The sequence below is a fragment of the Aeromonas sp. R2-1 genome (assembly GCF_040908425.1).
Lineage (GTDB): Bacteria > Pseudomonadota > Gammaproteobacteria > Enterobacterales > Aeromonadaceae > Aeromonas > Aeromonas caviae.
Genome location: NZ_JBFODR010000012.1, coordinates 54,262 through 109,694, shown reverse-complemented (window position 1 = coordinate 109,694; position 55,433 = coordinate 54,262). Strand labels below are relative to the sequence as shown.

General features: G+C 61.8%; 59 protein-coding genes (2 of these 59 only partly in view). 13 read left to right on the top strand and 46 right to left on the bottom strand.

The window, feature by feature from the left end; translation table 11 throughout:
* The 3 genes from aceE to ampD form a co-directional block, all read right to left on the bottom strand.
* Nucleotides 1-869: the 5' portion of a pyruvate dehydrogenase (acetyl-transferring), homodimeric type gene (gene aceE, locus AB5Y80_RS02980; protein ID WP_319869360.1), read on the bottom strand. The gene continues 1,792 nt to the left of window position 1, outside the view; the window shows 869 of its 2,661 coding nt (coding positions 1-869); the start codon lies at nt 867-869; its stop codon lies beyond the left edge, outside the window.
* A gap of 83 nt (nt 870-952) precedes the next feature.
* Entirely contained in the window at nt 953-1,717 is a 765-nt protein-coding gene (gene pdhR / locus AB5Y80_RS02975) for a pyruvate dehydrogenase complex transcriptional repressor PdhR (protein ID WP_010675815.1), read from the bottom strand.
* A 276-nt stretch (nt 1,718-1,993) separates the two neighbouring features.
* The gene (gene ampD / locus AB5Y80_RS02970; RefSeq protein WP_368153353.1) at nt 1,994-2,566 is read right to left on the bottom strand and encodes a 1,6-anhydro-N-acetylmuramyl-L-alanine amidase AmpD; all 573 of its coding nucleotides are present in this window, start codon (nt 2,564-2,566) and stop codon (nt 1,994-1,996) included.
* 128 nt (nt 2,567-2,694) lie between these two features.
* Between ampD and AB5Y80_RS02965 the strand changes: the two genes are divergently transcribed.
* From AB5Y80_RS02965 to yacG, 9 genes are all read left to right on the top strand, one after another.
* A complete protein-coding gene (locus AB5Y80_RS02965; RefSeq protein ID WP_042015101.1) occupies nt 2,695-3,165 on the top strand; it encodes a TIGR02281 family clan AA aspartic protease in 471 nt (156 codons plus the stop codon).
* A 3-nt stretch (nt 3,166-3,168) separates the two neighbouring features.
* Entirely contained in the window at nt 3,169-4,032 is an 864-nt protein-coding gene (nadC, locus tag AB5Y80_RS02960; protein WP_041213995.1) for a carboxylating nicotinate-nucleotide diphosphorylase, read from the top strand.
* Nucleotides 4,033-4,342: 310 nt separating this feature from the next.
* Complete coding sequence (locus AB5Y80_RS02955; RefSeq protein WP_257707072.1) at nt 4,343-4,777, top strand: prepilin-type N-terminal cleavage/methylation domain-containing protein; 435 nt, start codon at nt 4,343-4,345, stop codon at nt 4,775-4,777.
* A 3-nt stretch (nt 4,778-4,780) separates the two neighbouring features.
* Nucleotides 4,781-6,487 (top strand): PilB family type IVa pilus assembly ATPase TapB, encoded by a 1,707-nt coding sequence (tapB, locus tag AB5Y80_RS02950; RefSeq protein WP_319905427.1) that lies wholly within the window; start codon nt 4,781-4,783, stop codon nt 6,485-6,487.
* 127 nt (nt 6,488-6,614) lie between these two features.
* Complete coding sequence (locus tag AB5Y80_RS02945; protein WP_319905426.1) at nt 6,615-7,856, top strand: type II secretion system F family protein; 1,242 nt, start codon at nt 6,615-6,617, stop codon at nt 7,854-7,856.
* A 77-nt stretch (nt 7,857-7,933) separates the two neighbouring features.
* On the top strand, nt 7,934-8,809 hold the full coding sequence (locus AB5Y80_RS02940; protein WP_368172503.1) for an A24 family peptidase: 876 nt from the start codon (nt 7,934-7,936) through the stop codon (nt 8,807-8,809).
* 18 nt (nt 8,810-8,827) lie between these two features.
* On the top strand, nt 8,828-9,442 hold the full coding sequence (gene coaE, locus AB5Y80_RS02935) for a dephospho-CoA kinase (protein WP_368172502.1): 615 nt from the start codon (nt 8,828-8,830) through the stop codon (nt 9,440-9,442).
* Between the two features lie 37 nt (nt 9,443-9,479).
* Nucleotides 9,480-10,202, top strand: coding sequence for a cell division protein ZapD (zapD, locus tag AB5Y80_RS02930; RefSeq protein WP_010675825.1), 723 nt, complete (start codon nt 9,480-9,482; stop codon nt 10,200-10,202).
* Between the two features lie 10 nt (nt 10,203-10,212).
* Nucleotides 10,213-10,407: a DNA gyrase inhibitor YacG gene (gene yacG / locus AB5Y80_RS02925; RefSeq protein WP_039040499.1), complete on the top strand. Its 195-nt coding sequence runs from the start codon at nt 10,213-10,215 to the stop codon at nt 10,405-10,407.
* Between the two features lie 57 nt (nt 10,408-10,464).
* Here yacG and mutT read toward each other — a convergent pair whose 3' ends face one another.
* From mutT to AB5Y80_RS02825, 20 genes are all read right to left on the bottom strand, one after another.
* Complete coding sequence (gene mutT, locus AB5Y80_RS02920; RefSeq protein WP_171864957.1) at nt 10,465-10,869, bottom strand: 8-oxo-dGTP diphosphatase MutT; 405 nt, start codon at nt 10,867-10,869, stop codon at nt 10,465-10,467.
* A gap of 8 nt (nt 10,870-10,877) precedes the next feature.
* Nucleotides 10,878-12,062 (bottom strand): tetratricopeptide repeat protein, encoded by a 1,185-nt coding sequence (locus AB5Y80_RS02915; protein ID WP_368172501.1) that lies wholly within the window; start codon nt 12,060-12,062, stop codon nt 10,878-10,880.
* 65 nt (nt 12,063-12,127) lie between these two features.
* A complete protein-coding gene (gene secA, locus AB5Y80_RS02910) occupies nt 12,128-14,848 on the bottom strand; it encodes a preprotein translocase subunit SecA (RefSeq protein ID WP_041211791.1) in 2,721 nt (906 codons plus the stop codon).
* Nucleotides 14,849-14,905: 57 nt separating this feature from the next.
* Nucleotides 14,906-15,811, bottom strand: a complete 906-nt coding sequence (locus AB5Y80_RS02905; RefSeq protein ID WP_039040495.1) for a M23 family metallopeptidase — start codon at nt 15,809-15,811, stop codon at nt 14,906-14,908.
* Between the two features lie 140 nt (nt 15,812-15,951).
* The gene (lpxC, locus tag AB5Y80_RS02900; RefSeq protein WP_010675831.1) at nt 15,952-16,875 is read right to left on the bottom strand and encodes a UDP-3-O-acyl-N-acetylglucosamine deacetylase; all 924 of its coding nucleotides are present in this window, start codon (nt 16,873-16,875) and stop codon (nt 15,952-15,954) included.
* 102 nt (nt 16,876-16,977) lie between these two features.
* Entirely contained in the window at nt 16,978-18,129 is a 1,152-nt protein-coding gene (ftsZ, locus tag AB5Y80_RS02895; protein WP_005305686.1) for a cell division protein FtsZ, read from the bottom strand.
* A gap of 39 nt (nt 18,130-18,168) precedes the next feature.
* The gene (ftsA, locus tag AB5Y80_RS02890; protein ID WP_010675832.1) at nt 18,169-19,428 is read right to left on the bottom strand and encodes a cell division protein FtsA; all 1,260 of its coding nucleotides are present in this window, start codon (nt 19,426-19,428) and stop codon (nt 18,169-18,171) included.
* Nucleotides 19,409-20,161 carry a cell division protein FtsQ/DivIB gene (locus tag AB5Y80_RS02885; protein WP_029314839.1) on the bottom strand — a complete coding sequence of 251 codons (753 nt, stop codon included), beginning with the start codon at nt 20,159-20,161 and terminating at the stop codon, nt 19,409-19,411. Before AB5Y80_RS02885 ends, ftsA begins: the two co-directional genes overlap by 20 nt.
* 97 nt (nt 20,162-20,258) lie before the next feature.
* Nucleotides 20,259-21,713 carry a UDP-N-acetylmuramate--L-alanine ligase gene (gene murC, locus AB5Y80_RS02880; protein ID WP_104452198.1) on the bottom strand — a complete coding sequence of 485 codons (1,455 nt, stop codon included), beginning with the start codon at nt 21,711-21,713 and terminating at the stop codon, nt 20,259-20,261.
* A gap of 110 nt (nt 21,714-21,823) precedes the next feature.
* On the bottom strand, nt 21,824-22,891 hold the full coding sequence (gene murG / locus AB5Y80_RS02875; RefSeq protein WP_010675835.1) for an undecaprenyldiphospho-muramoylpentapeptide beta-N-acetylglucosaminyltransferase: 1,068 nt from the start codon (nt 22,889-22,891) through the stop codon (nt 21,824-21,826).
* On the bottom strand, nt 22,888-24,072 hold the full coding sequence (gene ftsW / locus AB5Y80_RS02870) for a cell division protein FtsW (protein ID WP_010675836.1): 1,185 nt from the start codon (nt 24,070-24,072) through the stop codon (nt 22,888-22,890). Before ftsW ends, murG begins: the two co-directional genes overlap by 4 nt.
* On the bottom strand, nt 24,069-25,352 hold the full coding sequence (gene murD / locus AB5Y80_RS02865; protein WP_368172500.1) for a UDP-N-acetylmuramoyl-L-alanine--D-glutamate ligase: 1,284 nt from the start codon (nt 25,350-25,352) through the stop codon (nt 24,069-24,071). Before murD ends, ftsW begins: the two co-directional genes overlap by 4 nt.
* A gap of 3 nt (nt 25,353-25,355) precedes the next feature.
* The gene (gene mraY / locus AB5Y80_RS02860; protein ID WP_010675838.1) at nt 25,356-26,438 is read right to left on the bottom strand and encodes a phospho-N-acetylmuramoyl-pentapeptide-transferase; all 1,083 of its coding nucleotides are present in this window, start codon (nt 26,436-26,438) and stop codon (nt 25,356-25,358) included.
* Nucleotides 26,432-27,787, bottom strand: a complete 1,356-nt coding sequence (murF, locus tag AB5Y80_RS02855) for a UDP-N-acetylmuramoyl-tripeptide--D-alanyl-D-alanine ligase (RefSeq protein WP_042864853.1) — start codon at nt 27,785-27,787, stop codon at nt 26,432-26,434. Before murF ends, mraY begins: the two co-directional genes overlap by 7 nt.
* The gene (gene murE / locus AB5Y80_RS02850; RefSeq protein ID WP_039040490.1) at nt 27,784-29,268 is read right to left on the bottom strand and encodes a UDP-N-acetylmuramoyl-L-alanyl-D-glutamate--2,6-diaminopimelate ligase; all 1,485 of its coding nucleotides are present in this window, start codon (nt 29,266-29,268) and stop codon (nt 27,784-27,786) included. The genes murF and murE overlap by 4 nt, the downstream gene beginning before the upstream one ends.
* A 95-nt stretch (nt 29,269-29,363) precedes the next feature.
* Nucleotides 29,364-31,130 carry a peptidoglycan glycosyltransferase FtsI gene (locus AB5Y80_RS02845; protein ID WP_010675841.1) on the bottom strand — a complete coding sequence of 589 codons (1,767 nt, stop codon included), beginning with the start codon at nt 31,128-31,130 and terminating at the stop codon, nt 29,364-29,366.
* The gene (gene ftsL / locus AB5Y80_RS02840; RefSeq protein WP_010675842.1) at nt 31,127-31,441 is read right to left on the bottom strand and encodes a cell division protein FtsL; all 315 of its coding nucleotides are present in this window, start codon (nt 31,439-31,441) and stop codon (nt 31,127-31,129) included. The genes AB5Y80_RS02845 and ftsL overlap by 4 nt, the downstream gene beginning before the upstream one ends.
* 3 nt (nt 31,442-31,444) lie before the next feature.
* The gene (gene rsmH / locus AB5Y80_RS02835; RefSeq protein ID WP_042015088.1) at nt 31,445-32,383 is read right to left on the bottom strand and encodes a 16S rRNA (cytosine(1402)-N(4))-methyltransferase RsmH; all 939 of its coding nucleotides are present in this window, start codon (nt 32,381-32,383) and stop codon (nt 31,445-31,447) included.
* Nucleotides 32,384-32,842 carry a division/cell wall cluster transcriptional repressor MraZ gene (gene mraZ / locus AB5Y80_RS02830; protein ID WP_039040489.1) on the bottom strand — a complete coding sequence of 153 codons (459 nt, stop codon included), beginning with the start codon at nt 32,840-32,842 and terminating at the stop codon, nt 32,384-32,386.
* 238 nt (nt 32,843-33,080) lie between these two features.
* Nucleotides 33,081-33,377, bottom strand: coding sequence for a hypothetical protein (locus AB5Y80_RS02825; protein ID WP_041211797.1), 297 nt, complete (start codon nt 33,375-33,377; stop codon nt 33,081-33,083).
* Nucleotides 33,378-33,632: 255 nt separating this feature from the next.
* Between AB5Y80_RS02825 and AB5Y80_RS02820 the strand changes: the two genes are divergently transcribed.
* On the top strand, nt 33,633-34,490 hold the full coding sequence (locus AB5Y80_RS02820) for a lytic transglycosylase domain-containing protein (RefSeq protein WP_045522257.1): 858 nt from the start codon (nt 33,633-33,635) through the stop codon (nt 34,488-34,490).
* On the opposite strand, the gene AB5Y80_RS02815 is transcribed toward AB5Y80_RS02820, so the two are convergent.
* The 11 genes from AB5Y80_RS02815 to lafA (AB5Y80_RS02765) form a co-directional block, all read right to left on the bottom strand.
* Entirely contained in the window at nt 34,426-34,884 is a 459-nt protein-coding gene (locus AB5Y80_RS02815; protein ID WP_368172499.1) for a hypothetical protein, read from the bottom strand. The two genes, AB5Y80_RS02820 and AB5Y80_RS02815, sit on opposite strands and share 65 nt — an antisense overlap.
* Nucleotides 34,871-35,818, bottom strand: a complete 948-nt coding sequence (lafU, locus tag AB5Y80_RS02810) for a lateral flagellar motor protein LafU (protein ID WP_041211798.1) — start codon at nt 35,816-35,818, stop codon at nt 34,871-34,873. The genes AB5Y80_RS02815 and lafU overlap by 14 nt, the downstream gene beginning before the upstream one ends.
* Nucleotides 35,818-36,675 (bottom strand): lateral flagellar motor stator protein LafT, encoded by an 858-nt coding sequence (lafT, locus tag AB5Y80_RS02805; protein ID WP_041211799.1) that lies wholly within the window; start codon nt 36,673-36,675, stop codon nt 35,818-35,820. Before lafT ends, lafU begins: the two co-directional genes overlap by 1 nt.
* A 50-nt stretch (nt 36,676-36,725) precedes the next feature.
* Entirely contained in the window at nt 36,726-37,436 is a 711-nt protein-coding gene (gene lafS, locus AB5Y80_RS02800) for a lateral flagellar system RNA polymerase sigma factor LafS (protein WP_042015085.1), read from the bottom strand.
* Nucleotides 37,437-37,441: 5 nt separating this feature from the next.
* A complete protein-coding gene (lafF, locus tag AB5Y80_RS02795; RefSeq protein WP_041211801.1) occupies nt 37,442-37,900 on the bottom strand; it encodes a lateral flagellar basal body-associated protein LafF in 459 nt (152 codons plus the stop codon).
* A 39-nt stretch (nt 37,901-37,939) separates the two neighbouring features.
* Entirely contained in the window at nt 37,940-38,989 is a 1,050-nt protein-coding gene (locus tag AB5Y80_RS02790; protein ID WP_368172498.1) for a flagellar hook-length control protein FliK, read from the bottom strand.
* Nucleotides 38,980-39,318: a hypothetical protein gene (locus AB5Y80_RS02785; protein ID WP_041214009.1), complete on the bottom strand. Its 339-nt coding sequence runs from the start codon at nt 39,316-39,318 to the stop codon at nt 38,980-38,982. Before AB5Y80_RS02785 ends, AB5Y80_RS02790 begins: the two co-directional genes overlap by 10 nt.
* A gap of 120 nt (nt 39,319-39,438) precedes the next feature.
* Entirely contained in the window at nt 39,439-39,831 is a 393-nt protein-coding gene (gene lafC, locus AB5Y80_RS02780; RefSeq protein ID WP_104454855.1) for a lateral flagellar export chaperone LafC, read from the bottom strand.
* A gap of 39 nt (nt 39,832-39,870) precedes the next feature.
* On the bottom strand, nt 39,871-41,154 hold the full coding sequence (gene lafB / locus AB5Y80_RS02775; RefSeq protein ID WP_368172497.1) for a lateral flagellar capping protein LafB: 1,284 nt from the start codon (nt 41,152-41,154) through the stop codon (nt 39,871-39,873).
* A 113-nt stretch (nt 41,155-41,267) separates the two neighbouring features.
* Complete coding sequence (lafA, locus tag AB5Y80_RS02770) at nt 41,268-42,128, bottom strand: lateral flagellin LafA (protein WP_045522176.1); 861 nt, start codon at nt 42,126-42,128, stop codon at nt 41,268-41,270.
* A 179-nt stretch (nt 42,129-42,307) separates the two neighbouring features.
* Complete coding sequence (lafA, locus tag AB5Y80_RS02765; protein ID WP_045522180.1) at nt 42,308-43,174, bottom strand: lateral flagellin LafA; 867 nt, start codon at nt 43,172-43,174, stop codon at nt 42,308-42,310.
* A gap of 210 nt (nt 43,175-43,384) precedes the next feature.
* Between lafA (AB5Y80_RS02765) and fliB the strand changes: the two genes are divergently transcribed.
* The gene (gene fliB, locus AB5Y80_RS02760) at nt 43,385-44,548 is read left to right on the top strand and encodes a flagellin lysine-N-methylase (protein ID WP_368172496.1); all 1,164 of its coding nucleotides are present in this window, start codon (nt 43,385-43,387) and stop codon (nt 44,546-44,548) included.
* Between the two features lie 60 nt (nt 44,549-44,608).
* Here the strand turns inward: fliB and AB5Y80_RS02755 are convergent, their stop codons facing one another.
* From AB5Y80_RS02755 to lfgB, 12 genes are all read right to left on the bottom strand, one after another.
* Nucleotides 44,609-45,610 (bottom strand): hypothetical protein, encoded by a 1,002-nt coding sequence (locus tag AB5Y80_RS02755; RefSeq protein ID WP_042015081.1) that lies wholly within the window; start codon nt 45,608-45,610, stop codon nt 44,609-44,611.
* Between the two features lie 19 nt (nt 45,611-45,629).
* Complete coding sequence (gene lfgL, locus AB5Y80_RS02750) at nt 45,630-46,529, bottom strand: lateral flagellar hook-associated protein LfgL (protein ID WP_041214013.1); 900 nt, start codon at nt 46,527-46,529, stop codon at nt 45,630-45,632.
* A gap of 10 nt (nt 46,530-46,539) precedes the next feature.
* Nucleotides 46,540-47,859: a lateral flagellar hook-associated protein LfgK gene (gene lfgK / locus AB5Y80_RS02745; protein ID WP_041211811.1), complete on the bottom strand. Its 1,320-nt coding sequence runs from the start codon at nt 47,857-47,859 to the stop codon at nt 46,540-46,542.
* Nucleotides 47,859-48,257, bottom strand: coding sequence for a rod-binding protein (locus AB5Y80_RS02740; RefSeq protein ID WP_041211812.1), 399 nt, complete (start codon nt 48,255-48,257; stop codon nt 47,859-47,861). The genes lfgK and AB5Y80_RS02740 overlap by 1 nt, the downstream gene beginning before the upstream one ends.
* Before the next feature lie 8 nt (nt 48,258-48,265).
* Entirely contained in the window at nt 48,266-49,372 is a 1,107-nt protein-coding gene (gene fgIL, locus AB5Y80_RS02735; protein WP_041214014.1) for a lateral flagellar basal body P-ring FlgIL, read from the bottom strand.
* 8 nt (nt 49,373-49,380) lie between these two features.
* Complete coding sequence (gene flgH, locus AB5Y80_RS02730) at nt 49,381-50,052, bottom strand: flagellar basal body L-ring protein FlgH (RefSeq protein WP_042015080.1); 672 nt, start codon at nt 50,050-50,052, stop codon at nt 49,381-49,383.
* Nucleotides 50,052-50,837, bottom strand: coding sequence for a lateral flagellar basal-body rod protein LfgG (gene lfgG / locus AB5Y80_RS02725; RefSeq protein ID WP_041211815.1), 786 nt, complete (start codon nt 50,835-50,837; stop codon nt 50,052-50,054). Before lfgG ends, flgH begins: the two co-directional genes overlap by 1 nt.
* A 75-nt stretch (nt 50,838-50,912) precedes the next feature.
* The gene (lfgF, locus tag AB5Y80_RS02720) at nt 50,913-51,647 is read right to left on the bottom strand and encodes a lateral flagellar basal-body rod protein LfgF (RefSeq protein ID WP_368172495.1); all 735 of its coding nucleotides are present in this window, start codon (nt 51,645-51,647) and stop codon (nt 50,913-50,915) included.
* 10 nt (nt 51,648-51,657) lie between these two features.
* Nucleotides 51,658-52,851 (bottom strand): lateral flagellar hook protein FlgEL, encoded by a 1,194-nt coding sequence (gene flgEL / locus AB5Y80_RS02715; protein ID WP_045522183.1) that lies wholly within the window; start codon nt 52,849-52,851, stop codon nt 51,658-51,660.
* A 17-nt stretch (nt 52,852-52,868) separates the two neighbouring features.
* On the bottom strand, nt 52,869-53,552 hold the full coding sequence (locus tag AB5Y80_RS02710) for a flagellar hook assembly protein FlgD (RefSeq protein WP_042015076.1): 684 nt from the start codon (nt 53,550-53,552) through the stop codon (nt 52,869-52,871).
* Nucleotides 53,553-53,978, bottom strand: a complete 426-nt coding sequence (flgCL, locus tag AB5Y80_RS02705) for a lateral flagellar basal body rod protein FlgCL (protein ID WP_041211819.1) — start codon at nt 53,976-53,978, stop codon at nt 53,553-53,555. It abuts the gene before it with no gap.
* 2 nt (nt 53,979-53,980) lie between these two features.
* Nucleotides 53,981-54,370, bottom strand: coding sequence for a lateral flagellar basal body rod protein LfgB (lfgB, locus tag AB5Y80_RS02700; protein WP_041211820.1), 390 nt, complete (start codon nt 54,368-54,370; stop codon nt 53,981-53,983).
* Between the two features lie 61 nt (nt 54,371-54,431).
* Here lfgB and lfgA point away from each other — a divergent pair, with 61 nt between their 5' ends.
* Together lfgA and flgM are read left to right on the top strand one after the other, a co-directional pair.
* On the top strand, nt 54,432-55,223 hold the full coding sequence (lfgA, locus tag AB5Y80_RS02695; RefSeq protein WP_323881936.1) for a lateral flagellar basal body P-ring formation protein LfgA: 792 nt from the start codon (nt 54,432-54,434) through the stop codon (nt 55,221-55,223).
* 79 nt (nt 55,224-55,302) lie between these two features.
* Nucleotides 55,303-55,433, top strand: partial view of a flagellar biosynthesis anti-sigma factor FlgM gene (gene flgM / locus AB5Y80_RS02690; RefSeq protein ID WP_041211822.1) — the start only. 142 nt of this gene lie beyond the right edge of the window; only the first 131 of its 273 coding nucleotides appear in the window; it begins with the start codon at nt 55,303-55,305; its stop codon lies off the right edge, out of view.

Here is a 55,433-nt window from a genome sequence, read left to right as displayed (position 1 = left end):
GTCACGTCCCAGCCAGCGCCGGCGAACAGACCTTCCAGCTCGTTGATGACCTTGCCGTTGCCGACAACCGGACCATCCAGACGCTGCAGGTTGCAGTTGACCACGAACACCAGGTTGTCGAGCTTTTCACGCACGGCAACGGTCAGGGCACCCTTGGCTTCCGGCTCGTCCATCTCGCCGTCACCCAGGAAGGCGTAAACGGTCTGCTCGGAGCAATCCTTGATGCCACGGTCGGTCAGGTACTTCAGGAAACGCGCCTGATAGATGGCGGCGATGGGGCCCAGACCCATGGAAACGGTCGGGAACTGCCAGAATTCCGGCATCAGTTTCGGGTGCGGGTAGGAAGGGATACCCTTGCCATCCACTTCCTGACGGAAGTTGTCCAGCTGCTCTTCGGTCAGGCGACCTTCGGCGAATGCACGGGCGTAGATGCCCGGGGAGATGTGACCCTGGAAGTAGACCAGATCGCCACCGTCCTTCTCGTTGCGGGCACGGAAGAAGTGGTTGTAGCAGACTTCGTAGATGGTCGCGGAAGAGGCGAAGGAAGACATGTGACCACCCAGGTCCAGGTCCTTCTTGGAAGCGCGCAGCACGATCATCATGGCGTTCCAGCGGATGATGGCGCGAATGCGGCGTTCCATTTCCAGGTCGCCCGGGTAAGCCGGCTCGTCGCTGGACGGGATGGTGTTGATGTAGTCGCGGTTTGCCTTGGCAGCCACGTCCACACCGCTTGCGCGGGCTTTCTCGGCCAACTGTTCAAGGATGAACTGAGCGCGTTGCGGACCCTCTTCACGCAGCAGGGATTCCAGAGAGGCAAGCCACTCCAGCGTTTCTATCGGGTCCACATCGTTCTTCAGGATATCAGACATGGCTGGTTCCTATGTTGTTGTGATTGCACGGCATTGCACGGCGAAGGGCGCAAGCATTCGACAATTAAGAAAGCCTTGTGGGATTAGTTTTCCTGCTGACGGATCCGACGCATGGATCGCTGGATCCGGCTGTCTTCCCTCTGCATATCCAACAAGGTGTCCTCGATAAAGGCCAGGTGCTCATGACAAGCAGCCCTGGCCCGCTCCGGAGCCCCCGACAGGATAGCCTCGATCAGGCTCGCACGATGGCGACGGATCTTGGCGACCACTCCCGGACGGCGATTCAAAATTTCGTTATTGCGTAAAATGTTCTGCTCGAGCATGGGGCCCATGGCCCGCAACAGGTGCAGCAGCACCACGTTGTGGGAGGCCTCGGCCACGGCCAGATAGAACTGGGTCACGGCGGCCGATTCGACCACCAGCGACCCTTGCTGACCGGCTTCTTCGATGGCGGCTTGCGCCAGGCGAATCCGTTCGAAATCAGCCTCGGTGCCCCGCAGCGCCGCATAGTAGGCACAGATGCCTTCCAGCGCGTGACGAAACTCCAGCAGGTCGTACTGGGCTTCCGGGTGAGTGCTGAGCAGTTCGAACAGGGGGTCGGCGATCCCCTTGCTCAGGGCATTTTGTACGTAAGTGCCACCGCCCTGACGACGATACAAGAGTCCTCTCGCTTCCAGGCGCTGGATGGCTTCGCGCAAGGAAGGGCGCGACACCTGAAACTGGATGGCGAGTTCCCGCTCGGGCGGCAACTTCTGGCCCGGCTGCAGGCTGCCTTCCAGAATCATGCTTTCCAGCTCGGCGACAATGGCGTCGGCCAGCTTGGGCTGAGTTATCTTGATATAGGGCATGAGGCTACTTTGTTAAATTGGTATTACCAATTTTATGGTTGGGGCGAAAATTAGCAGAGGGCTTGAAAAAAGTCCACCCAAAAGATGATCTGAATCAAGAAGCTCGGTTGCCACTTTGGGGGTGAAAACGCGGAATCATGACATAGCTCATAGAAAATGGTCTGACCAATATTTGTGAACTTGCTCACCGATAACATTTGGCCAACAACATGAAAAATGGCTTGCCAGACAAGGCAAGCCATTGATTCTAAAAACACAAAATAATTTTTAGATTTTTCACTCAAAGTGAAGCTTTTCCCGATAGCGAGGCCATTCGAAACTCTCACCCGGATCCGTCTTGCGGCCCGGCGCGATGTCGCAGTGGCCGACGATACGGTCCGCCGTGATGGCGGGATAACGGTGAACAATCGCCCGGCTGAGGTCCGACAGCACCTCGTATTGCTTGTCGCTGTAGGGAAGCTCGTCGGTTCCTTCCAGTTCGATCCCGATGGAAAAATCGTTGCACGCCTCCCTCCCCTCCCAGCTCGAAACTCCCGCATGCCATGCCCTGGCGCCAAAAGGCACGTACTGTACCAGTTCCCCATCGCGGCGGATCAGGCAGTGGGCCGAGACCCTCAGTTGGTGAATACCGGCGAAATAGGGGTGAGCACCGGGATCGAGGCGCCCCAGAAACAGATCGTCGATAAAGGGGCCACCAAACTGCCCGGGGGGCAGGCTGATGCCGTGTATCACCAACAAGGAGACATCCTCCGGGCTGAGCCTCTCATTGTGATGGGGGGAAGGCACCTTGCGGGCCTGCTCGCACCATCCTTCTCGATCGATGGAAAACAGGGTTGTGGGTTGTGTCATCGTCTGCTCGACTCACAAATGGAAGCGATGTGCCTCTGGCGGGATGGGAAAACTGGGAACAAGTCTCTGAATTCATGGATAACGCTATGTTAGGCTGAGCCATTCACTCGCGCGATATGGGACACACTATGCACCCGATGGCACGCCGTCTCTGGCTGCTCGCCTGGCTCTCGCTGCTGGGTCTGCTGACCCTCTACTTTCATGGCCGTGAACAACCGTCGGTGACCGCCAGCGGCGATCTGCTGCTCAGGGCCGATGCCAGCGGCCATTATCGTCTGGAGGGTGCCATCAACGACCAGCCGGTGCAACTGCTGCTGGACACAGGAGCAACCCGGGTGACCATACCGAGCCAGGTGGCCGCCCGGCTCGGCCTCGTCGCCACGGGCCGTAGCCGTGTCAACACGGCAGCCGGAGAGATCCAGGTCGAAACCGGCCGGATCGAAAGTCTGGCGATGGGTCCGCTGACCCTGTACGATTTGTCCGTCTTTATCAATCCGGCTGCCGACGGGGAGGAGATCCTGGTGGGCATGAATGCCCTGGGCAGGCTGGAATTGCGCCAGAAAGACAGGCAATTGCTTCTCAGACCCTTGCAGGAATAAGGCATGTTACAACAGGACATCCGCCGCGCCGTGCGCGCCGCACTTCTCGAAGACTTGGGCGATGCCCTCACCGCGCTGGATCAACCGGATGCCAGCGCCGACATCACGGCCCAGCTGATCCCGGCCGATCGCATCTCGACCGCGCGAGTCATCACCCGCGAGGCGGGCGTCTTCTGCGGCCAGCCCTGGGTCGACGAGGTGTTTGCCCAGCTCGGTGGCGAAGTGAAGGTCGAGTGGAAAGTGCAAGATGGTGAACGCCTTGCCCCCAATCAGGAGCTGTTCCGCCTCCATGGCCCCGCCCGCGTACTGCTGACCGGCGAGCGCAATGCGCTGAACTTCGTGCAGACCCTTTCCGGGGTCGCCACCCTGACCGCCCGTTATGTAGCCGAGCTGGAAGGCACTGACTGCCGCCTGCTCGATACCCGCAAGACCCTGCCCGGCCTGCGCAGCGCCCAGAAGTATGCGGTCACCTGCGGCGGCGGCAAAAACCACCGCATCGGTCTGTTTGATGCCTACCTCATCAAGGAGAACCACATTCTCGCCTGCGGCGGCATCGCTGAAGCAATCAGCGAAGCGCGCCGTCTCAATCCGGACAAACCGGTGGAAGTCGAGGTCGAATCCCTGGCCGAGCTGGAGCAGGCCCTGGCCGCACGGGCCGACATCGTGATGCTGGACAACTTCGACATCCCCATGATGCAGGAAGCCGTTCGCCTCAATCAGGGCAGAGCCAAGCTGGAAGTCTCCGGCAACGTCACCCTCGATACCCTTGCCGGATACGCCGCGACCGGGATCGACTTCATCTCGGTGGGAGCGCTGACCAAGCATGTGCGGGCACTGGATCTCTCCATGCGCTTTGTCGCGGCTTGAGCAAGCCCCATCCGTTGCTCGTGCCCAAAAATATTACAGGGCTCGAAACTTGCAAAAGGCGCCATCGGCGCCTTTTCTTTATGCAGGATCCCACGACATAAGGAGTGTGAAGATGGGCCCTCCCGCCTCATGACAAGTGCCAATGGAAGCCATTTAATCTTTGATTTTTCTACACATTTCACTAAATGACATAAAAGTGGCTAACAAGGTCCCCGCCTCTGTTGCCAACCCGAAGCGCTCGGATAAGATACCAGCGTGGATAGCATTCCACCGGTGCTTATCAGGAAACATGGAAAAAAGGATATTTCACATGAAAAGACAGTCAGGGTTTACGCTAATCGAATTGATGATCGTCGTTGCGATCGTCGCCATCCTCGCCGCCATCGCCTTGCCGGCGTATCAGAGCTATACCAAACGCGCCAAATTCTCCGAGGTCATTGCCGCTGTAGGTCCGGCCAAAACCGCCGTAGAAGTCTGCGTTCAAGGGTGGGCTGGTGCTTCTGCAGCGATTGGTGATAGTTGTGCAACAGCAGGTAGAAATGCAGTCTCTGGGGCCAGTGCACAAACCGATAATTTTGATAACGTCGCTGTTTCCAATGCTGGTGGCACCATTACCATTACCGGCACAGCAGCCGCAGCTCTGGATAATTCCACTTATCAACTGGTAACTTCTGGTGCAGTTACGCCTAATGGACAAGTGCTCTGGAATATTTCAGGGTCTTGTAAAACAGATGGTAAATGCTAACGCATGACCTCTAGCCTCAATAGCGGCCTGGCCACCAGCCTGGCCGCTTCTTCCCTCCTCAGTGAGCCGGACTCACAGCGCTATCTGAGCCAGGCCAAGGCGCAGCGCAAGCCCTTTGTCACCTTCCTGATTGAAAACGACATCCTCGACAGCAAAGCCCTCGCCGATTTCTGCGAGCTGGAATATGGGGTACCTCTACTGGATCTGGCGGCCTTCGATCTCGCCGAGATCCCGCAGAAATACCTCAATCAAAAGCTGATTGAAAAGCACCATGTCCTGCCCATCTACACCCAGGGGCATACTCTCTATATCGCCATGTCCGATCCGACCAATGTGTCGGCTCTGGAGGATTTTGGCTTCAGTTTTGGCCTGCACACGGAAGCCCTGCTGGTCGAAGAGAGCAAGCTGACCGCCGCCATCGGCAAGCTGATGGAGAGCGAGCAGGATAGCCTGGGCATGGATCATATCGACGAGGCCGAGATCTCCGAACTCGAGGTCTCCGACGAGAGTTCCCGCCTCGACGAGAGCGTCAACACCGCGGACGATGACGCCCCCATCGTCAAATACATCCACAAGATCATGATGGATGCCATCAAGCGCGGGGCCTCCGACCTACATTTCGAACCCTACGAGACCAAGTACCGGATCCGCTTTCGGGTAGACGGCATACTGCACGAAGTCGCCACGCCGCCGGTCAACCTGGCCAACCGCTTCGCGGCGCGCCTCAAGGTGATGGCGCGGCTCGACATTGCCGAACGGCGCCTGCCCCAGGATGGCCGCATCAAGCTCAAGATTTCGCGCAACAGATCCATGGACATGCGGGTCAACACCCTGCCCACCATGTGGGGCGAAAAGATCGTGATCCGGCTGCTGGACTCCTCGGCCGCCCGGCTCAATATCGATCAACTCGGCTTTGACGACCGGCAGAAGACGCAATACCTGCACGCCCTCTCCAAACCTCAGGGCATGATCCTGGTCACCGGCCCTACGGGGTCAGGCAAGACGGTCTCACTCTATACCGGCCTCAACATCCTCAACACCAGCGAGGTCAATATCTCCACCGCCGAAGATCCGGTCGAGATAAACCTGCCCGGCGTCAACCAGGTGCAGATCAATCCCAAGGCGGGGCTCACCTTCGCCAGCGCCCTGCGCTCCTTCCTGCGCCAGGATCCCGACATCGTCATGGTGGGGGAGATACGGGATCTGGAAACCGCCGAGATCGCCATCAAGGCCGCCCAGACCGGTCACCTGGTGCTCTCCACCCTGCACACCAACTCGGCGGCAGAAACGCTTACCCGGATGATGAACATGGGGGTGCCGGCCTTCAACATCGCCTCTTCGGTCACCCTCATCATGGCCCAGCGCCTTGCCCGCAAACTCTGCGATCACTGCAAGGCGCCGGAAGTGGTGCCGGAAGCCGAGTTGCTGGAGCTGGGCTTCACCCAGCAGCAACTGGCCGCTGGTTTGCGGCTGTTCAAGCCCGTGGGATGCAAGGAGTGCTCGGGAGGCTACAGAGGCCGGGTCGGCATCTATGAGATCATGCTGATGTCCGACAACATCGCCAAGCTCATCATGCAGGGAGCCAACTCGCTGCAGATTGCCGCGATAGCCCAGAAGGAAGGGATGCGCACCCTGCGTACATCCGGCCTCGAGAAAGCGCGTCTTGGCGTCACCAGTCTGGCCGAAATCAACAGGATCACCACCAACTGAGTTCGCAGTGCCCGAGTCATCTCGCCGGGTGAAGCCGCTGCCATCACCCCGATGACCTTCTTCAAGCCAAGATGAGCCGGACAGGCAGCAGCATCCGGCCACCGTCGCCCAATTGCAGGATGCAGTGATGGCCACATTAGCTCAAAAACGCAACGCACCGAAAAAAGTCTTCTCCTACCGCTGGCACGGCGTCAACCGCAAGGGACAGAAGGTCTCAGGCGAGCTGCAAGCCGACAGTATCACCACCGTCAAGGCCGAGCTGCGCAAGCAGGGCGTCAACGTCACCAGGGTCAACAAGCAGAGCCAGGGGCTCTTCTCCAAGGGCGGCGCCAAGATCAAGCCGATGGACATCGCCGTCATCTCCCGCCAGATCACTACCATGCTTTCCGCCGGCGTGCCTCTGGTGCAGAGTCTTCAGATCATTGCCCGCGGCCACGAGAAAGCGGCGGTGCGCGAGCTCATCGGCCAGATCGCCGCCGATGTGGAAACGGGCACCCCGCTCTCGGAGGCGTTGCGCCGCCATCCCCGCCACTTCGACGACCTCTATTGCGATCTGGTCGAGGCCGGGGAGCAATCCGGTGCCCTGGAGACCATCTACGACCGTATCGCCATCTACCGCGAGAAGAACGAAGCCCTCAAATCCAAGATCAAGAAGGCCATGTTCTATCCGTCCATGGTCATTCTGGTAGCCATCGTCGTCACCTCCATCCTGCTGCTCTTCGTCATTCCCCAGTTCGAGGATATCTTCAAGAGCTTCGGTGCCGAGCTGCCCGCCTTCACCCGGTTCGTCATCGCCATCTCCCGCTTTATGCAGGAGTGGTGGTACGCCATCTTTGGCGGCGCTGCTCTCGCCGTCTTCCTCTATGTGCGGGCCTGGCGAAAATCCCAGAAGGTCAGGGACAACACGGACAAGTTCATCCTCACCATTCCCGTGGTGGGCAACATACTGCACAAGGCGGCCATGGCCCGTTTTGCACGCACCCTCTCCACCACCTTCTCCGCCGGTATCCCACTGGTGGATGCCCTGGTCTCGGCGGCCGGAGCATCGGGCAACTATGTCTATCGCACTGCGACCATGGCCATTCGCAACGAGGTGGTGGCCGGCATGCAGATCAACGTCGCCATGCGCACCGTGGATCTTTTCCCCGACATGGTGACCCAGATGGTGATGATCGGTGAGGAATCCGGCGCCATCGACGACATGCTCTCCAAGGTCGCCGCCATTTTCGAACAGGAGGTGGACGACATGGTCGACGGCCTCACCAGCCTGCTCGAACCCATCATCATGGTGGTGCTCGGGGTGCTGGTCGGCGGCATGGTAGTAGCCATGTACCTCCCCATTTTCAAGCTGGGCTCTGTGATACACTGACCCCCTCGACAGAGGGCCGGGCGGTGCATTTCCCCCGGCCATCTGTCATCCCCGTTCCCGACACAAGCGATTGATCTATGGTGCCTTTGATCGAACTGGCCCAGGGCTTGCCCTGGCTCTATCTCTCCTTGATTTTCCTTTTCTCCCTGATGGTGGGCAGCTTCCTGAACGTGGTGATCCATCGCCTGCCCATCATGATGGAGCGGGCCTGGCATGCCGAATACAGCGACTATTTCGGTGACGGTGAAGAGACTCCTCCTGCAACCGGACGATACAACCTCATGGTACCTCGCTCCCGCTGCCCCCACTGCGACCACCCCATAGGGGCGCTGGAGAACATTCCCCTGCTGAGCTGGCTATGGCTCAGGGGGCGCTGCCGCAACTGCCACGCCCCCATTTCGGCTCGCTATCCCCTGGTCGAGCTGCTCACCGCCCTGCTGTCGGTCTCGGTAGCAGCCGCGCTTGCCCCCGGCTGGGGCACCCTTGCCGCTTTGTTGCTCACCTGGACATTGGTCGCACTGACCTTCATCGACCTGGACAAGATGCTCTTGCCGGATCAGCTCACCCTGCCCCTGCTCTGGGGTGGCCTGCTGTTCAATCTGGTGGGCGGTTTCGTGCCCCTGGCCGATGCGGTGGTCGGCGCCATGGCGGGCTATCTGGTGCTCTGGAGCCTCTACTGGGCCTTCAAGCTGCTGACCGGCAAGGAAGGGATGGGCTATGGCGACTTCAAACTGCTGGCGGCACTGGGCGCCTGGCTCGGCTGGCAAGCCTTGCCCATCGTGCTGCTGCTCTCTTCGCTGGCAGGCGCCATCATCGGCATCGGTCTCATCCTGCTGCGCAACCACCACCAGGGCAAACCCATTCCCTTTGGCCCCTATCTCGCCATCGCGGGCTGGATAACGCTGCTGTGGGGCGATAGCATCACCCGCTGGTATCTTGATGTCGTGCTCTAGCAAAAGGATCTCTGACCCATGTATGTAGTCGCAATCACTGGGGGAATCGGCAGCGGCAAGACCACGGTTGCCAACCGCTTTGCCGAGCTGGGCATCGAGGTGGTGGATGCGGACATCATCGCCCGCGAGGTAGTAGAGCCCGGCACCCCTGCTCTGGCTGCCATCGCCGCCCATTTTGGCCCGGATGTCGTTGCCCCCGATGGCCAGCTCGATCGCCGCCGGCTGCGAGAGCGGATCTTCACCGATTCGCAGGCCAAGGAGTGGCTCAATGCCCTGCTCCATCCCCTCATCCGCACCGAGATGCTGCGCCAGTGTGCGGCAACCCGCTCCCCCTACTGCCTGCTGGTCGTCCCCTTGCTGGTGGAAAACAGGCTCACTTCCCTCGCCGATCGGGTACTGGTGATCGATGTGGACGAAGCGACGCAAATCGAGCGTACCTGCCGCCGCGATGGCGTCACTCGGGAACAAGCCCAGGCGATACTGGCGTCCCAGGCGAGCCGCAACGAGCGCCTGGCGATGGCCGACGACGTCCTGGACAACCAGAGTGGTACGAGTGAGACCATCGGGCAGCGAATTTTCGCCCTGCACCAGACATATCTGGCATTTGCCTCTCAACAAGCCCACCAACTGTGAGTACACTAGGCCGGTTTATGGCTGGCCAGGATTAGGCATGATTTACGATTTTCCCCTCAATGAAAAAAGCCGGACCTATCTTCGTCTGGAGTCCCTGTTTTCCCAGATCCGCGACAATCTGGAGAGTGACCAGTCCTGGGCACATATCGCCTTCTTCAAGGGGTTGTTCGATTTGCAGGAGTTGCTGGAGCGTGGTGACCTGCGTGCCGATCTCATCAAGGATCTGGAGCGCCTCGGCCAACGCCTGAGCCACTGGGCCAGTCTGCCTGACGTCGATCTCGAGCAGATCCAGCGGATGCAGCAGGAGAGTACCCAGCTCTCCCGCAACCTGCTGAACTCCCCGCGCCCCGGCGCCCGTCTGAAAGAGGATCGCCTGCTCGGCTCCATTCGTCAGCGCTTCTCCATTCCGGGTGGTCTGTGCGCCTTCGATGTGCCGCAACTGCACCACTGGCTGGCGACCCCGGCCGTCACCCGCCACCAGCAGATGCAGCAATGGCTGAGTGACATCACCCTGCTGATGAACGCCATCTCCCTGTTGCTGCGCCTGTGGCGCGAGTCGGGCAACTTCAGCGACCAGGTGGCCACCAACGGCTTCTTCCAGGATACCGCCGAAGGGGCTGAACTGATCCGCATCCGTCTGGCGGGCACCCAGCCTTGCTATCCGACCCTGAGCGGCCACAAGAACCGCTTCGCCCTGCGCTTCCTGCCGACGACGGAACAGCAGATAGGCGACGTCTCCTTCCAGCTCGCCTGTTGTTGAGGAGCGCCCCATGGTGACCAAGGTAAAGTGCCCGACCTGTCAGAGCGAGATCGAATGGGGCCCGCAGAGCCCGTTTCGCCCCTTCTGCAGCAAGCGCTGCCAGCTGATCGACCTCGGCGAGTGGGCGGATGAACAGAAGCGCATCCCGGGCGAGATCAACCCGGATCTGCTGCCCGACCCGGAACAGGGCGATCCCTGGCAATAAACACTTCACGATCAAAAAAGGGCCCTCAGGCCCTTTTTCGTTGGTATCGATTCCCTTTCAGGCAAGCGAGGCCTGCAACCGCGCGACGATGGGGCCGTTGGCATCCGGGAAGCGGTATTCGTGCAGCGAGGCCAGTGGCACCCAGCGACACTCCTGCCCCTCCTTGCCAAAGGGCTCGCCGTGGAAGCGGGTCACCTTCCAGATATCCAGCAAGACCTGCTTGTCGGGGTAGTCGTGGTGCAGCTCCATGAAGGGGGCACAATCCTGCACCCGGATCCCGATCTCTTCCCACAATTCCCTGTCCAGCGCGGTGAGCAGATCCTCCCCCGACTCCACCTTGCCACCGGGAAACTCCCAGCGATCCCCCTGATGGCGATCGGCTGAGCGTTTGGCGATGAAGATATCGCCCCGTTCGTTCTCGATGACGCCCACCGCCACCCAGATCCGTTTCTTCTGTTCCATCATTGTCCTCAGCGTAAACACGGCAAACGGGCGATCCAGGGGGCAAGCCGAATGGCCTGCTGATCCCCCCGGGCCCTGAAGAGATCCTGCCCGACATGCTCATTGCCCGGCGGCGCAACCTGCGGCCAGGGCACCGCACCGGGCGGAGTGAAACAACGATCGTGTACCCGCGCGCTCTGGCGCAGATAGCGCCATAAACAGTCTCGCAAGAACCACTGGTCGATGTTCGGTGTTTCCATGGTACTGGGCTGATAGCTCGCCATCAGCGGCGCAAGGGGAGGCAGCACACCGGCCACACCGCCCCACATGCCGGCCAGCACCAGATCGGTGTGGCTCCACCAGTCACGCATGATATGGAACCAGCGCCCCGATGCAAGCCAGTCATCGACCGCCAGCCGCTCCCGCAGATTCAGCACGGAGTCCGCATCGCGCACAAGGAAGCGCCCCACTCCGGGATCATTGGCGACCAGGAAGCGCCAGCAGAGGCGCTGACGCTGGGATTGGCCATCGGGCTGCACCTTTATCTCTGCGCCATGTTCCTGCAGGCAGGCCAGAAACCCCTGAGGGACACTGCCATCCACATAGAAGCGCACCCGCCAACCGGGATAGAGGTAAGCTGCGGCCAGCACATTGTCGAGCGCTCCCCGCAAATAGCGAGGCTGTGCTCCCCACAAGGAGAAGGCGATGACTGCCTGCTTCTCCCCCTGCTCCGCGAGCCAGACATCAGGCCCCTCTGTCGGCAGCACCCACCCCGCGACGGACTGCGAGACGGCCTCATCCTTGAGAGTCAGGGCACGGGTTCCCGCTTGTGCCGCTTCTTCATGGCGTCCTAGCTTGGCAAGGGAAGTGCAAAGCCCGTCATGGACCAGATAATCATCCGGCTCGCGCCGCACCAGTTCGACCAGGTGCGTCACGGCCCGCTCATGTTGATCGGAGCGCGAGAGGCAGACACAGAGATTGCGCAGCACCTCAGTGTTATCGGGCGCGGACCGGTACGCCAGCGTCAGCACCTGTGCCGCCGAGGCGGGATCGCCGGACAAAAAGAGGTAATAGGCAAACTGCAGTTGCAGGGGAACGGATTTGTTCGTCTCTGCGTTCAGCCTGCTCAGCACACAACGGATCGCTTCCTGGCGTCTCTCCTGCAGCCAGTGCCCATGTGCCTCCCCATCCCATCCCGCCGGCAATCTGCTCATCGTCCCCTCCTTGGTCCGAAAATGAATACACCGCCCGGAGGCGGTGTATTCATCATGGCAGGGTGTCAGGTCAGCTGACCGTGACAGTGCTTGTATTTTTTACCCGAACCACAGGGGCAGGGATCGTTGCGCCCGATCTTCTGCTCGTCGCGCACGAAGGTGGTATGGCCCTCGGCCCCACCCGTATCCTCGTCAGCCAGCTGGTTTTCGGCCGTGGCATGGGTGTAGGTACGGGGAGCGGCTTCGGCCTGCTGGCGCTGCTGCTCTTCCATCGCCTCCACATCCCGCTCCTGCACCTGTACCCGGCTCAGGATGCTGACCACGTCGCGCTTGAGGGTCTCCAGCATCTGGGTAAACAGATCGAAGGATTCGCGCTTGTACTCCTGTTTGGGGTTCTTCTGTGCGTAGCCGCGCAGATGGATGCCCTGACGCAGGTGATCCATGGCCGCCAGGTGCTCCTTCCACAGACCATCCAGCGTTTGCAGCATCACCGCCTTCTCGAAGTTGCGCAGCACCTCCTTGCCGACCAGCTCTTCCTTGTGGGCATAGAGCTTGGTGGCTTCATCCAGGATGCGTTCACGCAGCTTCTCTTCATACAGCTTGTCGTCTTCCGCCAGCCACTGCTGCAACGGCAGATCCAGGGCGAAATCGGACTTCAGACGCGCTTCCAGACCCGGCACGTCCCACATCTCTTCCAGGGACTGGGGCGGGATGTACTCGTCGATGATGGCGCCGTAGACGTCGTCACGGATGACGTGAATAGTCTCGGAGATGTCGTTGGTGTCCAGCAGTTCGTTGCGCTGCTCGTAGACCACCTTGCGCTGATCGTTAGCCACGTCGTCAAACTCGAGCAGGTTTTTACGGATGTCGAAGTTGCGACCTTCCACCTTGCGCTGGGCATTCTCGATGGCCTTGGTCACCCAGGGATGCTCGATGGCTTCGCCCTCTTCCATGCCCAGCTTCTTCATCATGCCGGTCACGCGGTCGGAGGCGAAGATCCGCATCAGGGTATCTTCCATGGAGAGGTAGAAGCGGGAGGAACCCGGATCACCCTGACGACCGGAACGGCCGCGCAGCTGGTTGTCGATACGGCGGGATTCGTGACGCTCGGTACCGATGATGTGCAGGCCACCGGCCGCCAGTACTTCGTCATGACGCACCTGCCAGGCCGCTTTCAGCTCGGCAATCTGCTCGCTTGACGGGTTTTCCAGCTGGGCGATCTCCGCCTGCCAGTTGCCGCCCAGCACGATGTCGGTACCACGACCGGCCATGTTGGTGGCGATGGTGACGGCGCCGGTCTGGCCGGCCTGGGCGACAATCTCCGCTTCCATGGCATGGAACTTGGCGTTCAGTACCTTGTGCGGGATATTTTCCTTGGTCAGGATGCCGGAGAGCAGCTCGGAGTTCTCGATGGAGACGGTACCGACCAGCACGGGCTGGCCGCGCTTCACGCACTCGCGAATGTCCTGCACAATGGCCGCGTATTTCTCCTGGGCGGTCAGGTAGACGAGATCGCCCATGTCCTTGCGCACCATCGGCTTGTTGGTCGGGATGACCACGGTATCCAGGCCATAGATCTGCTGGAATTCAAAGGCTTCGGTATCCGCAGTACCGGTCATGCCCGCCAGCTTGTCGTACAGACGGAAGTAGTTCTGGAAGGTGATGGAGGCCAGGGTCTGGTTCTCGTTCTGGATCTTGACCCCTTCCTTCGCCTCGACCGCCTGGTGCAGACCGTCTGACCAGCGACGACCCGGCATGGTGCGGCCGGTGTGCTCGTCGACGATGACGATCTCGTCCTTCTGGACGATGTAGTCGACGTTGCGCTCGAACAGGGTGTGCGCGCGCAGGCCGGCATTGACGTGATGCAGCAGGCTGATGTTGGTGGCGGAGAACAGGGAGTCATCCTCGGCCAGCAGTCCCTCTTTCTTGAGCAGCTCTTCCACGAAGATCTGGCCGTTTTCGGTCAGCAGCGCCTGGCGGTTCTTCTCGTCCACCGTGTAGTGGCCGTCGCCGGTGTACTCCTCGGAGTCTTCCTTGTCCTGCTTGACCAGCAGCGGGATCAACTTGTTGATCTGGGTGTACATGGCGGAGCTGTCTTCCGCCGGACCGGAGATGATGAGCGGAGTGCGGGCTTCATCGATGAGCACCGAGTCCACCTCATCCACCAGCGCGTAGTTGAGCGGACGCTGTACACGCTGCTCCGGCGAGAATGCCATGTTGTCGCGCAGGTAGTCGAAACCGAATTCGTTGTTGGTACCGTAGGTGATGTCGGCAGCGTAGGCATCGCGCTTCTGGGATGCATCCATGCCGGGCACGTTGCAGTCCACCGTCATGCCGAGGAAGGCGAACAGCGGGCGGTTGGCTTCCGCATCACGCTTGGCCAGATAGTCGTTCACCGTCACGACATGCACACCGCGGCCGGTCAGGGCGTTCAGGTAGGCCGGCAGCGTGGCCGTCAGGGTTTTACCTTCACCTGTCTTCATTTCGGCGATGCGGTTGGAGTTCAGCACCATGCCGCCGATCAGCTGGACGTCGAAGTGACGCATGCCGAACACACGGCGGGAGGCTTCACGGACGGTGGCGAACGCTTCCGGCAGCAACTGCTCCAGTGTTTCGCCCTGCTCCAGACGCTGACGGTACTCGGCGGTCTTCGCCTGCAGTTCCTGATCGGACAGTGCCTCGAACTGAGGCTCCATCGCATTGATTTGTTTTACAATTTTGCGCAAAGCCTTGAGCGTTCTGTCGTTCCGGCTGCCGATAATCTTGGTGAGCAGTGTGCTAATCATGGGTACCAACTGTTTTGGTTATATAAGCGTTCCGTCACTGGAACCTGAAGAAAAAACCTAACCCCGTCTGGCATTCAGAAAGCGCGCGGGGTTGACCTGACGACCATCTTTCAACACTTCGTAATGCAAATGAACTCCGGTTGCACGACCGGTTCGCCCCATCAGGGCAATCTTCTGGCCCTCATCGACCAGGGTGCCCACATCCACCAGTAACTTGGAATTGTGGGCATAGCGGGTGACCAAACCATTGCCATGGTCAATCTCCACCATGTTGCCAAACTCCGGATGGCGCCCCGCCCAGCTGACAATCCCCTTGCCTGTCGCCAGGATGGGGGTGCCGGGCCTGCCGCGGAAATCCACCCCTTTGTGCATCTTGGCGCGACCGTTGAACGGATCGACCCGCCCACCGAAACCGGAGGAGATCCAGACACGCTCCTGCTTGACCGGTGAGCCGGGGATGAAACCCGCATCGGTGATATGGTGGTTCATGATGAAGGATTCAAGTACCGACAGCTGTTCTTCGCGGCTGCTGAGCTGACGGCTGAGGTGTTCCATGGAATCTTGCAGTTCACCCAGGCTGACTTCCAGGTCTGCATCGTAGGAAGGGCCGCCCATCGGGGGCAGCTCCTTGAAGTTGAACTCCTCGGGATCGAGGTCCGCCTTCTCGGTCAGGCGCTCGCCGAGGGCGTTGAGGCGACCAAGTTGTCCCTGCATGGTGCCCACCTGGGCGGCCAGCATGGCAAGCTGTTCGCGGGCTTCATCGGCCCCTTGCGTGGATTTTTGCTGCTGCGCCAGGGTCAGCGCCACTTCCAGCGCCTCCATTTTCTGCTGCCAGCTCTGCCAGAGCCAGCCGCCCCCCAAGGCCAATACAGTGAAGAGAATACCGCCGACCCAGGCCAGACGTTGTTTGGGTAAGTGCAACCTGCGGCGCTGCTTACCGTGGAGGATCAGGGTAATGCTCATAGAAATCTGTCTTCTCGGTCAGGTGAGGCCAAGGGCCTGCACGGGCAATAAAACCGGGAGATAATCGGTATTAAAGGATGGAATAAACAAATGACAGGACGTCGGTGCGGAGAGATGACCGACGTCCTGTTGCACAGCTATCAGGCCAGAACCAGACCGTTGTCGTAGTAAGCGATGGGCGCTTTGTCGCCCTCACCCTCGAAGGTCACCAGTTCCCAGGCCTCTTGCTGGGCCAGCAAGGCACGCAGCAGCTTGTTGTTCAGGGCATGGCCCGTCTTGTAGGCACGGAATTCACCGATGATACTGCGATTGCACATGTACAGATCGCCGATGGCATCCAGCATCTTGTGCTTCACGAACTCGTCTTCGTAGCGCAGACCATCTTCGTTCAGCACCCGGTAGTCATCCAGCACCACGGCGTTTTCCAGGCTGCCGCCCAGTGCCAAGTTCTGGGAACGCAGGTACTCGATATCACGCATGAAGCCGAAGGTACGAGCACGGCTGATCTCTTTCACGAAGGAGCTGCCGGAGAAGTCCAGCACGCAACGCTGGTTGCGCCCTTCAAACACCGGATGCTGGAAATCGATCTCGAGATCCATCTTGAAGCCGTTGCGATAGGGGTGGAATTCCGCCCACTTGTCGCCGTCTTCAACCCGGATGCTCTGCTTGATCCGCACGAACTGCTTGGGTGCGTTCTGTTCACGAATACCCACTTCCTGCAGCAGATAGATGAACGGATGCGCACTGCCGTCCATTACCGGGATCTCGGGAGCATCAACCTCGACATAGAGGTTGTCGATGCCCATCCCGGCCAGAGCGGCAGACAGGTGTTCGATGGTCGACACGCGAACACCGGCTTCGTTCACCAGAGCGGTACAAAGCACGGTATCACGCACCTGATCGGCGTTGGCTGGCAGCGCGACCACAGGATTCAGATCGGTACGCAAGTAAACGATCCCTGTGTTAACAGGCGCCGGACGGAACGTCATAGTGACTTTCCGGCCCGAATGCAGGCCCACACCGGTGGCCTGGACACTCGTTTTCAAGGTTCTTTGTCTAATCATGGGCGTATCCGCTTTAACAGCTCAAATTCCTGACCAGATGGTCGTTGCCGGGCCATCTTAGCACAATCCTTAAGCAACAAACAAACCAGAGCCATCAGAGGCTTAGTCTGCCTGCTTGCGCAGGAACGCAGGAATATCGAGATAATCCGGTTCGCGACGAGCTTGCGGCTCGGCGTTCACCACCTTGGCCGGGGCCTCTTCCATCACGCGAGACTGCAGGGCTTCGCTGATCAGGGGCTGACGGGCCGGACGCTCTTGAACCATGTTGTTCTTGACCAGGGTGATGTCGGGCTTGCGCTCGGCACCGATACCGGTCGCCACTACGGTGACGCGCAGTTCGTCGTGCATTTCCGGGTCGATTACGGTACCCACCACCACGGTGGCGTTCTCGGACGCGAAGGCCTTGACCGCGTTACCCACGGTCTCGAACTCTTCGATGGTCATGTCCATGCCGGCAGTGATGTTGACCAGGATGCCGCGGGCACCGGCCAGATCCACGTCTTCCAGCAGCGGGCTGGAGATGGCCTTCTCGGCCGCTTCTTCGGCACGGTCGTCACCGGAGGCGGAGCCGGTACCCATCATGGCGGTACCCATCTCGCGCATCACGGTACGTACGTCCGCGAAGTCGACGTTGATGAGGCCCGGGCGGGTGATCAGCTCGGCGATGCCCTGTACTGCACCCAGCAGCACGTCGTTGGCCGCCTTGAAGGCGTCCAGCAGGGAGATGCCGCGACCCAGCACCTTCAGCAACTTGTCGTTGGGGATGGTGATCAGGGAGTCGACGTTCTTGGAGAGCTCTTCGATGCCGTGAGCGGCGAAGCCCATCCGCTTCTTCCCTTCGAAGGAGAACGGCTTGGTCACGACGGCAACGGTCAGGATACCCATCTCGCGGGCCACTTCGGCCACGATCGGTGCAGCACCTGTACCGGTACCACCACCCATGCCGGCAGCGATGAACACCATGTCGGAACCGGTCAGCAGCTCGCGCAGCGCTTCCCTGTCTTCCATGGCGGCGTCACGACCCACTTCCGGGTTGGCCCCGGCACCCAGACCCTTGGTGATGCCACCGCCGATCTGCAAGGTGGTATTGGCACTGGAGTTGCGCAGTGCCTGGGCGTCGGTGTTCACGGTGATGAACTCGACACCTTCGATGTTTTGACGAACCATGTGCTCGACTGCGTTGCCGCCGCCGCCACCCACACCTATCACCTTGATGACGGCTTCGTCAGTGTGGCTATCCATAAATTCAAACATGTTGTCTCTCCGCTTTATTTGCCTGACTCAGCAAAATCTTTAGAACTCGCCACGCAACCAGTTGCTGACCCGTTTGACCAGCCCACCTACGCTTGCCTTGGCGGCATATTCCTTGTTACTGCCGGTGGATTGGTTGGTGCGGCCGTACTGCAACAACCCGACCGCAGTCGAGTACACCGGTGCCTGTACGTAGTCACTCAATCCCCGGATATTCATGGGCTCGCCCACCCGGACCTGGCTCTGGAAGATCTGCTCTGCGCACTCCACAATGCCTTCGATCTGGGCCGCGCCACCGGTCAAGACCACACCGGCGGCCAGCTGATGCTTGACCCCCTGTGCCTTCAATTCGCTCTGCACCCGCACCAGCTCGTCATTCACCATGGAGAGCAACTCTGTGTAACGGGGTTCAATCACTTCCGCCAGTGTCTGCCGTTGCAGGCTGCGCGCCGGGCGACCGCCGACACTGGGCACTTCGATATTGTCTTCCTTGCTGACCAGGCGGCCGAGGGCGCAGCCGTAGCGCACCTTGATCGCCTCCGCATCCAGCGGCGGCGTGCCGAAGGCATAGGCGATGTCGCTGGTCACCGTGCTGCCGGCATAGGGAATCACCTTGGTGTGACGCAGGGCGCCGCCGGTAAAGAGCGACATGTCCATGGTGCCGCCACCGATGTCCACCACGCAGACACCCAGCTCCTTCTCGTCTTCGGTCAGCACGGCGTAGCTGGAGGCCAGGGCGGAGAAGATCAGCTGATCCACCCGCAGACCCACCTTCTCCACACACTTCTCGATGTTGCGCGCCATGTCGTTGTGGCAGGTGATGAGATGCACCTTGGCTGCCATCCGCACGCCGGAGAGGCCGACCGGGTTCTTGATCCCTTCCTGATAGTCGATGGCGAACTCCTGGGGCAGCACGTGCAGCACCCGCAGCTCGTCAGACAACCGCACCGACTTGGCGGTGTGGATGACGTTGTCCACATCCTCCTGGGTCACCTCTTCGTCGGAGATGGGCACCATGCCGGTCTCGTTGCGGCAATCGATGTGCTTGCCGGACAGCCCCAGATAGACGGAACTGATCTGGCAGTCTGCCATCATCTCGGCCTCTTCCACCGCGCGGCGCAGGGACTTGACCACGGAGTCGAGGTCATTGACCCCGCCCTTCTCCATCCCGCGAGAAGCGTGGCTGCCCATGCCGATGACATTCAGTTCGCCATCAGGCAATACTTCGCCAACCAGTACCGCCACCTTGGTCGTGCCGATATCCAGTCCGACAATCAAATTTCTATCTGCGGTGTTGGTCATTCACTTTCTCTTCGCTTTTCTTCCAGCCAACTGCCATCCCGGTGTCGTATCGAAGATCCACGTAAGCAACCCGCTCACGGGGCTCGATGACCGGAAAGGCATCGATAAACCGCTGCAGACGAAGCGCGATATCCGAGCGCCCCACAAACAGCTGAATGTTGCCATCCAGGGTCAGTTCCCAGGCATGGCGGGGGGTCAGATTCACCCCCAGCAACTTGTATCCCTTGGCCGCCAGCAGCGTTTCGTACTGATGGCTGGCTTCCAGCACCTTGGCGGCCTGATCATCGGGCCCGGACAACTGCATCAGGGGCTTCTTCACCCTGTCCGGGGCACTGAATACCTCACCCTTGGTGTTGACGAAGCGGTTGCCGTTCCAGCGAGCCGCCACATCCTGTTCCGTGAGATAGACCTTGATCTTGTTCGGCCACTTCTTTCGTACCGAGACCTGGGCCACCCAGGGCAGAGCGTTCAGACGCGCCTGCAATTCGTTCACATCCAGCTCGAAGAAGTTGCGAAGTTCGGCACCATCCAGCACGGCAGCACGCAACTCATCGGCCTTCAAATATTCGTGTTGCCCCTGCAGCAACAGCTCGCTCATGGGCAACCGACTGGCATCCGTCAGCCAGTCTTTAACATCCAGCGCAGTCTGGTAGAGCCCCCACATGACCAGGATGAAAAATGCCACCCCGGCGATGAAGCCCCCCTTGGTGCGCCCTTGTGCCCTTGCCTCCACCCGATCGATCCCCGTAAAACGCGCCATGCCGGCCACTTGCAGACCGGTTCGCCATTATATAGGCCTCGGCTTGGCGGTCAAAATACTCATTGGGCCCTCAGGCACCGGATTTCATGCTATCCACGCTCAATTTCATCTCGCCGAGACGACGGGCCAGCGCACCGACGTTCCCCGCCCCCTGGGTCAATACCAGATCCCCCTCACCAATCAGGTCGGCCAGCACCGCGGGCACATCATCCGGCGTTGCGACAAAGATGGGCTCCAGGGTGCCGCGGGAGCGGATGGAACGGCACAAGGCACGGCCATCGGCACCGGGAATGGGCTCCTCACCGGCGGCATAGACCTCCAGCATCACCAGCACGTCCACCTTGGAAAGCACATCCGCGAAATCTTCGTAGAGATCCCGGGTCCGGCTGTAGCGGTGCGGCTGGAACACCATCACCAGCCGCTTCTCGGGCCAGCCGGCGCGAGCGGCGTTGATGGTCACCTTCACTTCGCTCGGGTGATGACCGTAATCGTCCACCAGCATGGCCTTGCCACGGCCGGTTTCAAACTCGCCATATTGCTGGAAGCGGCGCCCCACCCCTTCAAACTTGGAAAGTGCCTGGATGATGGCTTCGTCGCCGATGCCGTCTTCTGTCGCCACCGCGATGGCGGCGGCGGCGTTGAGGGCGTTGTGGATGCCCGGCAGATTCAGGGTCACCTCCAGCTCACCCGCCCCCGCACGGCGCACCCGGAAACGGCTGCGATTGCTGGTCTGCACGAAGTCCAGCACCTGCACATCGGCATCATCGCTCAGACCGTAGGTGAGGGTAGGACGGGCGATCTCCGGCAGCATGCTGCGGATCACGGGGTCATCCACGCACACTACGGCCAGGCCGTAGAACGGCAGGTTGTGCAGGAAATCGATGAAGGTGGCCTTCAACCTGGAGAAATCGCCGCCATAGGTGTCCATGTGATCCGCTTCGATATTGGTCACGATGGAGACCATGGGTTGCAGATGCAGGAAGGAGGCGTCGCTCTCGTCCGCCTCGGCAATCAGATAACGGCTGCTGCCCAGGCGGGCATTGGTGCCGGCGCTGTTGAGCAGACCGCCGATGACGAAGGTGGGGTCGCGATCCGCCTCGGCATAGATGCTCGCCACCAGACTGGTGGTGGTGGTCTTGCCGTGGGTCCCGGCGATGGCGATGCCGTGACGGAAGCGCATCAGCTCAGCCAGCATTTCGGCGCGGCGCACCACGGGAATACGCAGCTCGCGGGCAGCCAGCAGCTCGGGGTTGTCCTGCTTGATGGCGGTGGAAACCACCACCACGCTGGCACCGTCCACATGCTCGGCACTGTGACCAACAAAGATGTGTGCCCCCAAAGAGGCCAGGCGTTCGGTCACCCCGTTGCGGGCCAGATCCGAGCCGGTCACCTGATACCCTTCATTGGCAAGCACTTCCGCAATACCGCCCATACCGGCGCCACCGATGCCGATGAAGTGGATGCGACGCACGCGGCGCATTTCGGGGATAACGGTACGCAGTTTTGCCAGTTCAACCTTGGTCATAGTTCTTTCTCAATTCGCGGCCACAGGCCATTTTCATTCGGCGATATTCATCAGTTCGAAGACAGAAGCGGGGCCTTGGCGGCACATCTTGGCCTTCCATCTCGTTTGGCTCAGCCGGTGGCGAGCCGTTTGCACTCATCGGCAACCCGTTCGGCGGCATCGATGATGGCGACCCGGCGCGCGGCCTGGGCCATGTTCAACAGGGTTTCCCTGCGCCCGGCGAGCCAGGAGAGGCGCGACGCCAGAGCGGCCGGCGTCAGCTCGGACTGGGGCAGGAACTCGGCCGCACCGCCGTCGACCAGGGTCAGGGCGTTGCGGGTCTGGTGATCGTCCACCGCATGGGGCAGGGGCACGAAGATGGCGGCCACACCGGCAGCGGCCACTTCGGAGACGGTCAATGCGCCGGCGCGGCACACCACCAGGTCCGCCCAGGCATAGGCATCCGCCATGTCCTTGATAAATTCACTCACCTCGGCCTCGACCCCCAGCCCGGCATAGGAGGCAGCCACGGCCTCCCCGTTGCCCTTGCCGCACTGGTGACGCACCTCGATGGGCACACCGGCAGCTGCAACCGCAGGAGGCACCTGCTCGTTGAGGACCCGGGCCCCCAGGCTGCCACCGACCACAAGCAGGCGCAGAGGATCGCTGCTGCTGCGCAGTTGGGGATCCGGCAGCGCCACCACCTCGGGGCGCACCGGGTTGCCCACCACGGCGGTGCGGGCATTGGGGGCGAAGGCACCGGGGAAGGCCATCAGTACCCGCCTGGCGATACGGGCCAGCAGCTTGTTGGTCAGGCCAGCGGCGGCATTCTGCTCGTGCAGCAGCAGCGGAATGCCGGACAGCCAGGCGGCCACGCCACCCGGGCCGGAGGCGAAGCCCCCCATGCCCAGCACCACATCGGGCTGGATGGTCTTGAGCACCTGGCGGGCCTGCAGCACGGATTTGATGACACGGTAGGGCGCCGCGAGCAGACGCTTGATGCCGTTGCCACGCACCCCCTGGATGTCGATGAAGGAGATGGGATAACCATGGGCAGGCACCAGCTCCGCCTCCATCCGGTCGGCAGTGCCGAGCCAGTGGATGGTCCAGCCCTGGGCCTTGAGGCGATCGGCGACGGCCAGGCCGGGGAACACATGGCCCCCGGTACCACCCGCCATCACCAGTAACGTCTTGCTCACGCAACCTCCCGCACGCGCGCCTGGGCACTTGCCTGGCGCAACTCGAAATCGATACGAATCAACATGCTCACCGCCACCATCATGATGATGAGACTGGAGCCGCCATAACTGACCAGCGGCAGGGTCAGCCCCTTGGTAGGCATCATGCCGCTGGCGGCACCGACGTTGACGAAAGTCTGGAAGCTGAACCAGATGCCGATGCCGATGGCCAGATAACCTTCATAGAGCCGCTCGGCCACCAGCGCCTGGTGACCCAGCTTGAGCGCCTTCACCGCCAGCGCAAAAATCAGGAAGAGTGCGCCAAGCACCCCCACGTAGCCCAGCTCTTCGCCCAGAATGGCGAACACGAAGTCGGTGTGGGCCTCCGGCAGGTACTCCATCTTCTGGATGGAGTTGCCGAGCCCCTCGCCAAACCAGCTCCCCCGACCAAAGGCCATCAGGGACTGGGTCAGCTGATAGCCGCTGCCAAAGGGATCGGCCCAGGGGTCGAGGAAGGAGGTCACCCGCCGCATCCGGTAGGGCTCCGCGATGATCAGGGTCACCACGGCGCTCACCCCCACCAGGATGAGACCGATGAACTGCACCAGCCGGGCACCGGCCAGGAACAGCATCCCGAGGGAGGTGACGAACATCACCACCACTGACCCGAGATCCGGCTGGGCCAGCAGCAGGATGGCCACCACGAACAGCACCGCCATGGGTTTCATGAAACCGATGAAGCGTTCGCGCACCTCGCTCTGGCGGCGCACCAGATAGCCCGCCAGATAGACGAACAGCGCCAGCTTGCCGAACTCGGCCGGCTGCAGGTTGAAGGGGCCCAGCGGCAGCCAGCGTACCGAGCCGTTGACGCTGCGCCCCACCAGCAACACCATCACCAGCAGCACGATGGCCAGCAACAACATGGGGCCGTTGTAGTGCTGCCAGCGTGCCATGGGCACCTGCAACACGAACCAGGAGATACCCAGCGCCATCACCAGGAACATGCCGTGGCGCTTCACGAACATGAAGGGATCGTTGTTGATGGCGATCCCCTCAGGAATGGAAGCGGACGCCACTATTACCAGCCCGACGCCCATCAGGGCGAGGGCCAGCACCACCAGCTGCCGATCGTAGAGACCGGCGGGGCGCGCCGGTAGCAACCAGCGCTGCAAGAATCCCGCAACCACGCGCAGGGCGTTCATAAGCCCATCACCAGTTCGGTGAAGCGATCGCCGCGCGCTTCAAAGGATTTGAACTGATCCAGGCTCGCGCAGGCCGGGGCCAGCAGCACCCAGTCTCCGGGCCTGGCATCGGCCGCCGCCTTGGCGACAGCAGCGTCAAGATCGGCAACCCGCTCGGTCTGTTCGCCCAGGGCCAGCAGCACCTCGGCATCCTGACCAAAGCAGTACATGTGATCGATCTGGCTGCCGAGCAGCGCCTGCACCGGGCCGAAGTCCTGCCCCTTGCCCTGGCCACCGGCCAGCAGCAGCAGGCGGCCCTTGACCGCTTCACGCACCCCGGCCACGGCGGCCAGGGTCGCCCCCACGTTGGTGGCCTTGGAGTCGTTGATCCAGCGCACCCCATTTACCTCCCGCACGAAGCGGGCACGGTGAGGCAGGCCTTCAAAGCGGCGCAGCACGGCAAGTTGTGCCTCGCGGGGAATGCCCACCGCATCGCACAGGGCCATGGCCGCCAGGGCATTGGCCTGGTTGTGGGCACCCACTATCTTCATCTCGTCCACCGCCAGGAGCGGCTCGCCGTGCAAGGTCAGCCAGTGGCGGCCCTCCAGCTCGCAGCGACCGTAGCCGTTGCAGTCGAGGCCGAAACTCTGCCACACCTGACCCACATCGGGCAGGGTCTGGGGATCGTCGCGATTGATCAGGATGTGCTGGGAGTGCTGATGGATCTCCATCTTGGCGGCGCGGTAATCCGCCATGCCGGCATAGCGATCCATATGATCTTCACTGAGGTTCAGGACCACGGAGGCGGCGGCCCGCAGGCTGTAGGTGGTCTCGAGCTGGAAGCTGGAGAGCTCCAGCACGCAGAGATCCATGGGCTGCTTGAGGAGCGACAGCGCCGGGGTGCCGATATTGCCCCCCACACCGACCTTGAGCCCCGCCTCGGCGATCATCTCACCCACTAGCGTGGTGACCGTGCTCTTGCCGTTGGAACCGGTGATGGCGATGACCGGCGTCTGGGTTTCACGCACGAACAGTTCGATGTCACCGACGATGCGCACCCCGAACTCGGCGGCGGCCTTCAACTCCGGAGTCGCCAGGGCGATGCCCGGGCTGGCCACTATCATGTGCGCCTGCTTGAGCCGCTCCCCGTCCAGCCCGTGGATGAGCTCCACCTCGGGGGGAAGCTCGTCCTTGCCCGGCGGGTTGGCACGGGTGTCCATCACCAGCGGCGTGACGCCGCGGTCGAGGAAGTAATCGACGCAGGAGAGTCCGGTTTTGCCGAGTCCGATGATGATGACCATGGCTTACCTCACCTTCAGGGTGGCGAGGCCAAGCAGCACCAGCATGAGGGTGATGATCCAGAAGCGCACGATGACGCGCGGCTCCGGCCAGCCCTTCTTCTCATAGTGGTGATGGATGGGGGCCATGCGGAAGATCCGCACGCCGCGCAGTTTGTAGGATCCGACCTGCAGGATCACCGAGACGGTCTCCATCACGAAGACGCCCCCCATGATCACCAGCAGGAACTCCTGGCGCACCAGCACGGCTATGGTACCGAGCGCGCCGCCCAGGGCCAGGGAACCCACGTCCCCCATGAAGACCTGGGCCGGGTAGGTGTTGAACCAGAGGAAGCCCAGGCCCGCGCCCACGATGGCGGTACAGACGATCACCAGTTCGGAGGTGTAGGGCACGTAGGGAATGTGCAGGTAGTTCGCGAAGTTGACGTTGCCGGTCGCCCAGGCGATCAGGGCGAAGCCCCCCGCCACCATCACGGTCGGCATGATGGCCAAACCATCCAGGCCATCGGTCAGGTTGACCGCGTTGGAAGTACCGACGATGACGAAGTAGGTCAGCAGGATGAACATCAGGCCGAGCTGGGGCATCACATCCTTGAGGAAGGGGACCACCAGCTGGGTCTGACCATCGTGGGTGGCCGTGGCGTAGAGGAAGACTGCCACACCCAGCGCGACCGCGGACTGCCAGAAGTACTTCCAGCGGGCGATGAGGCCGTCGGTGTTCTTGCGCACCACCTTGAGATAGTCATCGGCAAAACCGATGGCGCCATAGGCCCCCAGCACGAACAGCACCAGCCAGACATAGGGGTTGTCGAGGCGGCACCAGAGCAGCACAGAAGTGAAAATGGCTGCAATGATCATCAGGCCGCCCATGGTCGGGGTGCCCTTCTTGCTGAGATGGGATTCGGGACCGTCGTTGCGGATCACCTGGCCGAACTTCATGATCTGCAGGCGACGGATGAGGCGCGGCCCCATCCAGAGCGCCACCACCAGACCGGTGATGATCGACAGGATGGCGCGAAACGTCAGGTAGGAGAAGACGTTGAAGAAGGTGAAGTGCGGGGTGAGCAGTTCCGCCAGCCAGACTAGCATGTGGCTGACTCCTGATGGCCCTTGACCATCTCGACGATATCTTCCATGCGGGAGCCACGGGCGCCCTTGACCAGAATCGAAATTTCCTGATGTGTCTTTATCATTTGCGCAAGCACTTCAAACAACGACGCCTTGTTATCGAAATGTCGGCCAGCCGCGGCATCTGCGGTGTGGCGACTCTGTTCCCCTACGGTCAGCACGGCATCGAGGCCCTGCTCACGGGCGTGGTGTCCGACCCGGGCATGCTGCGCGGCGGACTCCTCACCCAACTCTTTCATGTCACCGAATACCAGCACCTTGTAGCCGTTCATGGCGGTCAGGGCATCGATACCCGCCAGCACGGACTCCACGCTGGCGTTGTAGGTGTCATCCACCAGGGTGAGGCCACCCCAGCGTTGCACGCAGAAACGGCCCTTGACCGGCGCCATCTGCTCCAGCCCCGCCTTGACGGACGCAAGCGATGCGCCCAGGGCCAGGGTCCCGGCGGCAGCAGCCAGGGCGTTGGCCACGTTGTGGCGGCCCGGAATGGCCAGGGTCAGGTTCACCTCTCCCTGGGGCGTCACCATCACGAACCCGGCACAACCCTGCTCGTTGAGCACGATGTCGCGGGCGTGGAACGGCTGACGCTGATCCTCGAGGGAGAAGGCGCAGTGGATGCCCTTTTCACGCCACTTCGGCCAGAACTCGTTGTCGGCATTGACGATGGCGGTGCCGCCCTCGCCTAACCCTTCGAAGATTTCGCTCTTGGCATGGAACACCCCTTCCAGGGAGCCAAAGCCTTCCAGGTGCGCGGCAGCGACGTTGTTGATGATGGCGGCGTCGGGTCTGGCGAGCGACGTGGTCCAGGCGATCTCGCCCGGGTGGTTGGCTCCCAGCTCCATCACCGCGAACTGGTGTTGCGGCTCGAGGCGCAGCAGGGTCAGCGGCACCCCCACCTCGTTGTTGAAGTTGCCGGCGGTGGCCAGCACCTCCCCTTCACAACGCAGGATGGCCGTCGCCATCTCCTTCACCGTGGTTTTGCCACAGCTGCCGGTGATGGCGAGCACTTTCGGATTGATGCGCTCGCGCACCAGCCTGCCCAGACGCCCAAGCCCCTTGAGGGTGTCGCCCACCACCAGTTGTGGAATGGCCAGCGGCAATTCGCGCTCCACCAGCAGGGCACTAGCGCCGGCGGCAACCGCCTGGTCGCAGAAATCGTGGGCGTCGAAACGCTCGCCGCGCAGGGCCACGAACAGCGCCCCCGCGCCCAGGGTACGGGTGTCGGTGCTGACCGCCGTGATCTCATGGTCGCCCCCGATCAGACGGGCATCGAGCACCTGCGCCAGGTCGGCAAGCCTGAGGGTCATCATTTGAATGACTCCATTAATGTGTGCAAGGCGGCTGCGACGGTTTCCCGATCGCTGTAGTGCCGCTTGTCGGTTCCAATGATCTGATAATCCTCGTGGCCTTTGCCGGCCACCAGGATGATGTCCTCTTTGCTCGCTTGACTCAGTGCCAGCTGGATTGCCTTGGTCCTGTCGTGCTCAATCTGCACGGCGCCGGGATCGCGAAGACCCGCCACCATGTCGGCCATGATCCGGGCCGGCTCCTCGGTACGGGGATTGTCGTCGGTCAGGATCACGCAGTCCGCATGCTGCTCCGCCATGGCAGCCATCATGGGACGCTTGCCGCGATCCCTGTCGCCGCCGCATCCCACCAGGCACCAGAGCCGGCCGTGACAGTGCACCCGCAGGGCCTGCAATGCCTTCTCCAGCGCATCCGGGGTGTGGGCGTAATCGACCACGGCGAGCGGCGCATCGCCACCGCCGAAGCACTCCATGCGACCGGTCACCGGTTGCAGTCTGGGGGCCGTCGCCAGCAGGTCATCGAAGTCGTAGCCGAGCACCAGCATGGCGCCCATGGCGCCCAGCACGTTGCTGACGTTGAAGCGGCCGAGCAAGGGGGCGGATAATACACCATTCCCCCAGCTGGAGTTAATGCGCGTATCAAAACCTTGTTGGTGGAAATGGGGATCCTGCGCCGTCAGTTGTCGTCCGGCATGGTTTTCAATCGGACCATGAACCCCGAAGGCCACCGCACCGGGATAGGTCGCCAGCCATTGCCGTCCCAAATGGTCATCGGCGTTGATGACGGCGCAAGGCTCATCCACCAGCTTCAGCAGCTCCTCCTTGGCGGCGGCATAGGCCTCCATGGTGCCGTGATAGTCCAGATGATCCCGGCTCAGGTTGGTGAAGACTGCCGCGGCAAACGGCAGGGCCGCCACGCGATGCTGCACCAGACCGTGGCTGGAGACCTCCATCGCCACCAGATCGGCCCCCTGCTGCTGCAAGGCGGCCAGATTGGCCTGCACCTGGACCGCGCTGCCCGTGGTGTTCTCTGCTTCGATGAGCTCGCCAAACAGACCGTTGCCTATGGTGCCCATGACCCCGGCCTTGCCCCCCAGCAGGGTGCGCCAGTTGGCCACCAGCAGGGCCGTGGTGCTCTTGCCGTTGGTGCCCGTGATGCCCACCAGTTGCAACTTTTGCGCAGGGTGACCGTAGAAATGGCCGGCCAGCTCGGAGAGACGAGCGGGAAGATCCCTCATGCCGATGCAGGGGATCTGGGTCGCCGGAGGGACGAATTCTCCGTCCTCCTCAAACAGCACGGCGGTCGCTCCCTGAGCCACCGCCTGTTCGATGAAGCGCCTGCCATCCACCTGATGGCCACGAATCGCCACGAAGAGCGAGCCGGGACCGACCCGCCGGCTGTCGAGCTGGAGATCGGTGAGGGAAAGCGCCGGTGCATCGATGCCGAAGCGGCTCATCAGTTGATCAAGTGTACGGGGCGGCATGGGAAGCCTCCGAAAATGCGGGAATGCGGGCGCTCGTACACGCCATGGAAAACGCCCCGACAGCAGCGGGGCCGATGGAAAAAGCCGGATGCCCGTCAAGTACGCGGTGCGCCATTGTTGGCCTCCGTGCGGGCAAGCTTGGCGGGTACCTCGGGCGGGATCGCATCGGGACGGATGTTGAAGAGCTGCAACACGCCTCCCATGGCCTCCGCAAAGGGCGGGGTCGCCACGGCACCGCCGTAGTAGGCATCCCCCTTGGGCTCGTTGATCACCACCACCATGACGAAACGGGGATTGCTGGCTGGCGCGAAACCGGCAAACCAGGCCATGTAGTCCTTGCCATAGCCCCCAGCCACGGCCACCTTGGCGGTACCACTCTTGCCACCGACCCGATAACCGGGGATCTGGGCCTTGGGAATGGCATTGCTGACCACGTACTCCAGCGCCTGCAACATGGCAGCGGCGTTGTTGTGATCGATGACCTGCTCACCCTTGGGCGGCTTGGTCACCTTGATGATGGAGAGCGGTACCCGCTTGCCCTTGTTGGCCAGGGTGGCGTAGGCGGAGGCCAGCTGCAGCGGGGTCACTCGCAGACCATAACCGAACGACAGGGTGGCTCGCTCGATGTCGGACCAGCGGCGACGCTGGGGCAGCATGCCGCTGCTCTCCCCCATCAGGCCGCTGCCGGTGTCCATGCCGAAGCCCACCATGCTCAGGGTGTTGATCATCTCCTGGGCCGGCATCCGCAGCGCGATGCGCGACATGCCGATGTTGGAGGAGTAGCGCAGGATGTCGTAAAGGTTGGTCGCCTTGTGGATACTCACGTCACGGATCTGCTTGGCCCCGATGAAGAGGGGGCCGCCCGGGATGAAGTCCTTCCAGCTGGTGACACCGGCTTGCAAGGCACTAAGCAAAATCAATGGCTTGACCGTGGAGCCCGGCTCATAGGTATCGGTCACCACCCGGTTTCGCACCCGGAAACTCTGGTACTGGCCGCGGTTGTTCGGGTTGTAGGAGGGGGTGTTGACCATGGCGAGTACCTCGCCGGTCTTCACATCCAGCATCACCATGGAGCCGGAGGTGGCCTTGTTCTCGTCGGTAGCCCGTTTGAGGGCGCGATAGGCCAGCGCCTGCACCCGCTGATCGATGCTCAGTTGCAGATCGTTGGCGTGCTTGCCCTCTTTCACCAGGCCCAGGCGCTCGATGACGCGGCCCTGCCTGTCCTTGCGCACCCTCATCTCGCCAGGGGTCGCGGTCAGCCACTCGTTGTAGCTGCGCTCAATCCCCTCGATGCCGCTGCCATCGATGTTGGTCACCCCCACCAGATGGGAGCTTATCTCGCCGGTCGGGTAGAAACGGCGCGCCTCGGGGCGCAGATAGATGCCCCCCAGCTTCAACCCCTTGATGTACTCGGCCACCGCAGGCGTCACCTGTCGCTGCAGATAGACGAAGCGCTTGCTCGGGTTGGCGATGCGATGCTTGAGGGTGTTGATGTCGAGCTTGAGCACGGCGGAGAGTGCCAGCCAGGCACGCTCGTTGTGGATGGCACCGGACTCGTGCACCGTCTTGGGATCAGCCCAGACCGCTTCGACCGGCACGGATACCGCCAACTGTTCGCCGTTGCGATCGGTGATCATGCCGCGCACCGCCTGGGTGGAGGTGGTGCGCAGGGAGCGCATGTCCCCCTCCTGGCGCAGTCTGTCCGGATCGATCACCTGGATCCAGGCCAGCCGCAGGATCAGCCCCGCAAACGCGATGCCGATGAAGAAAACCAGGGTACGAAAGCGCCACGGGTAGAGTGAGGGTGCTTTCGCCTTGGCTTTGTCCTTTGCCGGAGCCTTGGTGGCGGCCTTGCGTGTCATGGTTGTGTAATTACCTTTTCAGTGGTCACCAGGGGGCGAGCCATCTGCAACTTGTCCATGGCCAGACTCGCCACCCGGGAGTGCTCAGCCAGTGTGCCCTGTTCCAGCAAGAGGTGGCGCCACTCGATGTTGAGCCTGTCCTCCTCCGCCATCAGATCGTTCTGCTTGGCCGTCAGACCCCGGGTCATGTTGGTCACCAGGATCACCGCAAAGGCGGTGACCAGCACGGCGACGGTCAACAGGACCTGCAACTTGTGGCGCCAGAGATCCGCAACGATCTCCCTGGCGAGGTGAACGCGCACATCGCTCATCGCTTACTCCGCAAGACGCTCTGCGACCCGCAGCACCGAGCTGCGGGACCGGGTGTTTTCATTGACCTCGTGGTCGGAAGGCTTGAGCGCCTTGCCGATCGACTTCAGCTTGCGACCACCGGCAAGCTGGGCTTCGGTCAGGGGGATCCCGTGGGGTACTTCCGGACCTTTCTCATGCTTGCGAATGAAATGCTTCACCAGCCGATCTTCCAGAGAGTGGAAGCTGATGACGGAGAGACGACCGTGAGGAGCCAGCACGTCCAGCGCGCCGTTGAGGGCGGTTTCGATCTCGTCCAGCTCGCTGTTGATATAGATGCGGATGGCCTGGAAGCTGCGGGTCGCCGCGTGCTTGCCCTTCTCCTTGCTCGGGTTGACCCGGGCAATCATCTCCGCCAGCTGGCGGGTGCGCACATAGGGCTCGGTCACCCGATCGTGCACGATGGCGCGAGCAATCTTCTTGGCGAAGCGCTCCTCACCGAAGGTTTTCAGCACCCAGGCGATGTCGTCCACATCGGCACGGGCAAGCCACTCGGCGGCACTCTGACCGGAGGTGGGATCCATCCTCATGTCGAGCGGGCCGTCCTTCATGAAGCTGAAGCCACGCTCGGCATCGTCAAGCTGGGGGGAGGAGACACCGAGATCCAGCAGGAAGCCATCGACCTTGCCCAGCAGGCCGCGTTCGGTCAGATAGCGGGTGATGCCGGAGAAGGGACCGTGCACGATCTCGAAACGGGGATCCTGGATCTTGGCCGCCTCGGCAATGGCCTGGGGATCCCGGTCGATGGCGATCAGACGGCCATTGGGGCCCAGATGCTGGAGAATGAGACGAGAGTGACCACCCCGGCCAAAGGTACCGTCGACGTAGATACCGTCTGGCTTGATGGCCAGCCCTTCGACGGCTTCGTGCAACAGCACTGTGATGTGTTCAGCGGCTTGGGTCATTTATAAAGAAAAATCCTGTAGTCGTGGTGAACTTGCCCAGTCGTCCTCGGGCAGGCCCAGGATGTCGTCGTTGATCTGTTGTTGCCAGCGGGCTTCATCCCAAAGCTCGAATTTGTTGAGCTGGCCCACCAGCATGACTTTCTTGTCCAGCCCGGCATGACTGCGCAGCGGCTGGCTGAGCAGCAGACGGCCATTGCCATCCAGTTCGCATTCGGCCGCGTGGCCGAGCAGCAGACGCTGCAGGCGGCGTTCCGCCGGGTTGGTGCTGGAAAGGGTCTTCAGCTTGCGCTCCACCTCTTCCCATTCATTCAGGGGATAAAGCAGCAGACAGGGATGGGCGATGTCGATGGTGCAGACCAGCTGGCCGTCGCATTCGTCGCGCAGCCAATCACGAAATTTGGTCGGAATCGCCAACCGCCCCTTGCTGTCCAGGCTGATGGCGTGAGCGCCACGCAACAAATTGCAGTCCCCGAAGGTGAGTTATGGGGGCTAGATGCCCAATAAAACCACTTTGATCCACTTTTCTCCACCATGAAGTTTAAGGACGAGCAGGGGGCTTTTCAAGCAAGGATCTCGGGCATGGGGAACATATTGACGCAGCGTGATGGGACTACCGATTAAATGAATTGATTTTCCACAAGTTATTCATGGGGGAATTAAATCATCCCGGCGAAGTGTGCCTCGTAATTAATCGATTTCACGGGGAAATGATGAAACGGAACAGCACGACGGCGCACAGGATAATGCTGACGCCCACCACGGGATAGATGATGTATCCATCCCCTACCCGACGGGCTCGCAGCACCACCAGCTGGCAGAGCAGCAGGTTATAGACGATGAGAAGAAAAGTCAGCAGTAGATTGGCGCCCAATGTCAGCTCGTCGGCATACATGATATAGAGCCACATCAAACCAAAATTAACGAGGATCAGATAAAGCAGAAATTTCTGAATCGCCCTGCCCGCCTTTGGGGTCTTTTTTACTCGTGTTATCATGCTTATCACGTCCTGGATACCACATGAACAGTCGACAGATATTGTCAAAAACTGTTGAGATACATCGTGTTTTTATCATTTTCCCGCCAGGCTCTGTCCGCTGTTGCCAAAATATCCCTGCGCCTTCTCCCCGGGCTCTCACTACTGAGCAGTGCCGTTTGTTACTCCTATGATCATTATCACTGGCAGGCGGGTTTTCCTACCCCCGTTGTCGGCCCGGGTGCCGAACTGGTCAACGAGCAGACCCGCTTTCTGCTGCGCCAGCGCAGCCACCTGCAAACGAGGCTCGCCGAGTCCCAGCCCATGATCCGCTGGGTCACGGAGCAGGTTCAGACGCGAAAACTCCCACCCATGCTGGCACTGCTGCCCCTGATCGAGAGCAGCTACCGGCTTGACGTGATCTCCTCGGCGGGCGCCGCCGGGCCCTGGCAGTTGATGCCGGATACCGCAGCCCGCTTCTCCGTCCCCATGACGAACGGCTTCGATGGCCGCTATTCCCTGCCATTGGCGACGGAGGCGGCGCTCTCCTACCTCGGGTGGCTGCATCAATTCTTCGGGCAGGACTGGTTGCTGGCACTGGCGGCCTACAACGCGGGAGAGGGAAGAGTACTGAAGGCGGTGCTCAACGGCGGGACACGCAATGTGTGGGAGTTGCAGTTGCCTACCGAAACGCGCCTCTATGTGGCGCGCTTCCTCGCGCTCTCCCAATTGCTGGACAGAGCGGCGCAGCACGGGTTTGTCCTGCCGCCCTGGCAGGCGGGAGAAAATATCCGGGTATGGCGGCAGCCGGGGGGCTGCTCATTGCTGGAGTGGGCCATGGAGCGGGGGGTTGCCATGAACGAGGCAAGCCGGTGGAATCCCGCCTGGCGATTGCCCGATCCCCGGGAGGTGAGTGACTGCCCCATCGTTTATGGCGGGGGCAAGGCCCCTCCTGCCCCGCGTCATCAAGAGACACGCCCGCAGCTGGTGCGGGCCGTGTCCCTGGAAAGCCTGCACGATCCCCTACTGTTGCTGCCTGCACGGGGACTGGACATGGGGCGGGGAGGCCTCACTCTTGAGCGGTTGCCGGATCCGCTGGGATTGGAGCAGGCTCGCCCTCTGCTGGCGCCATGAAACAGTGGCGCCAGTGGCTCAGAACAGGCGCGAGATCCACCGAGTCAGGATCGACCCATCGCGCGCCGTAGAAGCTGAGGTACTGGCCTATGGCCCTGCGATGGGTGATATGACACGCCAGCACGATCCGCGGTGACAACGACAGGCTAACGTTATCGGGCAAGGTAAAACGGGCGGGGGCGAGGAAACCGACCCCACCCGGTCCGATATCCTTGATGACCGCCCGTCCGATGCGCTTGTCGAACAGCAGGCCAGAGACCATGAGCCGGGCCGCGATGCCGCAACTCTGGGATTCCAGGGGCGTGGTCCCGTCATGGAGATACCAGCGCGGCAGTTTGCGCCTGGGATCCTTGAACGGTGTCACGGGGGGCAGATCGGCGTCAGGGGTTTCCATGGGCAACGGCGTCCTTGGCTGTCCGGGTGGCGGCTTGGGTTTGGGCACTGAACAGCTGCTCCAGGCTCTTTTCCGCCTGGGTCGTCATCACCAGCAACTCGATGCGGCGGTTCTCGCTGCCTTTGGGATCGGCGGTGTTGTCCAGCATGGTATCCGACATGGCGACCACCTGACCCACCCGCTCGGGGGGCATGCCGCCAGCAAGCAGGACACGCCTCGCCATCATGGCGCGATCGGAGGAGAGCTCCCAGTTGCTGTAGTTGTCACCGGCAAAGGGGGTGCTGTCGGTGTGACCGGAGATCATGACCCGGTTCTCCACTCGCTGGAAGACAGGGGCCAGTGCCATCAGCAGGTGGCGGAAATAGGGGCTGATCCGCGCACTGCCCCGGCTGTACATCTCGCGCTCGTCATCGTCGCGGATCAGGATCCGCAGACCCTGGGGCACCAGTTGCAGCTCCAGGTTGTTTCTGGCCTGCATCTGATCCGCCATGGATCCGATGAAACCGGCCAACTGCGCCATCTGCTTCTCTCCCTCAATCTTGCCCACCAGCAGGCTCTCATAGCCTCCCTTGGCGCCATCGGTAAAGATGCTGCGATCCCGCTCCATGTGTCTGGGCATGCGCTGCCCCTCCTCCACGAACTGGGGACTCAACTCCTCAAGGACCGAGGGGTTGCCGCCAAGATCCACCGGATAGGGGCTGTTGCTGATGTCGAACGGGTTTGCCTCGCTGTCCATGATGCTGTAGTCGCGCAGACGACTGGCCACCACATCCCGCTCCTCCTGGCTGGAGACGGCCAGGATCCAGAGCACCATGAAGAAGGCCATCATGGCCAGGGTGAAGTCGGCGAAGGCCACCTTCCATGCGCCGCCCCCCTTGGGAGCGCTGCTGCGCCGCTGCTGGCGCTTGATGACGATCTGCTCGTGGTTGCGCATCACATGGCCCTGTTGGTCACCCAGTCTTCCAGTTCGAGGAAGCTGGGTTTCACGTCAGGCTCCAGCATCTTGCGGCCGGAATCGACGGAGAGCAGCGGCGTCTTGCCCCGCAGCTGAGCGATCAAAATCGACTTGATGCACATCAGCATGCCGATACGACGCTTGACCATCTCTTCCATGGCATTGCTGATGGGCTCCAGCAAGCAATAACAGAGGAAGATGCCGATGAAGGTGCCCACCAGGGCGGCCGCCACATGCACCCCTATGTTGCTGAGGGGGCCGTCGAGCTGCTGCATGGTGATGATGATCCCCATCACCGCCGCCAGGATCCCGAAGCCGGGGCAGGCCTCCCCGGTCTTGTGCAGCGCATGGGCGGGCTTGAGCATGTCCTCCTCGATGGCCATGATCTCCTGCTCCAGTATGGTGTCGAGCTCATGAGGCGTGATCTTGCCCATGCCCAGCAGACGCAGGTTGTCGATGATGAAGCCCAGCAGTTGCGGATCTTCCGATACCTGGGGATACATGAGGAAGACGGAACTCTGCTGCGGATTCTCCACGTGCTCGTCCAACGCCTTCATCCCCTTGTTGCGGGTCTCTTCCAGCAGTTGGTGCATCAGGGTCAGCAGTTCGCGATAGATCTCCTTCTCGTCCTTGTTGGACTTGAAGCAAAGCTTCATCTGGCGCCACATTTCATGCATCACCTCCTTGGAATTGCCAAGGAACATGGAACCGACCGCCGCCCCTATGATGATGATGAGTTCGGCAGGCTGCCACAGGGCGATGGGGCGCCCCCCGGCCATCATGAAGCCGCCGATCACACACACGAAAATGACACCAAGACCAATCTGTTTTTGCATGGATGCTCCCGCAGAAATCAACAAGACTCCCCCCGCGGGGAGAGGCATAACTATATGGAGTCGACCAATCGCTGCTTGAGCTGAAGGACGCACTGCTTGTGGAGCTGGCACACCCGCGACTCGGTCAGCCCGAGCACCAGTGCAATCTCCTTCATGTTCAATTCCTGCTGGTAATAGAGGGAAAGCAGCAGCTGTTCACGCTTGTCCAGGGTGCCGAGCACCTTGGCAAGGGTCATGGCCAGATCCTGATCGTCAGACTCGGATGCGGGCGCCCTGCCCCCGTTCTCCAGCCACTCCTCCAGACTCTGCAACGCCTCGGCCTGGCTCGCATAGGCGAGCTGGCGCACCTCTTCGACGGTGCAGGAAAGCGCCTGTGCCAGCTCCTGCTCGGTCGGGTTGCGCCCCAGACGGTTGAACAGCTCCCGCTGTACCTGGTTGTGACCGTGCACCTGCTGGCGCAGCTGACGGGGTCGCCAGTCGAGGCGCCGCAGCTCGTCCAGCATGGCTCCCCGCACCCGCTTGAAGGCATAGCTCTCGAACTGGGCATCCGGTTCACCCCCATAGCGGCGCCAGGCTTCCAGCAGCCCCATCATGCCGACCTGCTCCATGTCCTCCTGATCGAAGCTGGCGCTCACCTGACTGCGCAGGTGAGTGGCTGCCCGCTTCACCAGAGGCAGATAACGGCTCAGGATCGCCTGCTCACCGGTGCGGGGAGCGGAGGCGGTCAGTTCGCAGGGAGTATCCCAACCAGCGTCCATCATGTTCGCTACTGCACCAGGACCTTGGTGACCAGCACTTCATCCAGATAGGGCTTGTAGCCATACCCCTCCAGGGTTCCCACCAGTTTGCCGAGCAGAGAGGTCTGAAGGGCCGAGATGTTCTGCAGTTCCTGCTTCACCGCCTCATGGGAGCGATGGCTGAAATATTGCACCATGGCATTGCGGATCAGGGGGGTCAGCTCGTTGAGCGTCTCCAGTTGCTGGGGATTGTGGGTGACCAGCGCCAGCTCCAGCACCAGATAGTGGGGCTCTCTGTCTCCCTCCAGGCTGATGACGAAACGCTCCATCGGTTTGAACAGCGGCGTCTTGCTCAGCTCGGGCTTGGCCTCTGCCAGGCCCAGCCAGACGGCAACCGTATCCCGCTTGAGATAAGCGCCATAGGCCAGCGCCGCCAGCAGGCACAGCGCCATCATTATCACCATCAACCACTTCATGACACGCCGCATAATTTGAAATCACTCTCGCTATTGCCAGATCTTGAAATGTCACACCAGGGTGTTGAGCCAATCCTGGCCAGCACTGCCCGATGCGTCCTGTTCTTCCTGCCACTGTCGTCGACCTGCCAGGATCTTCTCCTGCTGCCAGCGATCCCCCCGCTCCTGCTCTCCCCCCTGGCCCACGTTCACCTCGACACCACCAGCATGATGGGGAGCCAAACTCATGCGAAGCCGCTCCATCGACTGGATCAGGGCTTCACGCACCGCCGGGTTGGTCACGTTGAGCTGCACGTTGAGCCGATCCCCTTCCATCCTCACGGTCAGTTCGAGGCGACCCAGCTCGGGGGGATCGAGGCGGATATGGGCCTGCTTGATGCTATGGTTCACCTGCAGCTCGACCCTGTCTTTGAGCACATCGACCAGTTGCTGGCCCCACTGGGCCTCGCTTGCGGCAAGACGCGCCGGCGCCCACTGGTATTCCGCAGGCCTGGCGGCAGAGAGCGCGGGCGACAACCCCGCCATTGCCTTGAATTCGGTGACGCTGGCCTCCCGCTCCGGGGCGGGCTCCCCGGGAAGAGGCACCACCACTGCCGCACTCCGGGTCGTCGGCCGCTCGCCCTGGGCAGTGGGCTGGAGCATTCGCATGGCCAGCTCTCCGGCGGGTTGAGGGAGGCTCTCTTTGCCAACGGAAACCGGCGGCACCGGCATCCGCTCCCCTTCCATTCGCTCGAACCCGCTGAGGGCGCGCAGCACAGGCGAGGAGGCGGGTTGCACCTCCCCGACGGGGGCAAGGCTGCCATTCGATGACAAACGGGCAGGAGGAAGGCGTCCCTCCTCCTGTCGGACAAAAGGTGGTGGCATCTGGTTGAAGGCGGCGAGTTGCTCGGCAACATCCGCAGCCACTTCGACGCTCTCCTCCTGCTCCGTCTCGTCGACGGGGGCGGAAGGGGCGGTGGACGGAGGAAGCATCGCCTCCTGCGGAAGATCCAGAGGCTGGTACTCTTCCCCCTGCCCGTCAGGCTGGCGGGAGAGGCGGGTAAAACCACCGGATGGGGAAGCGGGCAGTGTCTCTGCCACGGGGAGAGGGATCATGCCCATGTCTGCGCCTCGTCGTAGGCCTGCAATCCTTCCCGCTTGCGGGAGAGGCTGTCCCACTCCTGCTTGCGCAGCGCCGTTTCCTGCTCACAGAGCGCGAAGGCTTCCCGATGCCAGTGACGCACCTGATCCCGGGCCGGCATCAGGGATTGCCACAATGCAGGCTGGCTGTTCAGATGCGCCACCAGCTGGGCCAGACGCTGATCCGCCAGCCGCACCGCATCCCACTGTCCGGCGCGGGCCTGCTGCAAGATAAGACGCCCGAGCCCCAGAAGCTGGCGCTGACGTGTCTCGCGTTCCGCACCGGGGGGCACGGCTCCTGTCATGGACATGATGATGGCCTCAAAATAGGACGACCTTGCGGGCAAGCAAGGAGCAGGCCAAATATATAAACATTATATTTCAATACGTTATTTCCAACCTTTGCCCCATGAGGAAGGTGGATTTCCGCATCAACGGGGATGGCGGGCCATCGCTTCCCAACCCTCTTTCAGCTCCAGCAGGATGCGACGCACCTCTGCAAAGCCCGCGACATCGTTGGCCACGCTGATCTCGAACAGCCGCTGGCCGCAGTAGTCGTACAGACGGTGCAGGTTGCTGGCCAGCTCCCCGCCCTTGTCCATGTCGAGGGCACTGTCGAGCCCCCCCAGGATCTGCAGGCACTTGTTGATAGACTGCCCCTTGCGCTCGAACTGCCTGGCCAGAATGTGGCCCTCGGCCCTGGCAATTTCGTCGAGCAGGCCATCCATCAACATCAGCACCAGCTGGTGCGGATCGGCGCTCGCTGCCTTGGCCTGGGTGGCGGCGAACTGGTAGGCGTCATAGCCTTCTTGGGGTTCAAACATGAAAAACTCGCTTATTCAAAGTGTTACGGGCTAGCCGTCTCACAGGGCGCCCATGGTCTGCAACATCTGGTTCATGGTGGTGAACTGATTGAGGTAGCGCTTATACGCGGAATCCATGCGCCGATCCAGCGCCTCCATCCGCTCGTTCACCCGCTTCTCGTTCGCTTCAAGACCTGTCTTGCGCCCCTTGAGTGCACCGTCCCGCTTGGTATAGGGGTCCAGGGCATTACTCATCCGCTTGAGCAGACCGTCGTCGCCCATGAGTGCCTTGCCGAGCAGCTCGGGATCCTTCTCCAGCGCCTTGTTGAAGTCGGTCTCGTTGAAGGAGAGCTTGCCCGCCTTGTCGGTCTTGATCCCCAGGCTCCCCAGGGTCAGATCATCGGGCAGCTCCCGCACGCTGCGGGCAATCACGCTCTTGAGGCTGCGAACACCACTGTCGGAGGAGAGGGCTCCCGGTGCCTTGGGATCGCTGGAGGTCATCTTGGCCAGCTCGTCCACCAGCTCGTTGTAACTGTCGACAAACTTCTTGAGGGAGCCGGTAACCGCCTCCTTGTCCTGATCCACCGTGACCAGCAGCGGAGCGTCATCCGCCTTTTGCGCCTTGGTCAGCTGGAACGTCAGGCCATCCACCACGTTCTCTATCTTGTTGCTGGCAGAGGTGATGGTGAGAGGGTTGTCCCCCCCTATGCGCAGCTTGGCGTCCTGCGCCTGGGTGATGTCCGTCTTGCCGGCCATCGCCACCCCGATGGCATTGGCGCCATCCCCGCTGTACCCCAGGGTGATGGCGTTCTCCACGCCGCTCTCCTTGCTGGTCAGTACCATGCTGACCTTGCCGTCGGTACGTACCAGGGTCGCCTTCACCCCCGGGTTGTCCTTGGCATTGTTGATCTGGGAGACCAGATCCTTGACGGTGGCGCCAGCCGGGAGAGAGGTCAGGTCGATGTCCAGGGTCTTGCCCTTGACGGTCAGGGAGAAGACGCCGTCTGCCGGCAGCGGTGCCGTGTCACTGTCAAGCTGCAAGCCGACCTGATGGGACTGGGCAAGCTGCTCCACGAAGAAGCTGTACTGACCCGAGCTGGCCTTGCCATTGCTCGTCACCGTCATGAGCCCTTCCTGGGACAGGGTGGCCTTCTGAGCCTGCAGGCTGCTCGCCTTGTTCAGATCCTTGAGCAGGGTCTGGAAACTCGACAGCTTGGTGGTGAGGCTGCTGATGGCGCTCTGCTGCGCCTTGACGCTGTCCAGCTGCTTCTTCAGCAGCTTGTCCATGTTCTGGCGCTCGACGGCCACCAGTTGCATCGCCGTGCTAGCCGGATCTATTTGCATCTTTATCCCCTTATTCGGTGGCATGCCTGTTGGAAAAGACCGGCTCGGCCCTTTCCAACCGGCAAGCGGTTGTCAAACAAGAGCCGCCCCTCTCGGGGCGGCCCGGCAAACCATCAACGCAGCAGGGAAGTCACCATGCCGGTCATCTGGTTGGAGTTGGACAGCACGGACATGCCAGCCTGCATCAGCATCTGGTTCTTGGTCATGTTGGTGCTCTCCTGGGCGAAGTCGGCATCCATGATGCGGCCGTTCGCCATGTCGGTGTTCTCTTTCATGTTGGAGAGGTTGTTGACGGTGTGCTCCAGACGGTTGATGTTGGCACCGAACTGGGAACGGGCGGTACCGATGGCATCCAGGGCATCTTCCATCTTGGTGATCTGCGCATTGAAGGCAGTGGAGGCCAGAGCGGTGGCATCGGCGGTGGCAAAATCGGTTTCCGCGGCATCAATGGCTGCGTTGACGGCCTGAACATTGCCGCTGGCATCCACATCCAGCTTCTCGGCGGCGGAACCACCGATCTGGAAGGTCACTGCTGCGGCGCCGAACTTGCCCGCATCGCTGATCAGAGCCTGACCACCAAACTTGGTGTTGTCGCTGATGTTCTTCAGCTCGGCAGACAGCTCCTTCATTTCGGTGCCCATGGCCAGACGGTCTTCCGCGCTCGCGGTGCCGTTGGCGCCCTGGGTGGCCAGGTCTTTCATGCGCTGAACGATGTTGGTCATCTCGTCCATGGCACCTTCGGCGGTCTGCATCATGGAGACGGCGTCCTGGGCGTTGCGCATGCCGACCTTCTGGCCGTTGGACTGGGCTTGCAGACGGGTGGCCATCTGCAGACCGGCGGCGTCATCGGCGGCGGAGTTGATGCGAAGACCGGTACCCAGGCGCTGCATGGCGGTGCCCAGCATCTTGTTGGTGTTGTTCAGCTGGTTCTGAGTGGTCAGAGAAGCGAAGTTGGTATGAATGGACAAACCCATGATCTATTCCTCGAAGAAGGCTGCTACCGCAGCGGATAACCGTACGAAGGAGAGAAGCGACAGGTGCGAGGCAAGACTTGAGCTGCGGGTGAAAAATATGATGAAAAAAGAGGGCGCGGGAGGAGCTGGGAGGGGAAACGGGAAAAAGGCACCCACCAGGGGGATGGGTGCCACCAGCATCAACGCAGCAGGGAAGTCACCATGCCGGTCATCTGGTTGGAGTTGGACAGCACGGACATGCCAGCCTGCATCAGCATCTGGTTCTTGGTCATGTTGGTGCTCTCCTGAGCGAAGTCGGCATCCATGATGCGACCGTTCGCCATGTCGGTGTTCTCTTTCATGTTGGAGAGGTTGTTGACGGTGTGCTCCAGACGGTTGATGTTGGCACCGAAGGAGGAACGGGCGCTGCCGATGTCTTTCAGGAAGGTTTCCATCTCGGTGATAGCGGCATTGGCTTTGGTCTGATCACCGATACCGCCACCTTTGACTGCGGTACCATCCAGGCCGGAGCCAGCGGTGGAACCGGTCACTTTCTTCAGGTCGGTGGAGATGTCCACGCTCAGGGTCTCGGCGGCGGAGCCACCGATCTGGAACTTGACCGCACCCTTCTCGAAGTTGCCAGCGGCTTTCTTCAGCAGGGACTGGCCACCGAAGGTGGTGTTGTCGGTGATGTTGGCCAGCTCTTTCGACAGCTCGCCGAACTCGGCGTTCAGGGCGGTGTAGTCTTCGGTGCTGGTAGTGCCGTTGGCACCCTGGGTAGCCAGATCCTTCATGCGCTGAACGATGTTGGTCATCTCGTCCAGGGCGCCTTCAGCGGTCTGCATCATGGAGATGGCATCCTGGGCGTTGCGCATGCCGACCTTCTGGCCGTTGGACTGGGCTTGCAGGCGGGTAGCCATCTGCAGACCGGCCGCGTCGTCGGCGGCGGAGTTGATGCGAAGACCGGTACCCAGGCGCTGCATGGCGGTGCCCAGCATCTTGTTGGTGTTGTTCAGCTGGTTCTGGGTGGTCAGGGAGGCGAAGTTGGTATGGATGGACAAGCCCATGATGTATTCCTCGAGTTAAACGCTGCACAGCAGCCCGTTAGGTTGACATCAGATAGAGACGACCCCTTTCGCGCAGAAATGTAATCTTCCCTCCGCATATTTTTCCTCTGGCCCCCTCCCGGGCATTCCGGTATCCCGGGTGCTCGCCGCCTCCCCCATCCGGCATGCTTATTGCTTTTAAAACGTCCTCTCTCACTACCGGATGGCGACATGGCTGCTTCGCTCTACACACCGCATTTCGTTCAACATTTCCAGTGCATCGGCGATCGCTGCGAGGACAACTGCTGCCACAGCTGGACCATCAGCATCGACAAGCAGACCTTCCGCAGCTATGAACGCCACCCCGACCCCACGGTCAAGTCCCTGAGCAAGCTGCACATCATCAAGGTGAAGCAGAGCAACGAGCGCTGGGGGGAGATAAAGCTCGACGAACAGGGCGCCTGCCCCTTCCTCGATGAAAACCGCCTGTGCCAGATCCACAGCAAGGCGGGTCCGGATGCCCTGAGTCACACCTGCAAGACCTACCCCAGAGCCCAGACCCGCATCGGCAACCAGCTCAAGAGGTCCCTGATGCTCTCCTGCCCCCAGGTGTGCCGCCAGTTGTTGCTTGACCCCCTGGCGATGCAGACCGAGGTCACCGAGCTCACCCAGCCCCTGCCCTTCGCTCCGCCCCCCTCCAACGCCATGGCGACTTTGCACAGCCTGAGCATTCACGTGCTGGCCGCCACGGATATCCCCGTGGCGATTCGGCTATGGCTGGTCGGCATGCTGATCCACCGGGATCCTGTGCAACTCTCCCACGAGGCCTTCCTCGATCAGGTGGCGGTACTGGCCGAACGCGGGGAGCTCAACACCATGTTCGAGCAGTTGCCCGCCCTGCCCAGACTGCAGTGGTGGGGCCTCAGAACCATGACCCACCAGTTGCTGGCCTACTCCCAGGGGAGACGGGGGCGGCAGACCATGCAGGTCTGCCTCGACAAGATCAACGAGGTACTGGAGGGAACCTACGACGAGGACAAGCTTGCACGCCTGCAGCAGGTCTGGCACGACAGGGTCGCCCCCTTCCTGGCCAGCCATCCCCAGATCCTGGACAACTACCTGCTCTACTACGTCTATCACCACAACTTCCCGCTGCAGCAGGGCGACAAGTGCCAGGCCTATCAGCTGCTGGTGGTCGACTACTTCCTGCTGCGCAACTACCTCTGCCTGCTGGCCATGGACAAGGAGCTGGACGAGCAGGACGTGGTCAACCTCTTCTACAGCTACCACACCATACGCCAGCACAATGCGAGTTTTATCAAGACCATAGAACAGGGGCTCAACGACTCCGGCTTCGCGTCGGACATCTCCCTGTACGCCCTGCTCAAGCCCTGAAAACAGAAAACCGCCAGCGAGCTGCATGGCGGTTTTCTGTCGTGAACGGGACCTGGCACCCTAGGTGAGCAGCGCCACCACGTTCTGGCGCGAGACGTTGGCCTGGGCAAGCAGGCCGGACATGGTCCCCATGAAGCCCCCTTCCTTGAGCTGGAGGCTGAGCTTGCCCTGCAACTGGACCAGCTCCTCCTGCTGCAGGTTCTGGCTGCGTGACTTCACCCGATCGAGCTGCTTCACCATCCGCTGGCGAAACTGCTTGAGCTCGCGCACCGACTGCTCTATCTCCCCGAGCAGTCGCTTCAGCCGTTGCTGTTCCTGTTTGATCTCCCCTTTGTCGAGCCCCTCGCCGAGCTGGGTCAACTGCCCCGCCTTTGGCTTGAACTGCACGGGTACCGGGTTCCCGGCGGGAATGCGGATGCCCTCACCGCTCAGCAGCACGGGTTCATCCAGCTTGCGCCTGTGCTGATCCGGCACGCTCAGCTCCAGCTTGCCCAGCTCGTTCAGGCGCGCCTGGATATGCTCCTTGCGCAGTGCGCGATCCAGGCGGGCGGCCGCCTCCGCTTCACTGGCATCGGCGGGCAGCAGCACCTCGACGGCGCTGCTGGTCTGAGGGAAGGAGAAGACGAGACGCTCGGCACTCGCCCTTGGGCTCAACAGATCGAGCCGCTCCGCGCTGTAGTGCACCCTGCTGTCCGTGGCCGAGGCCAGCAGACGTGGCCTGAGCTCGCTCGTCAGTGGCGCCTGCGGCTGGGTCAGCTTCTCTTCCAGCACCTTGAGACGGGAGACCAGATCCCCGCTCGCCGCCTTCTGCTGGCCGAGCTGCTGCTCCAGGCGCTTCAGCTCGCCCCATACCTGGCTCAGGGCCTGTTCGCCCCCCTGGGCATGGGCGATGCGCTGCTGCGCCGTGCCGATCAGGGCCCAGCGATCCAGCCGGATGACATTGGGCTGGCGTTCATTGCGAGGAGTCTGGGGAGAAGTAGCCTGGGCAGTCGAACGACCTTGCAACCTGGGTTGGGCCGGCGTCTCGGCCACGCTCCCCGGACGGGTTTGTTGAATCTGCATCCTGGCTCCTTAGACAGATTTAGGGCATGTAGTTGAACAGGCTCAGGCCATTCACCTTGGCAAAGGCCTGCTGTTGCACCTGCAGAGCCATCAGCACATGCGCCTGCTGGGTCACGGCCCCCGCGTAGTCGAGGGACTCTATCTGATTGCTCACTTCCTTGCTATAGGTGCTCTTCTCGGCATGACCCTCGTCCACCTGATCCAGCAGGTTGATGCGCGCCCCTATGGTGCTCACCATCTGGCTGATGTCATCCTGCAGGGTCTTGCTGCGATCCAGCATGGCTCTGGCCTGATCCGCCGCATCCGGTGCGCCGGCATCGAAGGCCGCTACCATGTCGTCCAGCTGCTTGAAGAAATCCCCGTTCTGGATGAACAGGCTGTCTGCGGTCTGGTTGAGAGACACCGTCACCCCCCGGGCAATCTCCACCTCCCGCACCAGGGCATCCCCCTGATAGAGATAGCCGCCACCCGGCCCCTGGACGATGGGGGTCTTGTCCACCTGGCTGCCGCTGAACAGGCTTGAACCGTTCTCGTTGCGGGCATTGGCGAGATCCAGCAGTCCCTCCTTGATGATGGCCGCCTCGCTGGACACCGCCCGGCGATCGTCCTCGGAGAGGGAACCGTTGGCCGCCGTCTGGGTCAGCTCCCGCAACCGGCTCAGCATGTTGGTCATGGTCTCGAACTGCAGCTCCCCCTGGGATAGCTGGCTCTTGGCATTGGCGATGTTCTTCTGGTACTGGGCCATAGCCACCTGCTCTTTCTTCAGACCGAGCAGTTGCACGCTGCCCACGGGATCGTCCGAAGGCTGCAGGATCCGCTTGTTGGAGGAGATCTGGCGATCCAGCCGGGCGTAGTCGCCAAAGCCCCGCTGCAGGTTGTCGAGCATGCTGAGCTGGATCTGGTTGGTGCTGATGCGCATGCGGACTCCGTCAGAACATGTTGAGAATGGAATTGAAGAGTTGATCCGAGGTGCTGATCACCTTGGCATTGGCCTGATACGCCTTGGTGTAGGCCATCACCTTGACCCCTTCCTCATCGAGGTTGACGCCGCTCACGCTGCTGAGCTTGGTGGCGAGCTGTTTCTCCATGTTGGCATCGGCCTCCATGGTCGCCTTGGCCTGACCGCTCTGCACCGCCATCTTGCCAAGCAGGGCACTGTAGGCATCGTACTGATCATCCTTGATGGTCAGCAGCTCCTGCAGGTTGCGGTTGTCGCCGTTGCCGCCCCCCGCCTTGGCGAAGGCGAGGTGATCCCCGGTAAAGCCGTCGGCCACCTTGAGGGTGCCGGAGGGATTGAGGGGGTCGTAGCTGAACAGGGGTTTGCCGGGATCGCCGTTCAGATCGACGCCACCCGCCTGCTTGGCGTTGAAGTCATCCGCCAGCTTCTTCGCGATCTGGTTCAGCTCGTCGCGCAGGGGGCGCAGCACTGTGGTGCGATATTCCAGCACGCCCGCCAGGGTGCCGCCCTGAAGTCTGGGGACCTCGAAGGATTGCGGCCCGAAGCTCAGGCTCAGGGTGTCGCCGGCCAGAGAGAGGGTGCTGCTGCTGCCGGCCAGCACCAGGGGCTGGCCCTGGGGCAGGCTCAGGGAGAAGGAGCCGTCGCTCTGACGGTTGACCCGCACCTCCATGAAGGTCGACAGCTCACGCACTATCTGCTCGCGGCTGTCTTCCAGCGCCGAGGTGTTGACCCCTTTGGAAGCCTGCTCGCCGATCTGGGTGTTGAGCTCCGCCACCTGTTTGAGATAGCTGTTCACCTGGGTGATGGTGCTGCCCAGCTGATCGTCGATCTGCTTCTCCTGGGTCAGCAGGCTCTCGTTCAACTGGCCGAAGCGGTTGGCCAGGGCACCGGCCGAGCTGACGATCTGGCTGCGCTGCGCCGGTGTTTCCGGGCTGTCGAGGGCGGCGCTCAGGGACGCGAAGAAACTGTCCAGCCCCTTGGTGATGTTCATCGACTCGCTGCCGAGCAACTGCTCCGTCGTATTGATGTACTGGTGAAACGCATAGGAGGAGCCGGTCGCGGAGCGGCTGCGCCAGTGCTGGGAGACCAGATAGTCATCGGTGATCCTGCGAACCCCGGTCACCTCGACCCCCATGCCGTTGTCCATCCGGCCAAAGCCCGACAGGCTGCCCATCATGGCCTCCTGGCGGCTGTACCCGATGGTATTGACGTTGGCGATATTCTGGGCAGAGATATTCAATGCGATCTGCGATGCATTGAGTCCGCTAAAACCGATACTGAGCAGCGACATCAGTCAACTTTCCTCATTTTTGCCGAATTCAGAGGCTGACTGAAGGCAGCCAGGGTCTGGGAGTCTGAAGCGACCACCGGCTCGGCATTCTTTAATGTGGGGGCCAGTTGATTGACCATCTGCTCCTTGAGCCCCATGCCGCCGCGCTTGACCAGGCTCATCGCGAGCTGGCTGTCGTACATGTCGCGGTAGAGGGACTCCCCCTTGATAAGCCTGTCCTCTTCATCCTGCATGGCGTCGGACGCCGAACGCATGTGCTTGAGCACCGTCTGCAGGAAGCTCACTTCGAACTGGCCGGCCGCCGCCTCCAGGGCCGCGCGCTGATCCGGGTTGCTCTTTATCTGCTGCAGTTCATTGAGATCCTGATAGAAACCAGGCTCCGAGGTAATTCTGGTCATAGAGATCCTTAGATGACCACCAGCTCGCCTTCGAGGGCTCCCGCCTCGTCGAGGGCTTGCAGGATGGCCATGACATCATCCGGGGTCGCCCCCAGGGAATTCACCGCCTTGACGATCACCTCCAGGGAGGTGCCATCCGGCCAGACAAACATGTTGTTGCGCTCCCGGTCAACCTGGATCTGGGAGTTGGGCGTCGTGGTGGTCCGCCCGTTGGAGAAGGCGTTGGGCTGGCTCACCGTCTGGCTCTCCCCTATGGTGACCGTCAGGCTGCCATGGCTGACCGCCGCCTTGTGCACCTTGACCCCCTGCCCCATGACCACGGTGCCGGTACGGCTGTTGAAAACGACTCGCGGCCGCTCCTTGCCCATGTCCACCTGGATGTCCTGCAACAGGGCCATGAAGGAGATGCGCTGGCTCTCATCGCGGGGGGCCGCAATCTGGATGCGACCGGCGCTGACCGCCTTGGCCACGGGGCCGAGCTGGCGGTTGATCTCCCGCTCCACGTTGCGGGCCGTCTTGAAGTTGGGCTGGTGCAGGTTGAGCGTCACTTCCGGCTTGTCCGAGAAGTTGCTGGCCACCTCCCGCTCGATGATGGCACCGTTCGGGATGATGCCGGCCGTTGGCACGTTGATGGTCACGGAGGAGCCGGATTGCCCCTCCGCCTTGACCCCGGCCACCACCAGGTTGCCCTGGGCGACCGCATAGACTTCACCGTCGATCCCGCGCAGGGGAGTGAGCAGCAGCGAGCCGCCTCTCAGACTCTTGGCATCGCCGATGGAGGTCACGGTCACGTCCATCTGCTGACCTTTGCCGGCGAGGGCGGGCAGCGTCGCCTGCACGGAGACGGCAGCCACGTTCTTGAGCTTGGGATCGATGTCATCGGGCAGTTGTACCCCGAACTGCTTGAGCATGTTGGTCATGGACTGGCCGGTGAATTTGACCTGGCTGCGATCCCCGGTACCGGAGAGGCCGACCACCAGGCCATAGCCCACCAGCTGGTTGGCTCTCATCCCCTGCACGTCGGCAATGTCCAGCAGGGCCCGTTTGGCGGGGGCAGCGGCGCCGGCTACGCCCGACAGCGCCAGGCAGAGCAGGGCGATATACCATCTGTTCATCGAAATCCTCACAAGGGGGAGAAGGCGGAACTGAAGAAGCGCGACAGCCAGCCCATCTGGTTGCTGTCGGCCAGGGCGCCGCGACCGGCATAGGTGATGCGGGCATCGGCGATGCGCTGGGAGGAGATGCGGTTGCTCTGGTCGATGTCCTCGACCCGCACCATGCCCCCCAGACGGATGTACTCATCCCCCTGGTTGAGGCGGATCCACTTCTCCCCCCGGATCCCCAGCACCCCGTTGGGCATCACTTCGGCCACGGTGACCGTGATGGCCCCCGCCAGGGTATTCTGCTGGCTGGAGGTCGCCCCGCCGTCGAAGTCGCGATCCGCCTTGATAGAGGCGCTCCAGTCCGGTCGGGAAACTCCACCGATGGAAGGCACAGGCACGCTCAGATTGCTGTTCTTGTTCATGCTGGTGTTGGCCTTCTTGCTGGACTGGGTGCGCTCCTCCAGCATGACGGTCAGGATGTCGCCGACCCGGTAGGCACGGCGATCCTGGAACAGGGTCATCATGTAGTCGTTACGGTAGAGGCTGCCATCCTCCCCCACCCCGGCTTTCGTCAGCTCGGAGCGGGAAGGGGCCCACTTCTCGTCACCGGGCTCGGGGGCCTGCAACTCGTAGGTGGAGCAGCCCCCCAGCAGCAGGGCGAGCACGACGCAATACCACACCGGCTTCATCATCACAGCGCCTGGGTCACGAACTTGAGCATCTGATCGGCGGAGGAGACCACCTTGGCATTCATCTCGTAGGCGCGCTGGGTGGTGATCATGTCCACCATCTCTTCCACCACGTTCACGTTGGAACTCTCCAGGGTGAACTGTTTGATGGCCCCCATGGCCTCTTCACCCGGGACCCCTTCGATGGCTTCACCGGAGGCACCGGTCGCCCGGTAGAGGTTGCCCCCCAGGGCTTCCAGACCGGCCGGGTTGGAGAAGTTGGTCAGGGTGATGCGCCCCAGCTCCACGTTCTCCTGCTGTCCCGGCAGGGTGGCGCTCACGGTGCCGTCGGTGCCGATGGCGATCTTGGTAGCGTTGTCCGGGATCTGGATCTGCGGCAGCATGGGCAGGCCGTCGGCATTGACCAGCAGCCCTTCCGCATTGCGGTGCCATTGACCGTTGCGGGTATAGGCCGTCTCGCCATCCGGGCGCTCGACGCTGAAGAAGCCGGCCCCCACCACCGCCATGTCCAGCTCCTGGTTGGTGTTCTGGAACTGCCCTGGCGTGAATACCTTCTGGGTGCCGACCACCCGCACACCGTTACCCATCTGGATGCCGATGGGGGACAGGTTCTGCTGATCCTGCTGGGCACCGGGCTGGCGCTGAACCTGATAGAACAGATCCTCGAACGCCACCCGATCGCGCTTGAAACCGACCGTGTTGACGTTGGCCAGGTTGTTGGAAATGCTGGCCATCTTGGCATCCTGTGCCGACAGACCCGTCTTGCTCACCCAAAGCGCTGCATGCATCTTCGTTTCTCCACCTGATTCGTTCGAACGGGGTGCATCCCGTCAGTATTCATTCCCGGCCGCCATGGCCGACCGTCAGCCCTGGCCAGAGATCAGCCTGGCACCCTGCCTGGCCTGCTCGTCCGCCGTCTTCATCAACTTGACCTGCAACTCGAAATTGCGGGTCAGGGACATGCTGCCGATCAGCTCGTCCACCGCGTTCACGTTGGCCCCCTCGAGGAAACCGGACGCCAGCACCACCTGTTCGCTGATCTCCGCATCCCCGCCCTGGCGCTGGCGAAACAGGCCGTCAACCCCCTTGACCAGCTCGGCCGGATCCGGGTTCACCAGCTTGAGTCGGCCCACGTCCAGACGGGCGCCGCCCCCCGGCGGGGTGATGCTGAGGGAGCCATCCTTGCCAAAGCTCAGATCCCGATAGGCGGGCAGCACCATCTCGCCGCCATCCCCAAGCACGGGACGGCCGTTGAGGGTCAGCAACCCCTCCCCGTCCACCTCCAGGTTGCCAGCACGGGTGTAGGCCTCCTTGCCGTCTGCGGTCTGCACGGTGAGAAAACCGTCGCCGCGGATCGCCACGTCCAGCTTGCGGCCGGTCTGCATCAGGGCGCCCGCCCGAAAGTCGGTTCCCGCCTGCTCTTCCCTGGCCATGACCCGGCTCTGGTAACCATCGCCGGTCAGGGCATAGGCGGACGCCCGCTCGAAGTCGGCACGAAAACCTGCGGTATTCACGTTGGCCAGGTTGTTGGCACGGATCTGCTGGGCCATGAGGGTGTGTTGCGCCCCCGACATGGCGGTATAGATAAGCTTTTCCACGGATCACGCCTTAGAAGGAGTTGAACAGGACCTGGGTCATCTTGTCCGCCGAGCTGATGGTCTTGGCGTTGGCCTGGTAGTTGCGCTGGGAGGTCATCAGGCTGACCAGTTCCCCGGTCAAGTCGACGTTGGATGCCTCGTAGGCGCCCGCCGTCAGGCCACCCAGGGTCCCGCTGCCCGGCGCCCCCAGCACGGGCTGGCCCGAGCTGAACGACTGCTGCCAGGTGGTGTTGTTCGCTTGCAGCAGGCCCTGGGGATTGGCGAAGTTCGCCATCACCACCTGGCCCTGGAGCAGGCTCTGGCCGTTGGTGAAAGTGGCGTAGACGCCGCCGTCCGCATCCACCCTGACCCCGGTCAGATCCCCGGCGGTATAGCCGTTGGACTGGTTGCGCGTGGCGTTGAAATCGGAGGCGTACTGGCTGACCCGGGCCAGATCGGCGGTGAGGGTGATGGGCTCGGCACCGGCGGGGGCCAGGTTCAGCACGGGGGCCGTGGTCGGCGACTTCAGGGTGCCGTTGGTGTTGAACTCCATGGTCACCGGCGCACCGGTCTGGGTCCCGTTGAAGGCATAGTTGACCTGCCAGGTGTTCTCGCCGGTCTTCACGAAATACTGGGTGACGGTGTGCTCGACCCCAAGAGAGTCATACACCTTGCTTGACTGGGAGTAGCTGAAGCTGTCCGCCTTGGCGGGATCGAAGGGGTGCAGCCCCTGGTCGATGACGCTGGCGTCCGCCTTGAGGTTCGCCACGAACTCCAGGGTGTCGGACGGCTTGGCCGCCAGGCTGCCCGCCTTGACCTGAATGTCACCCACCACGCCGGATTGCAGCTCACCCGCCTCGTTGGTCACATAACCCTGCAGACGGTTGCCGCTGGCGGTGATCAGGTAGTTGCTGGCATCACGCTGGAACAGGCCGGCCCGGGTATAGGAGGTCTGACCGTTGTCATCCTTGAGCACGAAGAAGCCGTTGCCGGAGATGGCCAGATCCAGGCCCCGCCCGGTACGGGTCACATCCCCGTTGCGATCGAAGTTCTGGGAGACGTTGCTCATCTCCACGCCGCCGGCCTGTCCGCCACCGTAGATGGCGGCAAACTCGGCACGGCTGGACTTGAAACCGGCGGTGCTGGCGTTGGCCACGTTGTTGCTGATGACGCTCAATTCCTGGTTGACGGCGCGCAGGCCACTCAGTCCGATATTAAAAGACATGTTTCGCTCCTATCTGGTTACGCCGACTTGCCAAACTGGACGGCGCTGAACAGGGGAACCTCCCCCACGCCTGCCACTTGCAGCATGATCTCGCCCGTGCCCGGCAAGCTGACGCGCTCCACCTGGCTGGCTACATAATTGCGGGTGGTGGTGGCGACTCCCCCCAGGGAAGCCTTCACCTCGAAGCTGTATTCGCCAGCGGGCAGCACCGGCAATTCGTAATCCAGCGCCCCCGCCTTGCTCTCGCCCCAGTTCTTGGTGGCGACCAGGGTGCCGTGCTTGTCATAGACCTTGAGCTCGACCGTGTCGGCCGCGCCGCCCAGCTCCACCTGACCGCGGATCGCCTTCTCCTGCTCCTGGCCAAGGGTCTGGCTCGGCACCATCACTTCCTTGTCGATGAGATCCGTGCTCTGGAGCACCTGCTGGGTGTCCATCATGTTGATGGACTTCTGCTGCAACACTTTCAGGCTCTCGACCCCTTCCACCATGCTGAACTGGGCCAGCTGGGTAACGTACTGGGCACCATCCAGGGGGTTGGTGGGATCCTGGTTCTGGATCTGGGCCACCATCATCTGGAGGAATTCGTTGCGAAGCTGGACCCCCTGCCCCTCGGAAGTACCGTTGGCGGCGATCTCAGGGGTGGCGGCTCGCTGGCTGGCGCTGCGGGCGGTATCCAGGCTGCTGACTTGAGGCAGGCTCATTTACACCCCCTGACCAAGACGCAGCAGCCCTTGCTGCATACTGTTGATGCGGTTGATCACCTCGACCGAGGTCTCGAATCCCCGGGAGGCGCTCATCATGTCCGCCATCTCTTCCACCGCGTTGACGTTGGAGTAGTAAACGAAGCCATCCCCGTCGGCCAGGGGATTGGTCGGCTCCAGACGTTTCTCCACCTGGCGGTCAGACTGGACGATACCGGCGATCTGCACCTGGGCTGCCCCCAGCCCCTCGGCCTCCTGCACCCGCTGATAGAGGGTGGAGAAGACGGGCTTGATGGCGCGGAAGGCGGCCTCTTCGCTGCCGGCGGCGCTGTCGACGTTGGCGAGGTTGGAAGCCACGGTGTCAAGGCGGACGGTCTGCGCCCGCATGGCGCTGCCGGCGATGTCATAGATGCGATTGAACGACATGATTAACGGCCCTCGATCGCCTTGGCGATCCCGGTGATTTTCATATTCAGGAAGGTGAGACTGGTCTGGAAGTCGGTGGCATTGCTGGCAAACTTGCTCTGCTCCACGCTGAGCTCGGCGGTGTTGCCATCCATGGAGACCTGATAGGGTATGCGGTAGAGGGGATGTTGCATGTCATTGCCCATGGTGCCCTCGCTGATGGTGCTGCCCGGCTCTCCTGCCTCCACCTGCCGGGCGACCCGGCCGAGGATGGCCTTGTAATCCACATCCCGTGCCAGATAGCCCGGGGTATCCACATTGGCCAAGTTCCCTGCCAGAATACGAGCCCTGTCTGCCCGCACATCGAGGGCATAGGGGTGTACGCCAAGCGCACTGTCAAATGAGATACTCATGCTTCATCCTTCTTGTGAACCAGTCAGACCGGTGCATCCTTTATCAAGACTCATGCCAATCATGAAAAACCGTTGTTTCCGCTGGTCAGGCCATCCCCCCTGGCTGACAAGAGTGACAAAAGGGGAAGCATTGTTTCCCATAGGGAAGCGAGCAGGTCTCCTTGCCCTGCTGCTCCTGGCACTCCCCTCGTGGGCGGCCCCTTCGTCGCTGTCGCAGCAGTTGACCGACGGTCTGAGGGCGGATGCAGAAACGGCACTGGGGGAGTATCTGCGCCAGCAAGCCTGGCCAGAGACCCGGGCCGACTATCAGGTCTGGCTCTCCCCCGCCGTGGCCCACCTGCCGGCATGTCGTCAGGCGGTTCGCTTCCAGGCTGGCGGGCAGTATCGCCAACCCTGGGGGCGGCGCCCCTATCTGGTGGAATGTACCGAGCCCGCCTGGCAGTTGCGGGCCCGGGTGGAGGTCACCCTGATGTTGCCGGTCTGGGTGGCGGCACGGGACATCCCCAAGGGACATGTCATCGCCCCGGAGGATCTGCTGGAGAAATCCCTCGATGCCAGCCGGTTGCAGCGGGGCTTCACCCACAGCTCGCAGCCCCTGGCAGGCAGCAAGAGCCTTCGCCATCTTAGGATGGGGCAACTGGTCGGTGAACTCGATCTGCAACAGGCCTGGGCCGTCCGGGCAGGGGAAGGGGTGCTGATCCGGGCCGGGCAACCGGGCTTTTCCGCCACGACCCGTGGAACGGCCTTGTCAAACGGCGCCATCGGTGAAGGGGTGAGGGTCAGGAATCTCGGCTCCGGCAAAGAGATCCAGGCCTGGGTGGTTGACAAGGGGGAAGTCGAAACCCGCTTTTAGCGCAGAAATGGCGAGTTTGATTCAAGTTCGGCCACCTCAGGGTCGCCTGTCACAAGAGAGACCACCAGGAATTCACGTTATGAAAATCACACGCACCGACCCTGTCTACGTTCAACCCCAGTCTCAGCGCAAGGCGGGAGCCACACCGGCACCTCAGCCCCAGGCCAGCCAGGGGGAAGCCAGGATCAGCGCCACCGCCCAGACCATCAA

Bases quoted from the DNA above. Each gene is read 5' to 3' on its own strand.
- pdhR (WP_010675815.1), bottom strand. From the start codon at position 1,717: ATGCCCTATATCAAGATAACTCAGCCCAAGCTGGCCGACGCCATTGTC.
- ampD (WP_368153353.1), bottom strand. From the start codon at position 2,566: ATGACACAACCCACAACCCTGTTTTCCATCGATCGAGAAGGATGGTGC.
- AB5Y80_RS02965 (WP_042015101.1), top strand. From the start codon at position 2,695: ATGCACCCGATGGCACGCCGTCTCTGGCTGCTCGCCTGGCTCTCGCTG.
- nadC (WP_041213995.1), top strand. From the start codon at position 3,169: ATGTTACAACAGGACATCCGCCGCGCCGTGCGCGCCGCACTTCTCGAA.
- AB5Y80_RS02955 (WP_257707072.1), top strand. From the start codon at position 4,343: ATGAAAAGACAGTCAGGGTTTACGCTAATCGAATTGATGATCGTCGTT.
- tapB (WP_319905427.1), top strand. From the start codon at position 4,781: ATGACCTCTAGCCTCAATAGCGGCCTGGCCACCAGCCTGGCCGCTTCT.
- AB5Y80_RS02945 (WP_319905426.1), top strand. From the start codon at position 6,615: ATGGCCACATTAGCTCAAAAACGCAACGCACCGAAAAAAGTCTTCTCC.
- AB5Y80_RS02940 (WP_368172503.1), top strand. From the start codon at position 7,934: ATGGTGCCTTTGATCGAACTGGCCCAGGGCTTGCCCTGGCTCTATCTC.
- coaE (WP_368172502.1), top strand. From the start codon at position 8,828: ATGTATGTAGTCGCAATCACTGGGGGAATCGGCAGCGGCAAGACCACG.
- zapD (WP_010675825.1), top strand. From the start codon at position 9,480: ATGATTTACGATTTTCCCCTCAATGAAAAAAGCCGGACCTATCTTCGT.
- yacG (WP_039040499.1), top strand. From the start codon at position 10,213: ATGGTGACCAAGGTAAAGTGCCCGACCTGTCAGAGCGAGATCGAATGG.
- mutT (WP_171864957.1), bottom strand. From the start codon at position 10,869: ATGGAACAGAAGAAACGGATCTGGGTGGCGGTGGGCGTCATCGAGAAC.
- AB5Y80_RS02915 (WP_368172501.1), bottom strand. From the start codon at position 12,062: ATGAGCAGATTGCCGGCGGGATGGGATGGGGAGGCACATGGGCACTGG.
- secA (WP_041211791.1), bottom strand. From the start codon at position 14,848: ATGATTAGCACACTGCTCACCAAGATTATCGGCAGCCGGAACGACAGA.
- AB5Y80_RS02905 (WP_039040495.1), bottom strand. From the start codon at position 15,811: ATGAGCATTACCCTGATCCTCCACGGTAAGCAGCGCCGCAGGTTGCAC.
- lpxC (WP_010675831.1), bottom strand. From the start codon at position 16,875: ATGATTAGACAAAGAACCTTGAAAACGAGTGTCCAGGCCACCGGTGTG.
- ftsZ (WP_005305686.1), bottom strand. From the start codon at position 18,129: ATGTTTGAATTTATGGATAGCCACACTGACGAAGCCGTCATCAAGGTG.
- ftsA (WP_010675832.1), bottom strand. From the start codon at position 19,428: ATGACCAACACCGCAGATAGAAATTTGATTGTCGGACTGGATATCGGC.
- murC (WP_104452198.1), bottom strand. From the start codon at position 21,713: ATGACCAAGGTTGAACTGGCAAAACTGCGTACCGTTATCCCCGAAATG.
- ftsW (WP_010675836.1), bottom strand. From the start codon at position 24,072: ATGAACGCCCTGCGCGTGGTTGCGGGATTCTTGCAGCGCTGGTTGCTA.
- murD (WP_368172500.1), bottom strand. From the start codon at position 25,352: ATGGTCATCATCATCGGACTCGGCAAAACCGGACTCTCCTGCGTCGAT.
- mraY (WP_010675838.1), bottom strand. From the start codon at position 26,438: ATGCTAGTCTGGCTGGCGGAACTGCTCACCCCGCACTTCACCTTCTTC.
- murF (WP_042864853.1), bottom strand. From the start codon at position 27,787: ATGATGACCCTCAGGCTTGCCGACCTGGCGCAGGTGCTCGATGCCCGT.
- murE (WP_039040490.1), bottom strand. From the start codon at position 29,268: ATGCCGCCCCGTACACTTGATCAACTGATGAGCCGCTTCGGCATCGAT.
- AB5Y80_RS02845 (WP_010675841.1), bottom strand. From the start codon at position 31,130: ATGACACGCAAGGCCGCCACCAAGGCTCCGGCAAAGGACAAAGCCAAG.
- ftsL (WP_010675842.1), bottom strand. From the start codon at position 31,441: ATGAGCGATGTGCGCGTTCACCTCGCCAGGGAGATCGTTGCGGATCTC.
- rsmH (WP_042015088.1), bottom strand. From the start codon at position 32,383: ATGACCCAAGCCGCTGAACACATCACAGTGCTGTTGCACGAAGCCGTC.
- AB5Y80_RS02825 (WP_041211797.1), bottom strand. From the start codon at position 33,377: ATGATAACACGAGTAAAAAAGACCCCAAAGGCGGGCAGGGCGATTCAG.
- AB5Y80_RS02815 (WP_368172499.1), bottom strand. From the start codon at position 34,884: ATGGAAACCCCTGACGCCGATCTGCCCCCCGTGACACCGTTCAAGGAT.
- lafU (WP_041211798.1), bottom strand. From the start codon at position 35,818: ATGCGCAACCACGAGCAGATCGTCATCAAGCGCCAGCAGCGGCGCAGC.
- lafT (WP_041211799.1), bottom strand. From the start codon at position 36,675: ATGCAAAAACAGATTGGTCTTGGTGTCATTTTCGTGTGTGTGATCGGC.
- lafS (WP_042015085.1), bottom strand. From the start codon at position 37,436: ATGATGGACGCTGGTTGGGATACTCCCTGCGAACTGACCGCCTCCGCT.
- lafF (WP_041211801.1), bottom strand. From the start codon at position 37,900: ATGCGGCGTGTCATGAAGTGGTTGATGGTGATAATGATGGCGCTGTGC.
- AB5Y80_RS02790 (WP_368172498.1), bottom strand. From the start codon at position 38,989: ATGGGCATGATCCCTCTCCCCGTGGCAGAGACACTGCCCGCTTCCCCA.
- AB5Y80_RS02785 (WP_041214009.1), bottom strand. From the start codon at position 39,318: ATGTCCATGACAGGAGCCGTGCCCCCCGGTGCGGAACGCGAGACACGT.
- lafC (WP_104454855.1), bottom strand. From the start codon at position 39,831: ATGTTTGAACCCCAAGAAGGCTATGACGCCTACCAGTTCGCCGCCACC.
- lafB (WP_368172497.1), bottom strand. From the start codon at position 41,154: ATGCAAATAGATCCGGCTAGCACGGCGATGCAACTGGTGGCCGTCGAG.
- lafA (WP_045522176.1), bottom strand. From the start codon at position 42,128: ATGGGTTTGTCCATTCATACCAACTTCGCTTCTCTGACCACTCAGAAC.
- lafA (WP_045522180.1), bottom strand. From the start codon at position 43,174: ATGGGCTTGTCCATCCATACCAACTTCGCCTCCCTGACCACCCAGAAC.
- fliB (WP_368172496.1), top strand. From the start codon at position 43,385: ATGGCTGCTTCGCTCTACACACCGCATTTCGTTCAACATTTCCAGTGC.
- AB5Y80_RS02755 (WP_042015081.1), bottom strand. From the start codon at position 45,610: ATGCAGATTCAACAAACCCGTCCGGGGAGCGTGGCCGAGACGCCGGCC.
- lfgL (WP_041214013.1), bottom strand. From the start codon at position 46,529: ATGCGCATCAGCACCAACCAGATCCAGCTCAGCATGCTCGACAACCTG.
- lfgK (WP_041211811.1), bottom strand. From the start codon at position 47,859: ATGTCGCTGCTCAGTATCGGTTTTAGCGGACTCAATGCATCGCAGATC.
- AB5Y80_RS02740 (WP_041211812.1), bottom strand. From the start codon at position 48,257: ATGACCAGAATTACCTCGGAGCCTGGTTTCTATCAGGATCTCAATGAA.
- fgIL (WP_041214014.1), bottom strand. From the start codon at position 49,372: ATGAACAGATGGTATATCGCCCTGCTCTGCCTGGCGCTGTCGGGCGTA.
- flgH (WP_042015080.1), bottom strand. From the start codon at position 50,052: ATGATGAAGCCGGTGTGGTATTGCGTCGTGCTCGCCCTGCTGCTGGGG.
- lfgG (WP_041211815.1), bottom strand. From the start codon at position 50,837: ATGCATGCAGCGCTTTGGGTGAGCAAGACGGGTCTGTCGGCACAGGAT.
- flgEL (WP_045522183.1), bottom strand. From the start codon at position 52,851: ATGTCTTTTAATATCGGACTGAGTGGCCTGCGCGCCGTCAACCAGGAA.
- AB5Y80_RS02710 (WP_042015076.1), bottom strand. From the start codon at position 53,552: ATGAGCCTGCCTCAAGTCAGCAGCCTGGATACCGCCCGCAGCGCCAGC.
- flgCL (WP_041211819.1), bottom strand. From the start codon at position 53,978: ATGTCGTTCAATCGCATCTATGACATCGCCGGCAGCGCCATGCGGGCG.
- lfgB (WP_041211820.1), bottom strand. From the start codon at position 54,370: ATGAGTATCTCATTTGACAGTGCGCTTGGCGTACACCCCTATGCCCTC.
- lfgA (WP_323881936.1), top strand. From the start codon at position 54,432: ATGAAAAACCGTTGTTTCCGCTGGTCAGGCCATCCCCCCTGGCTGACA.